The sequence below is a fragment of the Runella sp. SP2 genome (assembly GCF_003711225.1).
In the GTDB taxonomy this organism is placed as follows: domain Bacteria; phylum Bacteroidota; class Bacteroidia; order Cytophagales; family Spirosomataceae; genus Runella.
The window spans coordinates 6,278,872-6,336,542 of the sequence record NZ_CP031030.1; the positions used below are offsets into that span (position 1 = coordinate 6,278,872).

Genomic DNA, 57,671 nt, shown 5'->3' on the forward strand with positions numbered 1-57,671 from the left:
AAGGGGCGCTGTACCCCGCGTTGCACAAGTTAGAGGCCGACGGATTGCTGACGGTGGCGGTAGAACAAGTGGGCAACCGCCCGCGCAAATACTATTCGTTGACAGAAAAAGGCGAAGCCGAAACCATCAACCGCTTGGAAGAACTTGCCGATTTTGTCAAACACATGCAGTTATTGCTTAATCCTAAACTATCGCTTGGATGATGAATTCTCAACTTACAAAAGAACAAATCGATTTACTGTATAAGTACGTAGCCGATCGAGAGGTCGAGTATTTTGATGTACAGGTAGAACTGGTAGATCACATAGCATCTAAAATAGAGGAAGAACTTGACCAACACCCAGAGAAATCGGTCGAAGAAGTAATGAAGAAAACCTTGAAAATGTTTAAAAAACGAGATTTTAAACAGGTCGTCAAGGAGAAGGAAAAACAAGTAGGGCGCTTGTATCGTCGTTTTTGGAATGAGGGGTTCAAAGACTTTTTTATTGGGTCGAAAATTTTCTTCTCAATAGTTTTGATGGGGGTTTTGTATATTTTTTTAAAAGAAGCATCTATTGAACAGGTAAAGATTGTAAATGAGAATATCTTATGGCCGTGTATTTCCTTAGGTATTGTGTACGGCATATTTATATTTTTTCGTAATGTAATGATGCCAAAAAAATTATCACTGACAAGTTATAGAGGTGTAGGGACTGGGCTTGTAATCATTAACTTTTATTCTGTTGTCAAGCTGGTGCTGAAATTCACAATGTTGGGAGAATCAACGTATCCTTTGGTGGCTACTTTGTTAATTTCTGTTCTTTTTCTGTTAGGGATTGCGGAAATTCAAGCATACGAAAAACTCCGTGCGTACAGCCGCCAACTTTACCCTGAGGTGTTCAAATCAGTTCCCAAATTTGTATGATGACTGAACTCACTCCCACCCAAATCGACGCTCTTTATGCGTTTGTTTCAAAGAAAGGGGTTAAATCTACGAACACCTCATGGCCGAAAGCAAACGCCTCTACCCTCAAGCTTTTGCTTAAAGATAGATTAGTACTTTTGTATGACGTTTGTTCACAACCGTCATGCAGGTTTTTTTGTACATCACGAGGTTTTGAGAAACCTCGCGTGGCAGATTTGAGAATCTGCCACCACAACACAATTCAATGGTTTTGTGGTGCTTTACTATTTGATGATGAGACAATTAGAGGTGATTATTTTGTGTCAAAAGCCCGTTCTTACCTAGGTGAACATGTAAATTTTGAAGAGTTTCAGTGGGAAATTATGGAGAATTGGCGTGACGAAATTCCAAATAAAACTATCTTTTTGCAGGATACGACATATTATGAAGTTTACATTGGATTTCCCACGTATCTAGGCCGCTGGGGCGGTCAAACTTTTATGCGAAGTATGCCAGTGGATTTGAAAGAAAATGATTCCAAAGATTTGTCATAAAAACAAACTTAAAGAATCTGGAAGTACGTTTTAAGAGTAATAAACAGCATTATTTCTACAATTTGATGCTTTTTAAGTAAGAAATCCACTCAATTTGGAGTGGATTTCTTGAAAAAGTAATTTGCAAGGGAAGTCTTTTTTCAGTTTGGGGTTTCGGGTTGTGGAACAGGAAACTCAAAACCTCAAACAGGAAACCATCAACTATTCTTCTCCAACAGCTTCACCAATACCCCAAAATCCTTAGGATAAGGCGCTTCGATGACAACTGTTTCGTCGTTCATAAGCCTGAATGTAAGCGAGAACGCGTGTAAAGCCACGCGCTGAATGATGGGTAGCTCTTCTGAGTCTTTCTTCAAATTGTAATTCCGTTTCAATTCCGACAAATAAACCGTTGCTCCGCCGTAGGTAGGATCGCAAACAATTGGCGCTTTGAGGCACTGTAAATGCACCCGAATTTGGTGCATTCGGCCCGTAATGGGGATACATTCTACCAACGTATGTTTCCGAAAAGCCTGTTTTGTAAAGAAAACGGTTTCGGCTGCTTTTCCATTTTGGCGGTCTATTTTCACGGCGGTGCCATCTTTAAGCGGCGCAATAGGTAAAAATACCGAGATACTGTCAAAATCATGGACGCCATTGGCAACGGCATGGTAACGTTTGGTCACTTCGCGGTACTCAAACTGCATGGCAATGTGCCGATATGCCGCAGGGTTTTTGGCAATAGCCAACACCCCCGATGTTTCTTTGTCGAGGCGGTGGGCAACTTGGGCATCATGGCTGTATTCTTTGGCCATGCGCAAAATACTTATCGACTTATCAGCGGTACGTTCGTTGATGGTAGCGACGTGTGGAGGTTTATTGATAACGATGTAGTCTTCGTTTTCAAACAATATGAGGTCTTTGAACTCGTAACGGAGCATATTGGGACGTTTTTTTCACTTAGAAGAACAAAACAACAACAATTCTGTCATAATTCCTTGAACGAGTTAGTTACGCTTCACTAAATTCACCTTTCAATAGCGTTTCGATGCGGGCGATGGGCGCTGCTTGTAAGCTGTTCTTTCTTTTCCCAAAATAAAGGGTGTTTGCGACTTCGGTATAGCCCCGCCAGAGCAGGGTAATGTCGCCTTGCTTGAGCGCTTCGTGGCAGATAAAGTCTGGCAAAACGGCCAAGCCTTTGCCCGCCGACAAACAACGAATAATGGAAAACTTATTGGGAACAATGTAATTGGGCACAAACTCGGGTTGCGTCTCAAAATTAGCTTCCCAAAACCGACTCAATAACTTCATATCGGAGGCGGTATTGTACCAAATTTGTTCTCCAAACCAATCCAACAACGCTTCTTTGTTATTTAAATGGAGGGTTTTCCAGTCAGTCAAATCTGTTTTTTTCCCTGCTACCACCACCAATTGTTCGGTCGTAAACGCCTCCCATTCGATGTTGAGAGTATTTTTCTTTTGGGAGGCTAATACCAAATCAATCACCCCGTTTTCTAACGCCTCAATCAGCTTTTCGCTTTCGCCAAATTGCATAATTAGGTTAAAATCCAGCTCAGGAATGTGCTTTTCTAGCGCTTGCTGAAACGTTTCTACGCACATTCCCATGCTCACCGTCGGGCGGTCTTTGCCTGATTTTCGTCGGAAACGGCTTTCAATATCTTCCAACACATTGAGCGAATGTTGCATTTGTTGGTATAAAAGATGTCCCCTTTCGGTAGGTATCATCTTTCTGGCCGTTCGCTCAAACAAGGCATATCCAGTGTACGATTCTAGGGCGTTGAGGTGAAGTCCAACCCCAGGCTGAGACACAAAAAGCTGCTTGGCTGCTCCACTCAGCGTTCCTGTTTCGTAAATCGCTTTAAACGTGCGAAACCACTCTAAGTTCGTTTGCATTTATAATATTTATGATATTAATACAAAGATACTATAAATAAAAATATATATAAACGTTTGAGAACCCAGTTTAGACAGCTATTGTTACCTAATTGAAAAGTGACTAAAACATTTATCTCATGCCAACAACAACCCACCACCCGTTCTCCCCCATTTTTAAAGGAGAAGATGCCATTCCCCAAGAATTTAGATTAGAAGAAGTACACCAACGAGAATACCTCTTAAACGGTGAACTTGTCCAGTGGGATGGACCCGTTACATCTATTTATTCGCCCGTTTGTATTCCGACTCCCAACGGTTTAACGCGAAAACTCTTAGGAAGTATTCCGCGTACTTCGCCCAAAGAAGCCCTAGAAGCGCTGGACGCCGCTGTCAATGCCTACAACAATGGGCTGGGTGAATGGCCTACGATGAGCGTGGGCGAGCGGATTAATTGTATGCAGAAGTTTGTTTATTTGATGATTCAGCAACGGGATTTGGTCATCAAATTGTTGATGTGGGAAATCGGGAAAACGCTGTCCGACGCCACCAAAGAGTTTGACCGTACTGTCGATTACATCAACGACACAATTGACGCCCTCAAAGACCTCGACCGTGAATCCTCACGTTTTCAGGAAGCCGAAGGTACCATTGCCCAAATCCGTCGAGCGCCGCTGGGCGTGGTGCTGAGCATGGGGCCTTTTAACTATCCTTTGAACGAAATTTTTACGACGCTCATCCCTGCCCTAATTATGGGCAACACCATACTTTTCAAACTTCCCAAACACGGGGTATTGGCGCACTATCCTTTGCTAAATGCCTTTAAGGAAGCTTTCCCCAAAGGAACCGTGAACACGCTATACGGAAGAGGGTCGGAAATTATTTCGCCCATTATGGAAAGCGGCAAAGTGAACGTGTTGGCTTTCATCGGTTCAAGTAAAGTAGCCAACGGCCTCAAAAAACTGCACCCTAAAGTCAACCGCCTCCGCGCTATTTTGAGCCTTGACGCCAAAAATGCAGCCATCGTTACCAAAAATGCCAACATTGACGTGGCCGTGAACGAGTGTATTCTTGGAGCACTTTCGTTCAACGGGCAGCGTTGTACGGCGTTGAAGCTCATCTTTGTACAAAAAGAAATTGCCACGGAGTTTGTTGAAAAACTCAACGCGGCCGTATCGGCCTTAAAACCTGGCTTGCCTTGGGAAAATGGTGTAAAAATTACGCCCCTACCAGAAGAAGACAAACCCGATTATTTGAAAGCGTGCATTGAAGACGCGATTGCGCACGGGGCTGCTGTGCAAAACGAAAACGGAGGCTACACTGAGGCGTCGTTTGTGTTTCCAGCGGTGGTGTATCCCGTCAACAATCAGATGAAATTCTACCACGAAGAGCAATTTGGCCCCGTTATTCCCGTTGTTCCGTTTGAGACCATCGACGAACCCATCGACTACCAAGTCAACGCGTCGCATGGAATGCAGGTGAGTATTTTTAGTGAAGACCCCAAAGAAGTGGCTCAGTTGATTGATCCTTTTGTAAACCTTGTCAGTCGGGTAAATATCAACTGTCAGGCGCAAAGAGGGCCCGACGTATTTCCTTTCACGGGGCGCAAAGACAGCGCCGAAGGAACGCTTTCGGTTTTTGACGCGCTTCGCTCCTTTTCGATTCGTTCGTTGGTAGCTACCAAATTGACCGAAAGCAACAAGGTATTACTCAATACCATCGTGCGCGACCACGATTCTAACTTTTTGAGTACTGATTACATTTTTTAAGGTGTTCTAGTTTTACCCGCAGATATTCATGCTTGCGCACAGTTGGCAAGTTTCTGCGGGTAAAACATTTTTATATAACATTTATTATATTTTTCTATAATTTGTATTATTTTAATTACATATACTCTTCAAATACCTTTGCATTGTCATTTATAACACCGAAAAACAATGCAAAAAATATTGGTTATCAACGGCGGAAAAACCTTTGCCCATTCGGGCGGCCGCCTCAACACTACCCTTACCGAATGGGATGGCGAGTTTTTTACCCCTGAAAATGGCTTTGAGCTGAAAATAACGCAGGTAGGAGAAGAAAACTACGACGCTAACGAAGAAGTGGAGAAATTTGTGTGGGCGGATGTCATCATTTATCACTTCCCCATTTGGTGGATGTACCTTCCTTTTTCATTGAAGGAATATTTCGATAAAGTACTTACGGCAGGCCATCGGAAGGGGCTGTATTACAGCGACGGACGGAAGGCCAATAACCCCGAACGAAACTACGGAACAGGCGGCTTGATGCAAGGAACGCGCTACCTCGTCACTACCACTTGGAATGCTCCTAAAACTGCTTTTACGTTGCCCGAGGAGTTTTTTCAGGGCCGCAGTGTCGATGATGGCGTGTTGTTTCCCTTCCACCGCATGAATGCTTTTTGTGGACTAGAACCGCTGCCTAGCAAGCATTTTCACGATGTTGAAAAAAATGGCTCGCCTGAGCTGACCGCTTCGTTTAAAGTAGAATATTTGGAGCATCTTCGTGGTGTGTTTAGGAAGTAAAAACAGCAAACCTTTCCAAGTTTCAAAAACTTGGAAAGGCTAAAAGGTAGCTAATTGTGAAGATTTCCTCTACTTCCCCTTCTCCAAACGCTCTGCCAGCATTTTGATAAAATACCCTCCTACTACGGAGCGAGCTTGGAAGCCTACCTGCTTGGCATTAATGGTTTCGTGCCAGTCCGAGAGTGGAACGCGGGTGGGGGTTTCGTTGGCATACTTCCATACGGGGTCAATCAACGCTTTGAAATCGGCGTCCGAATCGGCCATGGTTGCCGTCCACACAATCCAATCCGACTTGGTATAAGTCTTACGGCTGTCGAGCGGAAGACCGTAGGCTTGTTGTTTTTTGAGGTAAAACGCGATTTCCTTTTGCGCAACTTCTTTCGGGAATACGTTCAATCCGAGCAATTTATCCCAAACTATGTTGTATTTCTGGCTCCAACTTCCTGCCGTTTTGTCGAACGTAAGGGCATAGTGGTCGCCATCGGCACTCATTTCCATCCAACGACGGGCCAAGGTGCGCGCCAACGTAAAGTGCTCATCGGCTAGTTTTTGTTCACCCAATTGAGCCGCCATTTGGGCATAACACGCAATCCCGACAATGGCCTTGGCCGACAAGTTGACGTTACGCGCTAAGTGCCCCGCGAAGTCGTCGGTACAAAGTTGGTTGGCGGGGTCAAATCCATCGCGTTTTAGGAATTCTACCCATTTCGTTAGCATCGGCCAGTGTTCGCGCGCAAAGCTGGGATTGCCGTCCATTTTCACCGAAGCCGCCGTCAAAATAATCATGTTTCCAGCTTCTTCCACGGGCATATCTTCGCCGTAGGTTTGGCCGTTGGCAAGCGGATACGTCCCAATATCGTGGGCAGGGAAGTCTTTTTTCCAACGCCCCGATTCGCTATAGTCAAAGATAAAACGTAGCAATCCTTTCGCCAACTCGTTGTTATACAACAAAAACATGGGTGCCGACGGGTACGTTACGTCCACCGTTCCAATCGAACCGTTTGAGAAATTTTCTTTCGACAAAAAGAACACTTCCCCCTTCGGCCCTGCCACAATTTTGTGGGCGGAAATCGCTTGTCGGTAGGCCAATTGGCACAAATCAGCGTACGCTTTTCCGCCCGCTTTGGTCGCGTCATCGTACATTTTTTTATCGAATGCCGTGCTTTTGGTCAACAAACGTGGGTAGTCTGTTTCGGCGGTTTGTAATGTTTTTAACATCGTTGTAGCAGGGTCGCGGCGCCACCATCCACGGAGGTTTTGACCAAAATACTGCACCGAATACACATCGTCGTAGCCCAAAAGCAAATGCTTTGAAGAAGTTTTTCCCGAAACATTGCCAAAGTTTACGACCGTCGCCATTGCTAACTCGCCCGCCGTTCCTGAGACCGTCGAAGAAGTAGCCGTCAGTTGACCTTTTGATTTAAAGTCGTTTTTCAATTGGTCAGGATTTCCCGTTACTACGCTGCTTGCCGCATCAGGCACAGCCAAGTAGGCATAGCCCCAGTCGATGCGGATGTTATCGCCTTTTTTGCCCAACACAGGTTGCTCTTTGGTTCCAACTGACGTATAAACGAGCTTGCCGTCTTTCTTGGTTTCGGCCACTACTTCTTGCGAAGGCACGTTGGTAGCGACCAAGGCCGATTCGCCGAAATATACCTGTACCGAGTGTGGTTTGTTGTCCAACGAACGCGTCGAAAACGTCACATAACTTACGGGGCGAGCCGCTACTTCCAATTCATCCATCAACAGAGGCGACAGGAAGTTAACGTCCAATTCCACTGGCCCTGCGGTAAACACATAACTGGTTTGGGTAGCCGTGACGGTGGCTTTCTTTTGCGTAGCCGTAACCGCCTGCGCCGTAGGAACGACACTTACCAACCCTACGTCCACAAACGACTCACCGATGGGACTAATGCAATGCACGGCTAAGACGTTACGCCCCTTACGAAGTGCCTTCTGGCCTTCGGCCGAAAGAGGTGAGTGGATGTATTCGCCTGCACAGCAAGGCTTTGTGAAGATACGCGTACCGTTCAAATACACCGTCACATCGTCGTCGTTGATAAGGGTCAACAACAACTTGGACGCCTCCACTTGCCCGTCGTAGTTAAACTCGCGACGGATAAAAATTCCGTCCTTGTCAATTTTTCCATTGTGAAATGGCGTGCGCGAAGCGGGCGAATCACCAAATGGCCCTGAGCCCGTTTTCCAACCTTGGGGGATAAAGTCAGGCTGTTCCCATCCTGCCGAAGGTTTGGTGGTGGTATATAACGCGTCGTATGCTTTGTTTTCACCCGTTGGCAACAAGGCTTGATATAAAGTTGGCGGAGCTCCTAAAAATTGATACGACTTGCCGTCAACCCGCACAATGCCTTCCAACGAATGCGGGCGGCCTGTCCAGTGGCGAGTGGGGCCGTCGGTGAGTTGGTCGGTGTTACTCCAAATGCTAAAATAGGGATCGTGGGTAATAATAGGATAGGCGGGTGGGCGAAGCGTCTGCGCCATCGAAGACGTTAGCGCGAGGCACCCACTCAAGGCAAGCAACAAAAGAGTTGGTTTGTTGTAAAACATTGGAATGGTGGTTAATGAAATTTTGAGAGGTTAATTTAATATACACTAAAAGGAGAGGCGGCGCCTGCTCTACCAGAAACTGCTCATGTTCTGGACAGAAAACAAACGGCTCACCTCTCCCTTAGGAGGTTAGTCTGCGGTCTGACTATCGTCTGACTGTGTTAGGCTTGGGCAAAACTTGATGGGTTTGGGCCCACGTTTGCCACTGTTTTTTCAATTCGTTTACTTTTTCGGGATACTTAGCCGCGAGGTTATTGGTTTCGGTTTTATCGTTGGCTAAGTCAAACAAGTGCCACGTAGTATCGCGGCTTGCGGAGGCCAGCTTCCAATTCCCCGACCGTGCATAACGCGCGCCAAAGTGCTCGTTGAACAGATTCATATGCCCTCCGTTGATTTTTCCCTGAAATGCTGGTACAAGGCTTTGCCCCGTTGAGGCCGAAATAGTACGCCCCTGAAACGTCTGTGGGTACTTGGCTCCTGAAATCTCTACGCAGGTACGCATGAAGTCCATTACGTGTCCCATTTGGGCGCTGTAACTTCCTTTTTTCGCTTTGATTCCTTTGGGCCAAAATGCCACCATTGGCGTGCGAACACCTCCTTCGGATGATTCGGCTTTCCAGTATTGGTAAGGCGTATTTGCCACGTTTGACCAACGCTGCCCAATCGAAGCAAACGAAGTCTGAGGCCCTGGCATTACTTGCTTTTTCAAATCATACGAGATAGGCCGACCGTCGCGGGTCTCGTTGGGGCGGTCAAAACCTGGCCCATAAGCCGCACAGTTTTCGGGACTTGCCCCGTTATCCGAAAGAAAGACAATGAGCGTGTTTTCCAACTGCCCCGTTTCGCGCAGTGTTTGCAACATACGGCCAATGCCCTGATCCATGCGGTCAATCATCGCCGCGTGAACGGCCATAGCGCGCGCATCCCATTCTTTATCGGCGTTTGCTTCCCAGGTTTGTTGTTTATCCCAGCGCTCCGACAACGGCGTAGTTTTGGGGTCAATCAAACCCATTTTTACCATTCTATCGTAACGGCTTTTCCGAACCGCATCCCAGCCCGACTTATACGTGTCTTTGTACTTTTCGATGTCTTCGGGCAGGGCCATTAGCGGCCAGTGCGGGGCAGTGTGCGCCACGTACAAGAAAAATGGCGACGACGATTTGGCAAACGATTGAATATAGGCCACGGTGGAGTCACTAATGGCGTCCGTGTGGTAGTAATTCTTTGGAACTTGCGTTACAGGCTTTGTCCCGTTGACCAAACTAAAAGGGTCAAAGAAATCAACTACGCCCCAGATATTGCCAAAATACTTATCGAAACCACGCGCAGTGGGGTACTGGTTCAATGGCCCAAAATCGCCAAAATCTTTTTTGTGATTGAGCCAATCGAGCTGGTCTTTGGGGTTTTTCTGAACAATGGTGTTCGACACGTGCCATTTTCCCGTCATACCCGTTTGGTAGCCCGCTGCCTTCAATACCTCCGCAATCGTCACGGTATTTTCGGCCAAATGCCCACGGTAACCTGGTGTCGATTCTTCGTCGGTCATTTTACCAATGCCTGCTTGGTGGTTGTATAAGCCTGTGAGCAAACTGGCTCGCGTTGGACAACAACGGGATGTGTTGTAAAATTGAGTAAAACGCAACCCGTTGTTGGCGAGGTAGTCGATGTTAGGGGTTTTGATTTCACCGCCATAGCAGCCCAAGTCCGAATACCCCATGTCGTCGGCCATGATGATAATGATGTTCGGACGTGCATCCGCTTTTGAACGCGACGGTTTTGAATAAAACGCCGTTAGCCCTACCGACACCGCCACGGCCAATCCAACCGAAGCCACTACCCCTTTTTTCTTCATCGAATTATTATTTTTTTCCTGTCAAGGATTTAATTGTTTTGATTTCATCTTGGCTGAAAGCCGTTCCGTCGGTGCGATAAATGTCGTGGAACCACAATTCAGGCTCTTTCCCATCGGGCATAGGTGTTCCCCAAGCGTAAATGGTATTGGTTTTTCCCGCCACAAAGCCCCAGTTGATGGCTCCAATGTTTTCTTGCTTCAACATCGGCATGATGGTTTGGAATAAGCTACCGTTGCGGCGTGCCATGTATTCCGTACAAATCAACGGGCGGCCATACTGACGAAGTTTATCAACCAATTCTTTGTGCTTGTCCACGTAGCCGTAGTGGTGGTAGGTAATCACGTCTGAGTTTTCTTCTTGGAACTTGTTCAATTCTTTGAATTTCTCACCCCAGCTCCACACACCTGCGCTGATTGGCTGTGAAGGATTCACTTCTTTGGCCCAAGCAAAGACCGACTTCAACAAAGGCAGGCTTTTTGCAAAGTATTGGTTATTGCCAGGTTCGTTGTACAAATCCCACAACAAAATGCGGTTGTCGTTTTTGAAAGTAGTCATCACGTCTTTCACGTATTTTTCCAACATGCTCAAGCTATCGGGGTGATTGTGAATCATCGTGCCTGGGTCGCGTACCCAACCGCTGTTGTGAACGCCAGTTTTAGGGGCAGGCTGCTTGCCTGGGTGGTATTCGTCGTTCCAGCAGTCGTCAAAAAACACAAAAATGGTTTTGATTCCGTGCTTGCTCGAAATGGCGAGGTACTCATCGAGGCGTTTTTTAAAACCTGGCGCATCGGTCGTCCAAGCAATATGGTGCAAATACACCCGCATGGCATTGAAGCCAAGCCCTTCAGCCCAGCCCAATTCTTTGTCAAGCGTTTGACGGTCAAAAGATTCCGCCTGAAACATTTCCAATTGGTTGATGGCCGTACTTGGTTGAAAGTTACAACCTCTAATCCAACCCTGTTTTTTGTACCAGTCGTTTGCCTGTTGGGCCGTCCAGCGAGGTTGCGCTTTGAGGGTAGATACCGTGAGGAGCAACGCAATCGCAAAAAGTGTTACTTGTTTCATAAAATGATGATTTGTTAGATAGTTAGTTCAAAGTGAAAAAATTTACAATCAATAGTTTAAGGCAATTTGAGCCAAAAACTAATACTACGAAAGCCCTTCAACTATCGATTGCAGACCCATCCGTTGGCTAATTTGCTAATAACCAGGACTTTGAACACAAAGCTTGTTGGCATCAATTTCCGCTTGCGGAATCGGAAACAGTACGCGTTCGGGCTTGGCATTGGTGATGCCACGCGCTTGAGCTAATGAAATAAACGTCCCTTGGCGAACAAGGTCTTCGCGGCGTTTACCTTCTGAGACAAACTCCCAACCTCTTTCTCTAAAAATGGCCGTACGGAAAGCATCTTTTGTAGGAGTGTCCGTTTGGGTCAAATTGGGAATCCCTGCTCGTGTACGAACGAGATTAATTAATGTAAATGCCTCCGCAGTGGGGCCATTGAGCTCGTTCAGGGCCTCTGCTCTGGTAAGTAGAATATCGGCGTAACGCAGTATTGGAACGTCCGTTCCGCTATTGTTTCCGACGGTGTTGTTATCCCAATACTTAAAACTACGCGCATTATCTCCCGTTGACAAATCAATGGTTTGGTTGCTGGTATTGACATAACTCGTACAAATCAACTGTAAACGCTTGTCGTTGGCGGCAAACGAACTGGTAAATGCCGTCCGCAAGCGGTACTGCGTCGCAAAATTCGACATAGTGGTTTTGTAGGTAAAATTCGGAAACTGAGGGCTGCTCTTGTAGCCTGGCGGCAGTGCTCCTGCTTGGTACCAATTGCCAAAAGGATCTTCGGGGCGGCATTGAAGTGCCAAAATCATTTCACGGTTGGCCGCACCTTCATTTTCGACTCTAAACATCCCCACAAAATCTGGATTGAGGGCGTAGTAATTAAAATCCATTACGGCTTTGGCGGCATCGGCCGCTTTTTGCCATTGCTTGGTGTTGAGATAAAACTTCGCCAAAATACTATACGCAACGCCCTTACTAAACCGTCCATAAGTTTCTTCTTTGCCTGGATCTGGTAAATCGGGAATTGATTCAGTGATTTCTTTTTCAACAAACGCCTTTAGCTCTTCTTCCGTTGCCCGTGCCAAATCGGCGGGTTGTGTGGTGGAAGTCCGCAAGGGGACCGTTCCAAAAAAAGTCATCAAAAGCGCATACGCTTGTGCCCGCAAGACCCTTGCTTCGGCTTTAAAGAGTTTTTTTGTTGACTCCGCCGCTGTCACATTTCCTACGTTTTCGATGACACCGTTGGCATCGCGTACCACGCGGTAGTTAGGGTCCCACATATCGGCTGCCAACGTTCCGAGCGTTGGATCCCACGTAAAATTGATTAGTTGAATAAGTTGTCCATTTTCAGCGCCACCCGTGTTAAATCCCATATCAGTACAAACTTCCGAATCGTTGATCACGTAGCGCGAGTTGGATTGAGTTTGCTGGTGTGCGTACGCCGAAAAAAGCAACGCTTTGATGCCGCTTTCCGACGTGAGTACGTTGTCGGGCGAAAACTCAGACCTCGGCGATACTTCCAGCGCTTTTTCGCACGACGTCAACATCAGAAGCCCTCCGATGATTAAGCTATAGTTGAATGATTGTCTCATTTGATTTGTCATTTTGTTCATTGTTAACTGTTATTAGTTATCTGTTAACCGTTACTTGTTATCTGTTAACTGCGCCTCCTTGTGATTAACCATTCACAATCACCGAATTACAGCGATTTCACCATTCTACAATTTACTATTAACAAATAACAGTTAACCATTAACACCCCCTTACCTAAAATTGTAAATTAACCCCCACAGTGTAAGTACGTGTCAGCGGATAGGTGTTGTAGTCGATCCGTAAGATATTGTCTCCCAGAGCATTGGCTGCTGGGTCAGCACCTGAGTACTTGGTAAAATTGTACAGGTTTTGACCATTCACAAACACCGAAGCACTGCCCACATAGCGGTTTTTAGGTACTGGAATTTTGTACGACAACCGCACCGACTGAACACGCAGGTACGAAGCGTCTTCGACGGTTTTGTTGGTTACTTGGCGTTGGCCTTGCACGTCGTTGGGCAAAAACGAAGGGTAGTCGTTGGTAGGATTGGTTGGTGTCCAACGGTTGAGGTAAGGAACTGCCAATTTGTTTCGGCGATAGTCCACTGGATAATAAGCGTCCACCAAACTACTGTTCAGCATTTTAGCTCCCTGCGAACCTTCCAAGAAAACATCCAATGCCAAGGTTTTGTAGGAAGCACTGGTGTTGAAGCCATAGAAAAAGTCGGGCAGCGATTTACCAAGCACCACGCGGTCGTTGGCATTGATGACTTTGTTTCCGTCAAGGTCACGGTATTTCAAATCGCCTGGGCGTACGCCTGACTGCGCTTGGGTAAAGTCTTCGCCCGTTTGCCAAACGCCGTCCACCAAATACCCATAGAACGACCCAATCGACTCACCTGGCTTGAGAATACTCACTTGGCCAATGCTACCTGGGCCTGAACCGATGAACTGAGGCACTTTTCCAAGACTCAACACGCGGTTTTTGAGGGTGGTAATGTTAAAACCAGCATCGACACGAAAGCCATTTTTATCGGTCAAAATACCCTTCAAAGCAAGCTCAACTCCCGTATTACGCATACTTCCCACGTTTTCGATGCGGCTTCCAAAACCCGTGCTCGCAGGTTGTGGAATGTCGTAAAGTAAGTTAGAAGTTTTGCGGTTATAGTAGTCGATGCTACCCGTAAGGCGACCGTTGAAAAAGCCAAAATCAATTCCTAAGTCAGCCTGAACGGCGGCTTCCCACTGCAAATCAGGATTGGCGCTGCGCGAAGGCTGCAATGAACTGTAGCGGTTACCATTGAAAACGGCATTGCGTCCTGCCGAAAAAGTAGAGAAATACAAGTAATTGATGGTCGGCTGGTTGCCCGTTGCTCCATAACTGGCGCGTAGTTTAAGTTCGCTCAAGAAATTTACATTTTTCAAGAAAGCCTCGTCCTGAATCCGCCACGCCAAGGCCGCCGACGGGAAATAGCCAAAACGCTTGTTGGGGCCAAACCGCGCCGAACCATCGGCCCGCATCGACAACGTTAGTAAATACTTACTGTTAAAGGAATAGTTTACTCGTCCCAAAAACGACACCAATTTGTTTTCTTGACGGCCACTTCCGACGCCATTCAGGGTATTATCGCCCGTACCGAGCGCGTTGAAGGTAAGGTCGGGCAAAGCAAAAGAACGCGAATTGGCAATGATAGAGCTGGAAGTGTAGCGTTCGTAAGTAGCTCCTACCACGGCGCTAATACGGTGATTTTTAAGCTCTTTGTTAAAATTTAATGTTCCTTCGGTCAGGTAATAGCCTCGTTTCCCATCGCGAACATCGGCATAACCGTTGTACGAAAGCCCCGTCAACGTACTGGGGTCAATCCAGAAATAGCGCTGGTTATCATTGAAATCAGCCCCTATGCGTACTTTGGCCGATAGCGAAGGAACGAAGTAATATTCGGCATAAATGTTTCCAAACGTACGGTACGTATCGCCCATCCCATACTGTCCATTAATCACCGCCAATGGACTATCCATGGGCGCCATCAACGACGAGCGATAGTACGTTCCGTCGGGGTTATAAGCAGGCACCGTGGGATCGTAGTTTTGGGCCATGTATAGCGCACTAGCGTTGTCGTTTAGCCCTACCCCCGTTGCATTATAGTAATCTCTGGTGTAGGAAGTGTTCAGGCTTACCCCTACGTTGTATTTATTGGCCACGCCATTTTCGAGGTTCATTCGAGCGCTGTAACGGCTCGTCCCTGATTTGAGCATAATCCCATCTTGGTTAAAATAACCCGCCGAAATGTAGTAACGGGTATTTCCTCCCGCCCCGCTAAACGAGAGGTCGTGCGACTGAATGGGCGCATCACGAAGCAATAGACTTTGCCAATCGGTATTGGCGTTGGTTCCCGTCACTTTTGGGGTCGAAAGTTTTCCCAAATCAATGATGGAATTGATAACATCGGTGTATTCAGCTCCCGTCAAAAAGCGCTGTGTATTGGCCACTTTTTGGACGCCGTGCGTTCCGTTGTATTCTACTTTGAGTTTGCCATCTTTACCACGGCGGGTAGTAATGAGTACCACCCCGTTTGCTCCGCGCGAACCGTAAATGGCAGTAGCAGAGGCATCTTTTAGAATTTCTATGGACTCAATATCGGCAGGATTCAAACTATTGAGCGGCGTACGGTTGTTAGGATTGCTGGTAGTTCCGCCCGCACTCGCCGAGCCAATCGCTGTTCCATCGTTTACGGGTAAGCCATCTACTACATAAAGCGGGTCGTTGTTTCCTGTAATGGAAGTTATTCCCCTGATTTGCACGCTCATGGCCGAACCAGGCTCACCACTTTTTTGGTAAACCTGCACCCCAGGCGCGCGCCCTGCCAAGGTTTGTTGAAGGTTGATATTAGAGCCACGGGTCAAATCTTGGGCTTTCAACGACATCACTGAGCCCGTCAAATCGCTTTTGCGTACGGTACCGTATCCTACCACGACTACCTCATTGAGCGATTGGTCGCTTTCTTTCAATTGCACGTTGATTTCCGTTCGGTTGCCCACCGTCACTTCTTGTGCTTCGTAGCCAACGTACGAAAACACCAGCACCAATCCACTCATTTTGGCAGCCGGTTCAGAAATACGCAACTGATAACGCCCGTTGGCATCGGTCGTTGTCCCACGGACAGTTCCTTTTACTACTACATTTACGCCAGGAATTACTCCATTATTACCCACAGTGGTTACCGTCCCGCTAATGGTCACTTCTTCGGCACGGGTTTCGAGCGGGCTTGATGCCACAACCGTGGTCAATGAGCCGTTGGAGGCGGGGTCGGCTTGGGGTTGGTTTTCTTCGTTGATGGGCGTAACGGGAAATCGGGCATTCCCGACCGAAGCCGACGATTTTTTGGCCAAAACCACCCATGTACCTGCTTTTACTTGTTTATAACGCAAGTTAAAGGGCTTTAACAAACGAGAAAGAGCATTTTCGAGGGACGTAGTTCCCGCCAACACATCGGTCGAAACCGTCAGATTGGCAACCGTTCGGTCTTCAAACAAAATATCAGCTTTGTACTTGACTTTCAAGCCATTTAAGGCATCCGAAAGGCGGGTGGTCGTTGCCGATGCTGCGGAGTAAGTGGGGCGTTGTTGCGAGCTCACCATCGCCATTGCCTGACTATTGGCAAGTTGAGGCTCGACCAACAACGCGCCAGTAAGCAACCCTACCAGCGTGGTTGGAATAAAAATAGAGCGCATAAAGAGTGTAGTTAGAAAAGGGTAAACTTTGGTTATTATTCAAAAAAGGTAACCGTAGAATCTTTTTGTTTGTAGTTGATTTCGAGCAATTCGGCCACTACTTGTAAAAACTCGTCTGCATTATCGGCCTGAAATGAGCCTGTCACCGTTCGCTCACCAATCTCCTGATTTTTAAGGACAACGCGCAGGTTGTAGTTGTCGTGGAGTAATTCCACAATTTCCCGAACGGGCGTACTGTTAAAATTGAAGCGGTGTTCTTTCCAAGCCGAACTTACTTCGGGCTCCTTGATACGCGTCTGCGTCAGGTTTCCTTTGGCATCCACGTTGACGGCATCGCCTGGTTTCAACCGCAGGCCCCTCACCGCTTTTTTAGCTCCCGTATAATTGAGCTGAATCGCCCCTTTGCTCAATACGACTTTGGTTCCGCTGGGACGGTCAAACACATTAAACTCTGTTCCCAACACCTCCACTTGCACGCCACGGGCTGTTTTTACAAAAAAGCGTTGGTGCGTAGGAGTATGTTGTACGGAGAAAGCTGCTTCTCCCGTCAGCCACACTACCCGTGAGCGCGGGCCAAATCCAAACCTTGGGAAACGCAAAGACGAATGGGCATTGAGCGATACCTGCGAGCCGTCAGGCAAGGTAAGTTGTCGGGTTTCTCCAAAAGCCGTCTCTATCTTTTGGTAAAAAATATAGCTTCTTCCCGCATACATTCCCGCCACCAATACCAACACCACCGAAGCTGCCGCCAGCCACTGGGTAAAAGCAAACCTTCGGCGAATGGGCAGTTCTGAGCTTTCTTCGGTTGCTTCTATATTTTGTTGTTGATTCCAAGACTCAATGCGTGCGTTTAGCAGTGCCAAAGCATCCTCTTCTTCGGCCATGTACTGAAGGTGCTGACGCTCCCATTCGTCGAGCCAAGACACATACAGTAGCTGGTTTTCGGGTTGTTGCAGCCAATCGGCAATCGTCGTTCGCTGAAGTGCCGTTGAGCGTCCGCTAAAATGCGCAAACAGCAGTTCTTTCATTATGGCTTTGTTCATTGATGACAGTATGTTGGTGATGGTGTGGATATTTCGGAAGGCGAAGTGGCTGGGACAAAAAACACAAGTCCGCAAAAAAGCCCCATTCGTAGTACTTGCCGCAGTTGTGACAAAGCACGGCTCAAATGGGCTTCAATCGTTTTTGGGGAAATCTGCAACTCGTCGGCAATTTCGCGGTGTTTTTTTCCTTCAAAACGGCTCATCACAAACACCCGCTGGCACTGCGGTGGCAGCGTACGTACGGTTTCTTCGATGCGCTGGTATAATTCGGTGTATTGCAACAACTGCTCGGGATCAATCTCTACATTGTTATTGATGCCTTCTGCATTCTCGTCGGTAATGGACATCTCTTGGTGAAACTCGCGCTGGAGGTACGAATACGCCCGCTTCCGAACGGCCGAATATAAATAAGCTTGGTAGGTGGTTGTGATATGAAGCTGGGCTTGGTTTTTCCAAAAGCTAAAAAACACTTCACTCACCAAATCTTCGGCCACCGCCCGTGAATACACAAAACGCACCGCCTGACTACACAGCGGACGATAGTAGCGCCGAAACAACAGTTCATAGCCTCGCCGTGCATCTTCTTCAAACGCTTGTCGGATAAGATACTCAACGTCAAGGAGTATGGGCTCAACATCTGGCCTTTGAAACGGGTGGGTGGAAGGCTGGGGTTGGCTCGGTTGATTTTCGGCCATGGATTGTTTTTTTTCGGGTTCTATAAGGTAAGTCACAAAAAGCGGCTTCTCCCCTTAGTCAATTCACAGATTTTTTTTTCTTTTTCCAAGAATTTTACCAAAAACACGGCTAAATGACCTTTTGCTAGGGTTAATAGAGCGAAAAAACTATTTTTGCCATGAAAAACAATCTTTCAACCCACTTGAATCCTATGAAAACCGTAGATTCGTACAATTTTGCGGGCAAACGTGCCCTCATTCGCGTTGACTTCAACGTTCCTCTCAACGAAAAATTTGAAATTACTGACGACACTCGTATCCAAGCTACGCTACCTACCATTCGTAAGATTTTGGCAGACGGCGGTTCTTGCATTTTGATGTCGCACTTAGGTCGCCCGAAAGATGGCCCGACCGAAAAATATTCGCTCAAACACCTTATCAATCCACTTTCGGTGATTTTGGGTGTCTCTGTAAAATTTGCTGACGACTGCATCGGTGCTTCGGCATCCGAACAAGCCGCCGCGCTTCAACCAGGTGAAGTATTGTTGTTGGAAAACCTACGTTTTTACAAACAAGAAGAAAAAGGAGACGTTGAGTTTGCCGAAAAACTCTCAAAATTGGGAGATGTTTGGGTAAACGACGCTTTCGGAACGGCTCACCGCGCCCACGCTTCTACGGCCGTTATCGGGCAGTTTTTTGAAGACCGCGTGTGTGGCTACGTCATGCAGGCCGAAATCGACAACGCACAACGCGTGTTGGAACAAGCCGAACGTCCATTTACGGCAATCATGGGAGGCGCCAAAATTTCGGACAAAATTCTCATCATTGAGCGCTTGTTGGACAAAGTAGATAACCTTATCATCGGCGGTGGTATGACTTATACTTTTACCAAAGCCTTGGGCGGAAAGATTGGAAAATCGCTTTTAGAAGCTGATAAGCAAGACTTAGCCTTAGAAATTTTGGCAAAAGCGAAAGAAAAAGGCGTAAACATATTGATGCCTTTGGACAACGTTTGCGCGGATGCTTTCTCAAATGATGCCAACCGCCAAATCGTGAAAACGGGAGAAATCGAAGATGGATGGGAAGGTTTGGACATTGGCCCAGAAACCATCACCTTGTTTGAAGAAACCGTTCGTAATTCTAAAACGATTCTTTGGAATGGCCCAATGGGCGTATTTGAATTCCCGAACTTTGCGACAGGCACCAACGCCATCGCCGAGGCAGTCGTACAAGCTACTGAGCAGAACGATGCGTTTTCGCTTATTGGTGGTGGTGACTCTGCTTCTGCCATCAACAACGCTGGCTACGGCGACCGCGTAAGCTACGTTTCGACGGGTGGTGGTGCACTTCTTGAATACATGGAAGGGAAAGTTCTTCCAGGAGTAGCAGCATTGGCTTAAAAATGATTTCGCCCCGATGACATGTCGGGGCGAAATCATTTTTGTTTCTTCACCGTATTTACTGCTCGTACTTCTCAATCACGCGCAAGAAATCTTCTTCTTTCGATAATTTAATTTTTTGTTCTTTGATAAACGCCTCCAAATCGGCTTTTTTATCGCTGAGGGCTTCTAATAACGCCTTCTTGTCTTTCTTGAGGCGAATAATCGCGCTGTCCTTGAACAAATACAAAAACTCATCTTTGACAAAACGCTTAGTCGCTGTGGCCGAGCTGTACAGCTTTTCCGTTTGAATTTTAGTGACTGTTCGCTTCAGCAATTTTACTTTGCCGTCAGAAAGTACTTGGTAAAAATTACGGCCAGAAAGTGACTCGTAGGCAGGGAAATTGTTACGAAAAACCCCATCTGTGGTGGCAAACTCGGTAATTTCACTGCTAAACCGATACGATTTTTGGTTCTCTTCGTACTCCAGTTCGTCTTTGTACGTGTCGTACCGCATTTTGGCCAATTCGTAGGTTTTGCCGTTGTGTTTGGCCTTCACCGTTCCTCTCGCCCACTCATCTTTCAGGTAAGGAGAGCCTTCGATTTCGGTGTAGCCGTTTTCAAAAATAGGACGCCCGTTGATGTCCTGAATGAACATTCCTTGGGCATGGGCAGCGATGGTCGCTAAAATCAATCCGAGACAGAGTAATGACTTTTTCATGTTGAATTGTACTTTTGCTGGCAAATTAATCGAACAACCTTGCAACTCAAAGAGCATTTACTCCATATCATCGAAAGCCTTCCACGGGTAGTGCCCGAAACATGGCTGGCTTTTGCCTTTCTGCTGTTGATTACGGCCGAGTTAGTATTGAAACTAACGCGTTGGTCGCAACAGACGTCCACTGTTTTGTGGTTTTCAGCGTTTGGACTAAGTTTGGCTGGGCTGCTATTGGTTATTCTCCAATGGAACGCCCCCGAAGGCTATTTATTTCACCACCTGCTTTATCTTGATACGAAGGCCGTTTTTTTCAAGGGGCTTATACTCATCACTACCCTTTTTGTTCTTTTGCATATACGCGTCACTCACGCCCAATTACCGCCTGAGTTTTACGCCATTCTACTCGCCATTGTGTTGGGGCTTTGTTTTATGACCATGGCCGTCAATGGCCTTAGCCTCTACTTATCGATTGAACTCGTTTCGATTGGTTCGTATTTGTTAGCAAGTATGGGCCGTGGCAAGCTCGCCGCAGAAGGCGGTATCAAGTACCTACTTTTTGGCGCACTGAGCTCGGGCATTATGCTGTACGGCCTTTCATTTCTATACGGAATGACGGGCTCACTCGACCTCACCAGCGAAGTTTTTGCCAATCATCTGGCTCAAAATCACCCCGTCATAATACTCGTTGTGGGTTTTCTGACACTTGGTGGCGTTCTTTTCAAACTCTCCTTGGTTCCCTTTCACGTGTGGGCACCCGACGTATATGAAGGAGCCCCTACACCCATTGTTGCCTTTTTATCAACCGCTCCCAAAGCCGCTGCGCTGCTCTTATTGATGCGTTTGTTGAGTGCACTTCCTGCCGATTTTCAGCAGCTGATGGCGCTCTTGGCACTCAGTAGTATTTTGCTAGGAAATTTGTCGGCACTTTGGCAAAATGACCTCAAGCGTCTTTTGGCTTATTCGGGCATTGCGCAAGCGGGTTTTGTACTCGTAGGTGTGGTGGCTTTCAGCCAAGCAGGTTTTGAAAGCGCTACGTTTTATATTGTTATTTATGTTTTGACCAACCTCGCCGCATTCTTATTGGTTGACTTGGTAAGTTCTGGCCGCCCGACCTTACTTTCATTGTCAGGTAAAGGGGCACAGCTACCCGTGCTTGCCGTTTGTTTTGTGATAGTCATGGTGGCTTTGGTAGGTTTACCTCCCACGGCGGGCTTTACCTCCAAACTCTTGGTCTTTTCTGCCCTTTGGGAGGCCAATACGACCGCTCCTTCTTCGTTGCTTACCACGCTCTTGGTGGTAGGGCTACTCAACGCTGTCATTTCCTTGGTCTATTACTTCAAAATACCCTTTTATTTATTTTTCAAGGAGGCGCCAGAAGCTAGCCACGAAACCCCAAAGCCTGCTGGAACGGCCTTGGTAGTAGCGCTGACGGTGCTTATCGTTGTACTTTTTCTAAAAACTGACTGGTTGATGCTCTGGATAAAGCAGCTTTAGTGGGTGATTTTATGGCTTTTAGCATGAATTTTGAGCCACTTTTAGTCGGTATGACGAATAATTTTGGCCTTCCGAGCACAACGGATGTTACAGACCTTTATATTTGTCCGATTTTTTAAAAACCCACTGATAAACTACGTTTTAGGACATCTCCATGTATTTGGTCTTCATTCATTGATATCACTCTTGCAGATAGTGTTTCCAATCATTCATTCACAATATTTTTTTCATGGAAAGTAATAACGGGCATCACCACCACCTAGATAAAGCTTCAGCCGCTGGGTTATTGATTGCTTTTGGAATTATCTACGGCGACATTGGTACTTCTCCCTTGTACGTGATGGACAGTATTTTTAAGGAAGATCCCATCATTTCGCCTCAAACGGTTTTGGGAGCCCTTTCTTGCGTTTTTTGGACACTGACTCTCCAAACTACTGTCAAATACGTGGTACTGATTCTTCGAGCCGACAACCGTGGTGAAGGGGGGATTTTTGCCTTGTATGCCTTAGTACGTCGCCATGCGAAATGGCTCACCGTTCCTGCCATCATTGGGGGAGCGGCGCTCTTAGCCGATGGAATCATTACACCCCCCATTTCGGTATCATCAGCCATCGAAGGGTTACGCATCATTTATCCTGACATTCAGACCATTCCCATCGTCATCGGGATTATCACTGCTCTATTTTTAGTGCAAGTCTTCGGAACCAACAAGGTGGGAGGTGCTTTTGGCCCCATTATGTTTATTTGGTTTTCGATGTTAGGGACGTTTGGTATCATCTGGATTGCGAAAGATTGGACCATTTTGCGGGCGCTTAACCCGTACTACGCCTACCAGCTTTTGTTTGAAAAACCCGAAGGTTTTTGGTTGTTAGGAGCTGTTTTCTTGTGTACCACGGGAGCCGAAGCCCTTTACTCTGACTTGGGACACTGTGGCCGCGCCAACATCCGTGTCAGCTGGGTATTTGTTAAAATTTGTTTGATTCTCCAATACTTCGGTCAAGGTTCTTGGTTGCTTTCTCACGCGGGTGAGTCTTTGGATGGACGCCGTCCCATTTACGAACTCATGCCCGATTGGTTTCTTCTTCCAGGGATTGCGATTGCGACTTCGGCGGCTATCATTGCCAGCCAAGCCTTGATTTCTGGCTCGTTTACCCTCGTGAGCGAAGCCATTCGTCTCAATTTTTGGCCTAAAGTTCGTTTGCGCTACCCAAGCCTTCAAAAAGGACAATTGTACGTCCCAAGCGTCAACCTGTTATTGTGGTTGGGTTGTGTTGGCGTGGTGTTGTATTTCAAAGAATCATCGGCCATGGAAGCGGCCTATGGTCTTGCCATTACCCTCACCATGTTGATGACCACGATTTTGATGTCCTATTACCTTTACGCCAAAAAATATCAGATGTGGGGCGTAGTCATTTTTATGGCTATCTACATTGCGATTGAAGGGTCATTTCTGATTGCAAACTTAGTGAAGTTTACGCACGGAGGTTGGGTTTCGCTCGTTATCGGGGCCATGATTGCAGGGTTGATGTTTGTTTGGTACCGCGCGTTTTATATCAAACTTCGCTTGACTGAATACGTCAAACTCAACGATTATGTAGATTCGCTCAAAGAACTTAGTCGCGATATTTCGATTCCTAAATACGCTACCCACCTTATTTTTATGAGCAACGCTTCGCGGATGTCGGAAATCGAATCAAAAGTGATTTATTCTATCTTCCAAAAGCGCCCCAAACGCGCCGATATTTATTGGTTTGTTCACGTCGATACCACTGATGATCCATACACAATGGAATACAAAGTGAACGTCATCGAACCCGACGACGTCATTCGGGTCAACTTCCGCCTAGGCTTTCGTATCGAACAACGGGTCAACCTTTATTTCAAGAAAGTAATTGAAGAAATGGTAAAAAATAAGGAAGTTGACATCACAAGCCGCTACGAATCGCTCAACCGACACAATGTTATCGGCGATTTTCGGTTTGTAGTATTAGAGAAGTTCTTATCGTTTGAAAACGAGCTTCCGCTATTTGAACAAGCCATTATGAAAGCGTATTTCTTTATCAAAGGCTTTACCACCAGCGAAGACAAGTGGTTTGGATTGGATAGTAGCGCGGTAAAAATCGAAAAAGTACCGCTTATTATTCGTCCAGCCGAAAACATCAAATTAAAACGTATTTATAGTTAAAAATGAAAATATTAATCACAGGTGGAGCTGGTTTTGTAGGCTCATCGTTGGCCATTGCGCTCAAAACCAATTACCCATCGTACGAAATCTTTTGCTTAGATAACTTAAAAAGAAAAGGTTCCGAACTCAACGTTTCACGCTTGTCGCAAGCGGGCATTACGTATGTCCACGGAGACATCCGTAGCAAAGAAGATTTTGACTCGCTGCCCGCCGTCGATGCGGTCATCGAAGCGTCGGCCGAGCCTTCGGTATTGGCAGGGCTTGACGGAACGCCTGACTACCTCATCAATACCAATTTGTTCGGGACAGTCAACTGCCTCAACTACGCCCTCAAGCACAAAGCTGATTTTATATTCCTTTCAACCAGCCGCGTCTATCCCATCAAGACGATTGAAACGTTGAATTTTGTGGAAGAAGAAACGCGCTTTTCTCTCACCGACGACCAACCCGTCAAAGGCGTATCGTCCAAGGGAATTGCCGAAGATTTTCCGCTCGACGGCGCTCGTTCGTTGTACGGCACCACCAAACTCGCCTCTGAGTTGTTGATTCAAGAATACAACGAGTTTTATGGCCTTCGCACGGTGATTAATCGCTGCGGGGTCATCACGGGACCTTGGCAAATGGGAAAAGTTGACCAAGGTGTGATGGTGCTTTGGATTGCCAAACACTATTGGGAACAGCAACTTGGGTATTTTGGCTACGGTGGTACGGGAAAACAAACCCGCGATATGCTCCACGTGGCAGATTTGTACCGTTTGATTGACTGGCAATTGCATAACATCGACCAAGTAAATGGCGAAATTTTGAACGCAGGTGGAGGCGTAGAAAGCAGCACGTCGTTGCAAGAATTGACCAAGATTTGCCAAGAAGTAACGGGCAAAACCATTCCGATTAAGCAAGTACCCGAAACGCGCACGGCGGATATTCGGATGTACATTACGGACAACAGCAAAGTGACTCGCCTGACGGGTTGGAAACCAGAAATTGGAGTTCGCCAAATTGTCGAAGAAATCACCGAATGGCTCGACCAAAACAACAAAGCCTTAGAACCAATTTTAAAATAACCTTTACTCATGCACATTCAGGTACGCCATACGACCAATCCCGTCGATTTTAAAAATTACACGACTCAACGTATTCGGGAAGAGTTCTTGATGGAAAAAATGTTCGTCCCCGACCAATTCCATTTTGTATATTCTCACTACGACCGCATGATTGTGGGGGGAATCAAACCCGTAGGCCAGTTACACAAACTGCCAACCTACGACGAGCTCCGCTCTGATTATTTTTTGGAACGTCGTGAATTGGGCATTCTTAACATCGGTGGCGATGGCTTTGTGATGGTAGAAGATGAGTTGTTTACGCTTCAAAAGCGGGACTGCTTGTACGTTGGGAAGGGTAATAAAACCGTCACGTTCAAAAGCCTTGATCCTGAATTTCCAGCTAAGTTTATCCTCGTTTCGACGCCCGCTCACCGCACCGTACCTACGGCTATGATGAAAGCCGCTGACGCAAGTCCAACCGATATGGGTTCACCCGAAACGGCCAATACGCGTACTATTTATAAATACATCCATGCCGATGGCCTCGAAAGTTGTCAGCTGGTGATGGGGATGACGTCCATGAAATACAGCAGTGTGTGGAACACGATGCCGCCGCACGTCCACGACCGTCGTACCGAAATCTACGTTTACTTTGATTTAGATGACGCCCACCGCGTTTTCCATTTTATGGGTGAACCCACCGAGACACGTCACCTGTTAGTGGCCAACGAACAAGCCATCATTTCACCTCCTTGGTCGATTCACGCGGGAGCTGGCACAACGAGTTATTCTTTCTTGTGGGCAATGGCTGGCGAGAACTATGTCTATACCGATATGGACACATTGGCCTTGAGCGAGTTGAAATAAAATTTCAAAAAAAGTAGCCGTAGTCCTTGATTTTCTCAAAATAAATACACAGTTTAGACTCACAATCGTAAGAGGTGGACCGAAGTCCTGAAAATAGCGGTCTGCTTATGACAGACCGCTATTTTTTACCCTTTTCAAATCCACAAATGCGGTTGCAAATGATTGTTAAACTTAAAGCGTAAAATTATGAGACTGCAAATGCACGCTATCCACTTCGACGCAGATCCAAAACTGCTCGAATTCATCCAGAAAAAACTTGAAAAACTCGAAACGTTTTATGACCGAATAACAGGAGGAGAAGTGTATCTCCGATTAGATAAAAGCGAAAGCAGTAAAATCAAAGATAAAATCCTAGAAGTAAAAATTAAGGTTCCCAACGGTGAGCTATTTGTCAAAGAGAAAGGCAAGTCATTTGAAGAAGCCACTGACCTTGCCTTGGAAGCTCTCAAAAGCCAAATCAAGAAGTTCAAATCGAAACGCCAAGAGGTAGAAAATAAAACCATCAAAGATGTCCAAAGCGGCACTGAGGTAGAAGAAGAGGTAGAAATCGACGAAGTATAAGTCAGATTTCCAAAAAAAGAGCGAGGACTGCATCCTCGCTCTTTTTTGTTGCCTAAAATTCAGTCGTTGTTTATTCGTTATTCGCTCTTCAATTCTGTACATTTGAGTTTTACTCATCAACCCTTTTGAACACTACATGAAAAGTAAACTTCTCCTAACCTCACTCCTTTGCTTTCATGCGTTTGGGCTCTTGGCTCAAGTCCAAAAAGCCCCCAACCGCGCCGAAGGCGATGGGCCTCACAAACGCCTTATCATTCGGGGCGTCACCATCATCAATAGCACAGGTTCGCCTCCAATTGGCCCCATGGATATTTTGGTTGAAAACAACCGAATTGCCCAAATTCGCCAAGCAGGTTACCCTGGTATGCCCGCCCAAGACGGTATCAAAGCAACCTCCACCGATAAAGAACTGAACTGCCGTGGGATGTACCTTATGCCAGGGTTTGTGGATATGCACGGACACATCGGTGGCGTGCAGCAAGGTGCCAACGCCGAATACGTATTTAAACTTTGGATGGCCCACGGTGTCACTACCGTCCGCGACCCATCGTGCGGGAATGGGCTCGACTGGGTCCTTGACCAAAAAGAAAAAAGCAACAAAAACTTGATTACTGCCCCGCGCATCAAGGCTTACACGGTGTTTGGGCAAGGGGCGAAAGATTTTATCACCACTCCCGAGCAAGCCCGCGAATGGGTACGCCAAAACGCCCAGAAGGGTGCCGATGGTATCAAGTTTTTCGGAGCCGAACCCGATGTATTCAAGGCGGCGTTGGAAGAAAACAAAAAACTCGGCCTTGGTTCGGCTTGCCACCACGCCCAAACCGAAGTAGCACGCATGAATGTACTGGCGACTGCCAAAGCGGGGCTGACCAGCATGGAGCACTGGTACGGGCTACCCGAAGCCCTTTTTGACGATAAAACCGTCCAAAATTATCCGTCCGACTACAATTACAACAACGAGCAAAATCGCTTTGAAGAAGCAGGAAAATTGTGGAAGCAAGCCGCTAAACCTGGTTCAGAACGCTGGAATTACGTGATGGAAGAATTGTTGAAGCTAGATTTTACCCTCGACCCTACCTTCAACATCTACGAAGCCAACCGCGAACTAATGCTCGCCCGCCGTGCCGAGTGGCACGACGAATATACCCTGCCGTCGCTTTGGCGGTTTTATGGCCCAAGCCGAATTTCTCACGGGTCGTATTGGCACAATTGGGGAACAGAACAAGAAGTGGCGTGGAAAGAAAACTATCGGTTGTGGATGGCGTTTATCAACGAATACAAAAACCGAGGTGGTCGCGTCACGACGGGCTCTGATTCGGGCTTTATTTACCAATTGTACGGTTTTGCGTACATACGCGAGCTGGAATTGCTGCGCGAAGCAGGTTTCCACCCAATGGAAGTCGTGCGGGCGGCCACCATCAAAGGGGCAGAAGCATTGGGAATGGCCAAAGAAATTGGCTCGGTTGAAATTGGGAAATTGGCCGACTTTGTCATTACCGAAGAAAATCCGCTTGCCAACTTGAAAGTCCTTTATGGCACAGGAGCGATTCGTCTGAACGACAAAAACGAGGTGGTCCGCGCGGGTGGCGTCAAATATACCGTCAAAGATGGCATTGTTTATGATGCAAAAAAGCTTTTAGCCGACGTTCGTAAGATTGTGGCTGATGCTAAAAAAGAGGAGAATTTTGAAATCACCCAGCCTGGTATTCCCCAAAAAGCAGGCAAAGTGTCGGGTAGCAATAAATAGGGAAGAATGTTTAACTTTGCACCTATTAAAGTCACCAATCACCCCCATGCTAACAGAACGCGTCAAAGAGATATATCAAGAAATTGAGCAGTTTGAAGTTGCTACCAAAGAGCAGTTAGAACAATACCGCCAACGATTTGTAGGAAGAAAAGGAGCCGTGGAAGCCTTGTTTGAAGGACTCAAAGACATCCCAAAAGAAGCCCGTCGTGCGGTAGGACAAGAACTGAATGCCCTCAAAAACTTTGCTACTGACCGTTTTACGGCCATTCAAGCAGAATTCGAGTCTAACGACGGTGGCAATGCTGGCCCAGCCATTGATTTAACCCTGCCCGTTGCGGCAAACCAACTAGGCAGCATTCACCCGCTGACGTTGGCACGCGCCAAAATCATCGAGATTTTTGAACGCATGGGCTTTAGCGTAGCCGACGGCCCCGAAATCGAATCAGACTGGTACAACTTCACCGCGTTGAATTTTCCCGAAAATCACCCTGCCCGAGAAATGCAGGATACGTTTTTTGTGGCCAAAAACGCCGAAGACCCTACCCAAGATATGCTGTTGCGTACGCACACCTCCAACGTCCAAATTCGGATGATGGAGCGCCAAAAGCCGCCTATTCGCGCCATTATGCCTGGGCGGGTATATCGCAACGAAGCCATTTCGGCCCGCGCTCACTGCTTCTTCCACCAAGTAGAAGGGCTTTACATTGACAAAAACGTAAGTTTCAAAGACTTAAAAGATACCCTCTACCACTTCTCAAAAGAGATGTTTGACAAAGACGTGAAGATTCGTCTGCGTCCTTCGTTTTTTCCTTTTACCGAACCTAGCGCCGAAATCGACATTTGGTTAGGAACTGACACCGAAGAAACGTATCGACTCTCGAAAGGAACGGGTTGGGTAGAAATTGCGGGAAGTGGCATGGTTGACCCGAACGTGTTGGCCAACTGCGGCATCGACCCCGAAGAATATACAGGTTTTGCGTTTGGGATGGGCGTTGAGCGCATTGCCCAGCTCCGTTACGGCGTTCGCGACCTTCGTCTTTATTCCGAAAATGACGTTCGTTTTTTGCGTCAATTTGAAGGAGTTTAGGAGAAAAAATAGTGTTAGTTCGGTCGGGTTGTGAGCAACCCTCAGCACAAAGCGTGGGTCGGGTTGCTCACAACCCGACCGATAGCACTATCTTCCCAATGTGCTCGCTGCTTTCCATCAGACGATGCGCCTCAGCGGCTTCTTCCAAGGGAAACGTTTTATACAAAATAGGTTCAAAAGTACCTGCTTCTATCAACGGCCATACTTGTTTTTCCACCTCGGCGGCCAACTGCGCCTTAAACGCATCGTCGCGCGGGGCAAGCATACTTCCTGTAATCGTGATTCGCTTGCTCATTACTTCCAAAATATTGAATTGAGATTGCGCTCCTCCTAAACTCGCGATAAAACCCAAACGGCCATCAGGACGCAGCAGACGGATGTTTTTTGCGGTATAATCTCCCCCAACGTAGTCCAAAATCACGTCCATTCCGTAGGGCTTTAATTCTTCCAAAAAATCTTGTGTTTTATAATTGACACAACGAACGGCGCCAAGTTCTTCGCAGAAACGGCACTTTTGGTCGCTGCCCGCTGTCGCAAACGCTTGCACGCCAAACGCCTTTGCCAACTGAATCGCCGTGACACCAATGCCACTCGTTCCGCCGTGTACCAAAAAATTTTCGCCAGTTTTCAACTGCATTCGTTGAAACACGTTGCTCCAAACCGTCATTATCGTTTCGGGCAAGCACGCAGCTTTTTCAAACGACATACCCGTTGGAACAGGCAAACAATGGTCTGCTTCGGCCAAGGCGTACTCGGCATATCCGCCATTTTTAATGAGCGCACACACCTTATCGCCGACTTTCCAACGCGACACATTTTCGCCAATTTCGGCGATGATTCCCGCAACTTCAAGCCCCAATGGCTCGGTAGGCGGCTGCGACGAAATCCCGTAACGACCTTGACGCATCAAAATATCGGCACGATTTATGCCCGCCGCATAAACGCGGATAAGCACCTTTGTACCAGTAGAAATAGGGACAGAACGGTCTTCTAAAGACAAAACCTCAGGTCCTCCAGTTTGGGTAACTATCATTGCTTTCATGGTCGTAAAAATAAAAGATAAGAAAATATAAAAATAGTCCATGAAGGTACATGACACTATCCCAAGAAACGTCACCTAAATTTGTACTATCAATCTCAGAACAGGTACTATACTATTCATAATCGCACAAAACACCATGTCAGCGACTACCACGCAATTCAAACATGTGAGCTATCTTTGGGACGAAGCCAAAGCCGCCGAACTCGCGGGCGACGAAGTAGCTCTTTTTATTTATCGTTCCAACATTCTGGGCGCCGATCTTCGTTTGACCAACTACGGAGGCGGTAACACGTCCGTTAAAATTACGGATAAAGACCCACTTACTGGCAAAGATGTCGAAGTAATGTGGATAAAAGGCTCAGGCGGAGACATTGGTACGCTCAAAAAATCAGGATGTGCGGCATTGTACATGGAGCGCCTACGAAACCTCGAAAACGTCTATCGTGGTGTGGAGTTTGAAGATGAAATGGTAGAATTGTTCAACCACTGTATCTTTGATCTCGCCTCAAAAGCACCATCTATTGATACTCCTCTCCACGGATTTTTACCCTTTGCGCACATCGACCACCTTCACCCAGATGCCGCCATTGCCATTGCCGCAGCCAAAGACGGGAAGAAAATCACCGAAGAATTGTTTGGTGGTGAAGTAGGTTGGGTAGGTTGGCAACGCCCAGGGTTTGAGCTTGGTCTTCAGCTCCGCGCTTGTTTGGAAGAGGCCGCTTCTCGCGGTGTCAAATTGCGTGGTATCATGCTTGGTTCACACGGGTTGTTTACGTGGGGTGACACTGCCTACGAAAGCTACCTCAATACCCTCGAAGTCATCGAAAAATGTGCCGAATACTTAGAAGCAAATTACGGTAAGACTCGTCCCGTATTTGGAGGGCCCAAAATCGAGAGCCTTCCTGTAGAAACACGCACAAAACAAGCGTCAAAATTAGCACCTATTTTGCGTGGTTTCTGCTCGTCGTACCGCACGATGGTCGGCCATTTTACCGACGATGCGCGCGTACTGGAGTTTATAAACTCAAATGATTTGGACAAACTAGCTCCCCTCGGAACTTCTTGCCCCGACCACTTCCTCCGCACAAAAATCTCTCCGTTGGTACTTGAGCTTGCTCCCGACGAAGACCTATCGGACGTAGCAGCTATCAAAGCGAAATTAACACCTGCGTTTGAAGCCTACCGTGCGATGTACTCCGAATATTACGAAGCTTGTAAGCACCCTAATAGCCCTGCCATGCGCGACCCTAATCCTGTCGTTATTTTGTATCCAGGGGTCGGAATGTTTACCTTCTCAAAAGATAAAACGACGGCCCGTTTGGCGTCGGAGTATTACATCAATGCCGTCAACGTAATGAAGGGCGCGGAAGCGGTATCTGAATATACGGCATTGCCCCGTCAAGAAGCGTTTAATATCGAGTATTGGTTGCTCGAAGAGGCCAAACTTCAACGAATGCCCAAACCCAAAGCCTTGTCAGGGCGAGTAGCACTCGTAACGGGAAGCGCAGGGGGAATTGGTAAAGCTATTGCGAAAAAGTTTGCCGAAGAAGGCGCAGTGGTTGTTCTTAATGACATCAACGAAGAACGTCTTGCGGGAGCAAAAGACGAATTTGTGAAGAAATTTGGCAGAGATTCAGTAGCTACCACGCTTCTCAACGTAACCGATGCTGCTAGCATTGTGGATGCGATGGATGCCGCAGCGCTTGCGTTTGGTGGCGTCGATATTATCGTCAACAACGCAGGTATCAGTATTTCAAAACCCATCCAAGACCATACTCTTCAAGATTGGGATCGCTTGTACGACATCCTCGTCAAAGGGCAGTTCCTTGTGACTCAAGCAGGGGTAGAAGTAATGCGCAAGCAAGGTTTTGGGGGTGATGTCATCAATATTGTGAGTAAAAATGCCCTTGTTTCTGGGCCAAACAACGCAGGTTATGGTTCGGCTAAAGCAGCTCAGTTGCACTTGAGCCGCTTGAATGCAGCCGAATTGGGCGGCGATAAAATTCGCGTTAATACTGTCAATCCAGACGCCGTTATCGCTGACTCAAACATTTGGGCAGGTGGCTGGGCCGAAGGACGCGCCAAAGCCTACGGCATTACGATTGAAGAGCTTCCTGCTTATTATGCCAAACGTACGCTTCTCAACGAAGCCATTCTACCCGACGATATCGCCAATGCGTGCTTCGCATTCGTAGGAGGCTTACTCAGCAAGTCAACGGGCAACGTTTTGAACGTTGATGGCGGAGTAGCCATGGCGTTTGTTCGCTAAAAAAGATTGTTTTTTCATCATAGGTTAGTTTAATACTCGAATCTAACGCCTGAATTCAGGCGTTAGATTTTACCTACGAAGCTCATTTTTTAGTAAGAGGTAGTTGTACTTTTTTTAAAATGTTAGCCATTTTATCTATTTGCTCTTTAATCTCAGGACTTTTCAAATTGATATATGGCATCGTTTTTTCAGAGTACGTTGATACTGCTTTTTTGGTTTTCATGATTTTTGAGTTATTAAATATCCGACATAGTTGCCCTTACTGTTAAAACTTTCAAGTATCCCGTTTTCAGTAATTCCGACTACGTCATAATAGAGATTGGTTTCTTTTAAAAATTGCGTAATTGCGGCACGATATAACCTCGTTCTGCTAGAAGTGCTTCCTGTAAATGCTACAGTAGCCATAGGATAATGCTCGAAAAAAGTAGATAACGTATCAACTACAGTAGTTAAAACTTGTTTCATGTCATTATTATTACTAGCTGATAGAATATCAATGTCGCCATTTTCTTTTAAGTCGCCAAAAATCAATTGATATAAATCTGGATTATCATCCGACAAAATATACGCGACTGCCTTGCGAATAATTCTTTCCTGACTGATACTTTCAAAAACAAATTGCAAATTATCAGAAGAGGATTGAAGCTGGTAAATAGGTTTGTCCATTAACAAAGATAACTAAAGTTCAATTATGCAACTCGAAAAGTATAAAATACAACAGCATAACGATGACCTACTTACGGGACATCAACGCCGTTTGAGCTTCGCTGTTTCAGAAATTGAAAATGCCGAAGCCATCATTCAAAAATTGGTTGATTTTCAAATTGCCATTCCTTCGTGGGCACTTGGAACGGGTGGAACGCGCTTTGGCCGTTTTGCGGGCGGTGGCGAACCTCGTAGCCTTGAAGAAAAAATTGAAGACGTAGGTCTATTACACGCCTTGAATCAAGCATCGGGCGCAATCTCCCTTCACATTCCATGGGATATTCCAAAAGATGCCAAAGCGATTAAAGCATTGGCAGCTCAACACGGTTTGAAATTTGACGCCGTTAACTCCAATACCTTCCAAGACCAAGCCGACCAAGCGTTAAGTTATAAGTTTGGTTCGTTACAAAACGTTGACAAAGGCGTTCGTAAACAAGCCATTGAACATAATATTGAAGTGATTAAGCACGGTATCGAGCTTGGTTCGGAATCGTTGACGGTTTGGCTTTCAGACGGTTCGTGTTTCCCAGGCCAACTCAATTTCCGTAGAGCTTACCAAAATACCCTCGAAAGTCTTCACGAAATTTATGCGGCCATGCCCGAAAATTGGAAGATGTTCTTGGAATACAAAGCCTACGAACCTAACTTCTATTCGACTACGGTAGCCGACTGGGGACAGTCCTACTCTTACGTGAAGAAACTTGGAGAGCGCGCTTATACGCTTGTCGATTTGGGACACCATCTACCTAATGCCAACATTGAGCAAATCGTAGCCTTGTTGTTGATGGAAGAAAAACTTGGTGGTTTCCACTTCAACGACTCAAAATACGGCGATGATGACCTCACTGCAGGTGCCATGAAGCCTTACCAATTGTTCCTTATCTTCAATGAACTAGTCGATGGAATGGACGCTCGTGGCATGAATCACGCTACTGATTTGGGCTGGATGATTGATGCCTCTCACAATGTCAAAGACCCACTAGAAGACTTACTACAATCTGTAGAAGGAATTATGATGGCTTATGCCCAGGCACTTTCGGTCGATAGAAAAGCCCTCGAAGAAGCACAAGCTGTCAGCGATGTGGTTCGTTGCCAAGAAATTCTTCAAAATGCGTTCCGTACCGACGTGCGTTCGCTCGTTGCCGAGGCTCGTCTTCGGGCAGGAGGAGCGTTAAATCCATTGGGTCTTTTCCGCCACTCAAAAGTACGCGAAAATCTCATTGCCGAACGAGGTCTTAAAACTGTAGCGACTGGCTTGTAAGATGAAAACTCCTGTTTGTGCCGTATTGGATATTGGTAAAACCAACAAAAAAGTATTCCTCTTTGACGAAAACTACCGTATCGTTTTGGAAAAATCGGGGCAATTTCCCGAAACAACCGACGAAGACGGCGACCCTTGCGAAAACGTAGCCCTGTTGACCGATTGGGTCATCCAATCGCTCCAAGAAGTGTTATCGCTCGAAGAATACGACGTCAAAGCCATTAACTTTTCAACCTACGGAGCAAGTTTTGTTCACGTAGGCGAAGACGGCAAGCCCGTTGCTCCTTTGTACAATTACCTAAAACCGTACCCTGAGGCACTCAAGAAACAATTTTATGATACCTACGGCGGGGAGCAAGAGTTTTCGCGCAAAACGGCCTCTCCTATTTTAGGGAGCCTCAATTCGGGCATGATTATTTATCGCCTGAAGCATGAAAACCCTGCGTTATTTGAAAAAATAAAGTATTCACTGCACTTACCCCAATACGTCAGTTCGCTGATTTCTGGGCAATTTGCTTCCGATATTACGAGCATTGGTTGCCATACCAACCTTTGGGATTTTGATACAAATGATTACCACGCTTGGGTGTCCAATGAGCAAATCGGAGATAAACTTGCTCCTATTCAGTCCGCAGACGTGGTTTCTACTCACGTGCTCAATGAGCAAGAGCGCATTGTGGGCGTCGGTTTGCACGATAGTTCATCGGCTTTGATTCCGTATTTGGTTAGCTTTTTAGAGCCCTTTGTATTGATTTCAACGGGAACGTGGTGCATTAGCCTCAATCCTTACAATCATACGCCGCTCACAGCCGAAGAGCTTCAATACGACTGTTTGTGCTACATGCAGTACAACGGCAAACCTGTGAAGGCATCGCGCTTATTTGCGGGCTATGAACACGAACAGCAAACCAAGCGATTGGCGACTCATTTCGACAAAGACCTGGATTTTTACAAAAAAGTAGCGTTTGATGCGGCTCTCATTCAGCAACTCAAAACCGATAAAAAAACCGAAGGCATCGACTTTGAAAGTCTCTCAAAACCTCCGATGACGGAAGGATTGTTTGGGAAACGTGATTTGGCAGCTTTCGACTCGTATGAGCAAGCGTATCACCAGTTGATTTTGGACATTGTCGGTCAGCAAATCATTTCGACGGAGTTGGTTTTAAGAGGCTCAACTGTCAAGCGGATTTTTGTGGACGGTGGTTTTTCCAAAAACCCAATTTATATGAATCTGTTGGCAGGGGCTTTTCCTGACCTAGAGGTATTTGCGGCATCGGTTGCCCAGGCGACTTCGTTGGGGGCGGCGTTGAGCATTCACCGCCACTGGAACACCAAAACACTCCCTCCCGATTTGATTGATTTACGTTTTTACAATAGCCATCTTTCCCTCGACGGATTAGCATCGTAACCTTTCTCTATAAACCCCTAGCCGCCAATTGGGATCAAACCCGCTGGCGGCTTTTTTATTAAACGGATATTTCTACCCCTACCCCCATCTCAACTGCCCGCTTCTTCGTACATTTGCAGTATGGAATTACTACAAAATGACTTGTTTCTGCGTGCTGCACGCGGAGAAAAGACCGAACGTGTACCTGTTTGGATGATGCGTCAAGCGGGTCGAATTTTAGCCGAGTACCGTGCTGTGCGCGAGAAAGCAGGAAGTTTTATCCAATTGGCCACCACGCCCGAGCTAGCCGCCGAAGTGACCATCCAGCCCGTTGATTTGTTGGGCGTAGATGCTGCCATCATTTTTTCTGACATTCTCGTAGTGCCCGAGGCCATGGGATTGCCCTATGAAATGGAAGAAAAACGCGGCCCCGTATTTCCGAACGTTGTTAAAACCACGGCCGATATCGACGCCTTGCGCATTGCCGACCCCGAAGCGGACTTAGGCTATGTGCTGGAAGCCATCAAAATCGTGAAGCGTGACCTCAACGGCCGCGTACCACTCATTGGCTTTGCGGGCGCTCCATTCACTATTTTTTGCTACATGGTAGAAGGCCGTGGGTCAAAGACATTTTCGGTAGCTAAAAAAGCCCTGTATGCTGACCCCGAGTTTTCGCATAAACTACTCCAAAAAATTACGGATAGTACCATCGCTTATTTAAAAGCCCAAATTGCCGTAGGTGCTAACTTGGTTCAGATTTTTGATTCATGGGCAGGAATTCTTTCTCCAGAGCAATACCGCGAGTATTCGTTGCCTTATATCAAACAAATCTGCGATGCCATTAACGAAGCCCCCGTTACGGTTTTTGCCAAAGGAGCGTTTTTCGCCCGACACGAAATCGGTCAGTTAAGCTGTTCGGTAGTAGGATTGGACTGGAACATGGACGCTGCTGAGTCGCGCGTGCTGATTCCTAACAAAACCCTCCAAGGCAACCTCGACCCCTGCGTATTGTACGCGCCTTATGACCAAATTCGTAAGGAGGTGCGCAAGATGATAGATACTTTTGGAACACAACACTACATCGCTAACTTAGGACACGGCGTTTATCCTGACACCGACCCCGACAAAGTGCGTTGTTTTATCGACACTGTGAAGGAATATTCTAGCAACCTATAAAAATTAACTCTTTTTAACGATTTTGTCACATACTTATCATAGTTTGGAATCGTTTTTGTATTAGAGCAGTTATTATCCCCAAACCCGCTAAAGCTATGAAAGAGTGTGTGGTAGTGATTCCGACGTACAACGAGATTGAGAACATTGAAGCGATTATTCGCCGTGTGATGGGTCTTTCGCAGCCTTTTGACATCCTGATTGTGGATGATGGCTCGCCCGATGGCACTGCACTCAAAGTAAAAGAGCTTCAAAACGAATTTACTGGTCGCTTACATATTTTGGAACGAAAAGGTAAACAGGGATTAGGTACGGCCTATATCCACGGTTTCAAGTGGGCAATTCGGGAAGGATACCGCTATCTGTTTGAAATGGATGCCGATTTCTCGCACAATCCAGCTGATTTAGAACGCCTTTACCAAGCCTGTTCCGAAGGCGGTAGCGACATGGCGATTGGTTCGCGTTACATCAAGGGTGTTAACGTGGTCAACTGGCCAATGGGGCGCGTACTAATGTCCTACTTTGCGGGGGTATATGTGCGTTTCGTAACGGGTATGCAAATCATGGATCCTACGGCGGGTTTCATTTGCTACAAACGCGAAGTGCTTCAAGGCATTGGTCTCGACGACATTAAGTTTGTGGGCTACGCTTTCCAGATTGAAATGAAGTTTAATACTTGGAAATACGGGTACCAAATTACGGAAGTGCCCATCATTTTCACCGACCGTACCAAAGGCGTTTCTAAAATGTCCACCAAAATTTTCAAAGAAGCCGTACTAGGCGTACTTTATCTTAAAATTCGCAGCTTCTTTAAAACCTACATTCGCCATAATGAGCCGAAAGAGGTGCCTATCATGGGCATTACTGAAATGGCGTAATCCAATTTTATTTTTCCCAAAAACCGCTTTAGACACTCCTAAAGCGGTTTTTTTATGTTGTAAAAAATATTTTTCGTAAAATGTATTGACATTATATGTATATACATATATATTTGCATCATCAATTTTGATATAACTCAATTAAGACAATACAGCAATGGCAACTTCAACATGGGTAATCGACCCAACACACTCAGAAGTACAGTTTAAAGTAAAGCACCTTGTGATCTCAACCGTAACAGGTAGCTTCAAATCATTTGAAGGTTCAGTTCAAACCGAAGGCGATAGCTTCGACGGGGCGAGCATCCAATTTACAGCCGACGTAAACAGCATTGACACCAACATGGAACAGCGCGATGGTCACTTGAAAAGCGCTGATTTCTTTGATGCAGAAAACTTCCCCACACTTTCGTTTGCTTCTACGTCATTTGTACAAAAAGGTGATGATGAATTTACACTTACGGGAGATTTGACCCTTAGAGGTGTAACAAAATCTATCAGCCTTGCCGTTAACTACGGTGGTCAAATGGTAGATTTCTACGGAAATACCAAAGCAGGTTTTGAACTTACAGGAAAAATCAACCGTAAAGATTTTGGTTTGAACTGGGGAGCAGTAACCGAAGCAGGTGGTGTGGTAGTAAGCGACGAAGTAAAACTTCACTTCAATATCCAAGTAGCGAAACAAGCGTAATGAGACTTGAGTAGCAAAGCAAAAGTTAAATTTGCTTTGCTACTTACAACAAAAGCGGCGATTTTCAGATGGAAATCGCCGCTTTTGTTTGTACTACTAGAAGAACTACTAAGCCGCTAAAGGCGAAGCAGTGCTTAAATCTAGGCTACGCGACTCAGCCAACAACGCTTTGAGGTCGTTGCGGCGGCGGTAGTTTAATCGGATGGCACGCCACCAAATGTAGCGCTGGTGCTTTTCCGAATTTTGTGCCAATTCGAGATCTGCTTTTTCCTCATTATAAGGAAAATGAAATACCCCTGTTCGTTTGAACGAAAGCGGTATTAGCTCTTCAAAGCCTGTTACCATCGCTTCATTGAGCGAAGTTACAACTTCCGCAAGCTGCAATTCGTTGGTAGCATTTGGTTTTACCTTAATTTTAGGTGGTGCTACCAAGCCCAAAGCCAGTCCAAACTGCTTCATAAATTTAACGAGAGAAATCTCTTCCAGGATCACTGGTGCATATACCTCTGGGCGCGTAAAGAGCTCTTTTGCCGCCAATACGCGGTAGAGATACTTACGGTTCTCGGCACTGATACGAAGTTTGTAATACCCCGTTTTACCGTGCCTACCCAAGTATTTTCTTACTTTGGTAGGCCCTGCGTTATAAGCAGCGGCTACCATCGACCACGACCCAAGTTCGTGGTACAGATTGACAAAATACTGACAAGCAGCGTGTGTAGATTTCACTAAATCTTCCCGCTCATCGACGTTTTCGTTGATGACTAAGCCCATCGCACGGGCTGTTTGTGGCATAAATTGCCAGTACCCATAAGCACCTCGGTGTGAAACTGCCTTTGCTTCAAGTGCACTTTCGACTACGCACAGGTATTTAAAATCTGAAGGGACTTGGTACTGCTTTAGAATCGGTTCAATCACACGAAAGAATTTCTGCGCGCGAGGTTTTATCTCTTGAAGGGGCATACTAGCTGTATGCATCAACGCAGATTGAAAATAAGTAAGTACCTGCTTTTCGTAAACTGGCAATGGTTCGTCACAAAAACGGATACAAGTAGATTCGTTAAAGCCCTCGGCTTGCGCTCCTACTGTGTACAACAGAAGTGTTGAAAGAATAAGACATTGTTTCCTTTTCAAAACAAATTTTGGTTAGTTAAACATTGCGACGTATAGTCTTAAAAAAGTCACAGGACGCCGCTTTTCCATAGCTGATTTTGCTTTGTTAACGTAAAGTTAGTAAAAAATTGTACAATTACCCAATTATTTATCGGTAGATTATCAGGTAGTTGCAAAAAACCACTCTACGTTTTATCACAAAGGAATCAAAAACCGTGCCTAATTCTTAGCTGTTTTTACGGGCAAAAGTCAATAAAAAAAGGCTGCCTTTTTACAGCAACCTTTCTTCTGGCCTTTGGGGCTTTTATTGGTTATTTGGCCAAAGCATCGGCTATTTTTCGGTCATTTGCCAAACGAGGGACTTTGTTTTGCCCACCTAATTTCCCTTGCGAACGCATGTAATCAATGAACGCATTTTTGGGCAGGGCATTGATTTTAAGCGGCCGTAAAATACTTCCCGAAATTAAGTCATCGTAATAGACGTTTAATTTTGCCAAACGTTCGTCAATGTCTTTGGCAAATTGCTCCATGTTCTTAGGGAGTGTTGCAAATTCAATGAGCCACTCGTGATAAGGCAAACCCTCAGAAGGAGTCACCATCGGAGCCACCGTAAACTCTACGACTTCAGTTTCGGGGTGGCGCTGCATCGCGTATTGAAGTGCCTTTTCCACTTCTTCGCCAATGACGTGCTCACCAAAGGCCGAAATAAAGTGCTTGATGCGCCCAGTTACCAGCAAACGGTAAGGGTCTTTAGACACAAATTTCACGGTATCACCGATTGAGTACCCCCACAGTCCTGCATTGTTGTTGATAATCAGGGCGTAGTTTTTACCGACTTCCACTTGTTCGAGGGTCAAGCGAGTGGGGTTTTCGTTGAAAAACTCGTCAGCAGGAATAAACTCGTAGAAAATACCTGTATCGGCCAACAACAACAAGCCTTCAGAATCTTGAGAATCTTGGTAAGCAATAAAACCTTCCGAAGCGGGGTACATTTCAATTGAATCAATTTTTTTGCCAATCGAGTCAAATAATTTGGCACGATACGGTTCAAAATTTACCCCACCATAAACAAATAACTGAAAGTCAGGGAAAACATCTTTGATGGGTTTGCCCGTACGCGCAATGATACGGTCAAAATACATCTGCACCCAAGGCGGAATGCCCGAAATCAGGGACATCCGTTGATTGATGGTTTCGTCGATGATACGCTCTAGCTTCTCTTCCCACTCTTCGATGCAGTTGGTTTCGTAAGAGGGCATTTGGTTGGTGCGCAGGTACGCGGGCACGTGGTGGTTAGAGATACCTGACAAACGACCCGTAGGTACACTTCCTTTCGTATCTAAAACGGGACTGCCCGACAAGAAGATAAGTTTTTGGTCTAAAAATTCTGCTTTGCCTGTTTCGTGAATGTAATTCAAAAGGGCATTGCGAGCAGAATCAATGTGATTGGAGATAGAGTCTTTGCTAATAGGGATGTATTTGGTGCCAGAAGTAGTACCCGAAGTTTTGGCAAAATAAATAGGCTTGGCAGGCCACAGCACATCGTCTTTACCGTCGATGACTTGTTGGATATACCCTTTCAAGTCTTCATAATCCCGCACAGGGACGGCTTGTTTAAAATCTTCGTACGAATGTATGTCCTTAAAAAAGTGCTCTCGTCCGAACACCGTATGTTTGGCTTGACCAATTAGGCGCTGACGCCAATTGTCTTGAGCGGCGGGTGCATTGTACATCCACCCTTGTTGCTGGTTAGCAATGTACCGAGCCAGCGGCTTACTAAGCGAAGAGCGAAAGCCCATTTTTTCGTAGTTATAATGGTTATACGGAAAGGCGATACACCTACCGACGCACCAAAAATAGACGATTTATGGCGTTTGCTCAAAAAAAGCGTTGTTTATCTAATCTCTACGACTTTAAATTCGGTTCTGCGGTTGCGTCTGTATTCGGCTTCCGTACAAATCACCCCGTCAACGCACCCGTTTACTGGCATACTTTCGCCCATTCCTGTTGCTTTTAATCGCTTACGAGCTACGCCTTTTGCTACCATGTAGTTAACAATTTCTTGTGCTCTGTTTTGGGATACTGTTTTGTTGCGACTGGCTTCACCACGGCTATCGGTATGCGAAAGAATTTCTGCTTGCAACGACGGATAACGCTTCATCGTAGCCACTAGCTTGTCTAGTTCACGGGCGGCGTCGGGGCTAATGGTACGTTTGCCTTGGTCATGATAGATATTGTCTAACTGCACGATATCCCCCTTTTTTAGTAACCCCACGTCGTTTGATAGTACTTTTGGTGCGGTTTTCTTCGGTACTCTGGCGATTTTGAGGGTGTTTGTACCGTAAGTATCTTTGGAGTAAATCAAGGTATAGTCACAACCTTCCAGGATCTCAAAATCATACTTACCATCAGGCCCTGTAATCGTTTCGTATATTTTTTTATCGCATTCGTTTCGTAGCCTTACCAATACTCCTTCAATCGGTTGGCGGTCGGTTTCGGTCCGTACGATTCCCCTAACGCGCGAATGTTTGAGGTGTTGGAGCGAATCAGTCAGGGATGTTTTTTTTTTTTGAGGGTCTTCGTTTTGGCTCACCATGGTTTGAAGCACCACAGGATGCGCCAAACTAAGTTCAAGTCGCGTGGGTTTGTCGTCGGTCAGGTGGTGGGTAGAAAAACCAACGGTATTATCAACAAAACCCTCTTTTGACACCGTAAAAATAAAATCGTTATCAGACGCCAAACAAAGGTGTGCCCAGCCATCGGCATCAGTCTGCAGTGTTTTCTCGGTTGACTCTCCTCCGATTTTGGAACGAATGGCAATCGTTGCACTGTCGAGGCGTTGCATGGTTTCGGCGTCAAACACCCGCAATAACAATTCCCGACATTCGTACAACGAGCTTTCACGCGTGAAGCGGTAAATATCATCGTCGCCCTCGCGTCGGTTGCTACTAAAATACCCCGTAGTACGTGCGCCGTCGGTTACAATGCCAAAATCATCGGCTTTAGAGTTGATAGGAGCGTCGAGGTGAATGACCTCAATCACCTTAGTTCCGTCTTTGCTCAACACGGCATAGTACAAATCAAGGCCGCCCAATCCCCCTTTTCTTCCCGAGGTAGAAAAATAGAGATTCCCTACTTCATCCACAAACGGAAACACTTCATCTTGGCGGGTATTGAGCTCTTTGCCCATATTAATTGGCTTCGACCACTGTTCATTTTCCCAACGCGATACGTAAATATCTTTTCCTCCCATTCCTTTTGGCATATCTGATACAAAATACAACAAATTGCCGTCTTTGCTCAACGCTGGGTGGGCTGTAGAATATTCGTCGCTGTTAAACCCAAGTTCTTGCACGTTGGTCCAGTCGCCATTTCCCCACTGCGCCGTGTATAACTTTAATTTGATGTTTTTGTCTTCACTCATCCCTTTTTGACCTTCATTGAAGTTATTACGGGTAAAAATGATGCGTGAGCCATCAGCACTAAAAGTTGCGGGGCCTTCGTGAAAGCGGGTATTCAATTCTTTGCTAAACGAAATTGGCTTGCCAGGTTTGGCCACTTCTCCCGTGGATGTAGCCGCTTCGCTGTTAAGTCCGTAGGAATTATAGCTGCCTAAAGTGCGCGAATCGTTAGAGGTTGGGCGCGTGTAGGCATCACTGCCCAAACGGCCATTTTTGGAAGCAGAGGCAGTAGGTTTATTGGTCTCTTTGCCACTTGTTTCTGTTCCATCCGAATGAAGCGTGGTCGTTGCTTTGATTTCGTCGCGATTCGGAATATAAAACAAATCGAGGTAACCTTTTTGAGTTGATTCCGAAGACACCGAGGTTTTTCCCGACAGATATACCAAGCCGTTTTTATAGTACATAGGGCTAAATTCGGCGTCGGAGGTATTAATTCCCAGGTAATCTAAACGGTACGTAATTCGTTTTTTAGTATAAGTTTGGGCACTTTGCATTTGTCGGCCTTCTTGCTGTTTTTCAGCTTGGTAGCGCTCAAAATACCGTTGCGATTCTTGCATTTGCCCGAGGTTGGCTAACACTTTTGCGTAGTGTAAATAGTGCGTAGTAAGTCCTCCCGATAGCCCTTGTTCTGCCAATGCTTGCTGGTAAAAACTAGCGGCTCTTTCGCTATCGCCCAATTGGAGATACGCATACCCCATGTTGAGAAAGGTTATCTGACGTTGATTTGCAGGTAGCAATCCATCGTCGATCACGTCTTGATACAATGCAATTGCCTTGGCGTAAGCTTGTGTATCAAACTGACGATTGGCTTGTTGGAGCAATGTCTCACGAACGGGCGTTTGTGCCATTGCTGAAACTGAAACCAATGCAGCTAAACAAAGATGCTTGAGTTTATTCATGGGTGATTGCATTTTTACCCAGTAGGGTTCTCCTAATAATTTTTTAACGAATGATGCTTAACGACTTATTGTCAAAAATCTTGAAAACTCGCGTCCATCACTCAGTTTAATAACATAGAAATAAGTTCCTGTCGTGAGTGCCCCTTGCAGGCCTCCGTTCCAGTCGTTTTTATAATCATCGGCCTGATACACAACTCCTCCCCAGCGGTTGTAAATCTCCACCGAAGCCTTGAGTGCGGTTGGCTTTTTAATCACAAAAAAATCGTTGATACCGTCTGAATTAGGCGAAAAACCTTCGGGAATAAACACGTCTTTGTCGTCACCACGGAGGGTGTTCAAAGCAATGGGCGTTGGTTCTGCATCGTCGGTAGGGTCTTCGTTTTGGTTAATGTCGGGCCAATTGCCATTGGCAGATTTATCAGCACAAAGATGGCCGTTCATGTCCAATGCCGTTACAAAAGCTGTATTGTAAAAAACCGAGTCTTGGGCGTTGGTAAAATCTATGGTTGTTTTGAAATTGACCGCCCGTGCCTGCCCTGCCATTAGATTGCATTCTTCGGGCACCAGCAGTTCATAGTTGCCATTTCGACCCGTAAAGGTAGTATCAAGCCCCCATTTTACTTCGGTGTTTGTGACAGGATCCATCACTACCACCGACGGTTTTCCGACAATCACAGCACCGTTGTTAAACACTTTGTCGAGGCTATCGACCATTCGTACTTCCACGAGGTCGTTGGCGCCCATGTTTACTACCTGAATGCTGTATTCGATTTCGAACAGATTGGTACTGAGTCGTTTCCAACTTTTTACCATTTTGTTGACCCCAATCATTTCTTTCGGTTTGTCGGTATTTGCATCTATTTTTAGTTCTACCAACGACGAACCTGCCTGACAAGGACCTGCTCCATCGGGGTCGTCGCTGCTAAACCGAATCGTCACTTTTCCCGCCTGACGATCTTCGGGCGAGGGGGCATAAATCACTGACAATCCATTGGTTGTGTTAAACGTTCCTGTGCCATTGCTACTCCACGTCCCTGAGCTGGCGGAGCCTCCGATTTTACCTTCAAGGTAGTGGTTGCCAATGGTTGTCCGCTCCGTTATGGTGATGAGCGCTGTCGCAGGGTTATTGATACATACCGCCAATGGCTTTTCGCAAGGAGTAATGTTTACCGCCACTGCCGCTGGCGCACTGTAGCAACCATTGGCATTACGGGCGAATAAGTAGTAAGTACGATTTTCGGAGATGGCACCCACATCCGCTACCAACGCTGAAGTAGGGGAGTTACCCATTCGAGCTTCGTAATAAACCCCTTCAGCAGCTTTTTGTTGAAGCGCACTGGACAAATCAACCGTTACAAATGGACAATTATTTTTGAGTTGGGCGACCACAACAGGCGTAGCAGGGGCTTGGCTTTGCACTGAAATAACCAATGGCTGCGACACGCCACTCTGGCATTCGCCACGCACACAAATGGCCGTATATTGGGTTTGTTGCGTTGGTTTTACGGTAAGGGTTCGACCTTGGTCATTCGTATTCCAAAGCACTGCACCGTTGCAGCTTTCTGCGGTTAACACCACTTCCTCTCCTTGACAGATGACGGTTTTTGATGTTTTTAGAACGGGCGTTACAGGTGGTGCTACTTCGAGCCGTAGGGTACTTTCTACTGCTTTACAAACTGACGATGCACAAAACACCGTATAATTGGTGGATGTTTCGGGTTTGACCGTTATGCTTTTCCCCACTTCTCCCGTTGACCATTTTATTTGCCCGCTGCAATTTCCTCGGGCTGTCAGTGTGCTGCTTTCGCCTTTGCATACTGCCGCTTTTGTGGCAGAAATCAGTAATGGTTCGCCTCCTAGGACGGACACGATGACGTCGTCGGCAAAGCAACTTACGCAACCTTCGGTTCGGCAGGTGGCCGTATATTTTGTGGTGTTGATGGGTTGCACTTGGATGCTCGCCCCCAACATGCCATTCGACCAAATGAAGTTCCCTGCGCAGCTCGTGGCCGTCAGGGTAACAGTATCGCCCAAGCAGACGCTCGTTTTATTGGCTTTTACAACAGGCGTTGCGGGAATCGTAACGGTAATTGGGAGGGTATTTGATGAAGCGCTTTTGCAGCTATCTTTTTGACAATAGGCGGTGTAGGTGGTTGTTTGTGATGGATATACCGTCAGTGGGCTACCTGTTTTGCCATTCGACCAAACCACGGTTCCACTACACCCTGCTGCTTTCAAAATAATCGGCTGCCCAGCACAGGTCACTTGCTTTTCACTACTTATCGTGGGGGCCGACAATCCATCGCAATCTTGCACACTGCTTGCCCAACTGAGCTGAGCTAGGAGTGTTGTCAAGAAAAACAAGCCGATTGGTAATGATATTTTCATAAATAACTGTAAACCCTAAAAATTTTCAGTTAATAAAAATATCATAAATCGTGCCAAAGGCATCTGGACAAAAAAATAGGGAACGCTTTAAGGCGTTCCCCATCCCGTTTTGCCAACGTAAAGATTATATTTTCCTTACCTTCGCTGCATTCACGCCTTTTTTGCCTTCCACAGCCTCAAACTCAACGCGGTCTTTCTCACGAATGACAAGGCCACCTAAAGCAGTCACGTGTACAAAAATTTCTTGTTGTTTGTCGCCCGGTTCGTCAAGTATAATGAAACCATACCCTTTTGCTTCATTAAAAAACTTTACTGTTCCTGTTTGCATTGTACTACTAAAATTAAGAAAAATGAGAAAATAATTTAAGGGATTGATTGCCAATCACCTCATTTATAAGAACATTACAAAGGCCCGACAAGCGTTAGTCAGTGAGTTAAAAAGTAACAAGCTCACTATGAGAAAAATGCCTTGACTATCTTTGCATTGCATTCACAATGAAGTTTTGATGCAACCTTGAAACAAAATTATAAAATAAATGTTACATGTCAAGTTATCTAACTTGTTATTAAAAGGCTTGACATTCACATTTTCGTTCTGTAATTTCGCTTCTAAACTCTTCTAAAACGCTATGTACCGTTTCCGATATTTTATTGAAAACCAAATCTTTGGCGTTTGTTCGAGGTTGGGCGAAGTTCTCAACATTTCGGTCAGCAGCATTCGCCTCTACTTCATTTATGCCTCGTTCCTGACGTTTGGCTCTCCCATCATCATTTATTTAGCCATGGCTTTTTGGATGGAAATTGGCAAACATTTGCGCCGTCACAAAAATCCTACCATTTGGGAATGGTAAGTTACTAATTAGGATATTTTTGTTTTTAAGAACGATTTTACGACTTCCAAGCCACGGTGAAAATGACGATTATTAGGAATAATCAAGTCGGCATCTGCTTTGGAAGGCTTGATGAACTGTTCGTAAGTAGGAAAAACGTGGTTTTCCCAGCGGTAAAGCACGTCGGTCAAATCGTATCCACGTTCCACTTGATCACGAATGATACGTCGCTTGAGTTTGATGTGCTCTTTGGCGTCAATGTATATTTTTAGGTCGAGCAACTCAGAAATTTCTTTGAAATAAAACACAAATATACCTTCGACCACGATAATGGGAGTAGGCCGAAAAGTTAGCATTTGTGGAATAATATTGGGATTATTAAAGGTATATTCTAGTTTTTCAACTGGTTTACCTTCTCGAAGTTGGATGATATGTTCGGCGTACGAACGGTGGTTAATCGCAATAGGTAAATCAAAATTATGAACCCCATTTTCATCCACTGGGACCTCGTGCCGAGGACGGTAATAGTGGTCTTGTGAAATAAGGCAAATTTCATCATCTGAAAATGCGCCCATCAAACTATTCAAAAAATACGTTTTTCCCGATGCACTCCCGCCCGTGATACCAACGATAAAAGGTTTTTTCATCCGGTAAAGTTACAGTTCCATCCGCAAATACTGAACTTCCAGCACGGATTTTGTACACGATGCCACAACAAATTGTTAGTTTTGCATTCATTTATTCTATTTTTAACTATGCCCATCACAAAATTTACTATCGCCTACTTCCGATGTTGCTGCTAACCTGTTTTGAATTTTAGTCTAAAACCTGAATAGTAGCAACTTATATATCTCATGAACCAACCACTCAAAATTTATAACTCCCTCACTCGACAGAAAGAACTTTTTGAACCCATCAACGCTCCGTACGTAGGAATGTACGTATGTGGGCCGACGGTTTATAACTACGTACACCTTGGGAATGTACGTACTTTTTTGACGTTCGACACGCTCTTCCGCTACCTTTCGCACATCGGTTATAAAGTGCGTTATGTTCGGAACATTACCGATGTAGGTCACCTTGTGGGCGACGGCGACGAGGGCGAAGACAAAATCGGCCGCATGGCAAAATTGGAGCAGTTGGAGCCCATGGAAATTGTTCAGCGCTATACCAACGATTTTCACCAAGTGTTGGACCAACTTAATTTCCGTCCGCCGAGCATTGAGCCTACTGCCACGGGTCACTTGATTGAGCAAATCGAGGCCGTTAAAGATCTTATTTCAAAAGATTTGGCTTATGAATCAAACGGTTCGGTTTATTTTGACATCAATAAATACAACGGCCAAGGGCACAGCTACGGAAAGCTTTCGGGTAGGGTATTGGACGAGCTTTTGACCGAAACCCGCGAACTCGAAGGAACCAGCGAAAAGCGCAACCCGCTCGACTTTGCCATTTGGAAAAAAGCCGCCCCTGAGCACATCATGCAGTGGGAATCGCCTTGGGGTAAAGGCTTTCCAGGCTGGCACCTCGAATGTACTTGCATGAGTACCAAATACTTAGGGAAACAGTTTGACATTCACGGCGGTGGTATGGACCTTAAATTTCCTCACCACGAATGCGAAATTGCCCAAGGAACGGGCATCAACGGCACCGACCCTGTGCGCTATTGGATGCACTCCAACATGCTCACCGTCAACGGGCAAAAAATGTCAAAATCACTTGGAAACTCGTTTTTACCACGTGAGCTGTTTGCTGGCGACCACCCGCTGCTCGACCAAGCGTACAGCCCGATGACGAGCCGTTTCTTTATGCTACAGTCACAATACAGAAGTACGCTTGACTTCTCCAACGACGCATTAAAAGGCTCACACAAAGCCTATAAGCGTCTAATGAATGGGTTAAAAGCCATCAAGGAAATGGTGTATATCCCTGCCGAAGTAACTACTAGCAGCGATGAAGTAGGCTTGAAAGTATCGACGCCATGCGTTCAGGTGGATGAGAAAAAAGTCGCTGACATCAAGAAATCAGTACAAGCCTTCTACGATGCGATGAACGACGACTTAAACACGGCCGTGGCTATCGCGCAGCTATTTAACATGTTGAAATATATCAACATGCTTTATTTGAACCAGCTTGTTCCTGCGGCTTTGGGAGAAGACGGATTTGCGGCACTTAAAAACAACTTTATCACTTTTACGGAAGAAATTCTGGGTTTGGTAGAAGAGCGCAGCGAAAACGATGCTGTCTTAAACGGTATGCTTAACTTATATCGGGAATACAAAGCCGCTCAACAATACGAGAAAGTGGATCAAATTCGTTCCTACTTCAAAGCTCAAAACCTGGTCATTCGCGATATGAAACACCGCATCGACTGGGCATACGAAGAATAACTGGCCACCAACCTAACACATTGATGCAAAAGAGAAGCGCTTATTTTAGTTATATACTATTAGCCATCTTTGTACTGGCAGGGGTTTTGTACATTGCAAGACCTCTGCTAGTTGCAGATCGTGAAGAGGCTGCACCAGTAGCCGAAGCCCCTGCGCCATCGGCAACCCCCGAAAGTTCGACCCCAGCTACGGCTCCCGCCGCTACGAGCAGCGGCATTACCAAAGAGGGTGAAGTCGCTTTTCTGCGTGGAGGTCAGCAACTCCGCAAAATCGACGTTGAAATTGCCGAAAACGACGCAGAACGGGCCAAAGGATTGATGTTCCGACCTTATCTTTCGGATTCGGTAGGAATGTTGTTTGTATTTGAACAAGCTACCCCTCAATCATTTTGGATGAAAAACACGATGATTTCGCTGGACATTATTTACGTTGACTCTGCAAAAAAAATCGTTTCTATTCAGAAAAACGCGAAACCTTATTCGGAAGAAAGTTTGCCTTCCTACGGCGAAGCACAATACGTAGTGGAAGTAAACGGCGGTTACTGTGACAAATATGGTATCAAAGTGGGTGATGCGGTTGCTTTCTAATACTAAAAATCACTTTAAAAGGCCCAATTGTCGGCATTGATAAACGAGGCATAAGGCGATGAATCTGGAAATAATCAAAACAGAATTATTGGAGGATTACCTAACGCTAGTTCCCAAAGATTTAGCACAACGTTTTGATGCCCTGAAGGATGCAGACATTTCAACCGATACGTTTAGCTTTCATACGTCAGTAGCTTCGGTTTTTTCAAGCAAAATAGAAGGCGAAGAGATTGAATTAGATAGTTATATCAAACACAAAAAATTTGGCATTAAGTTTTTACCCGACTATACTAAGAAAATTGACGACCTGTATGATGCTTATACTTTTGCCAAAACCAATGTGTTGAATAAAACAAACATAAGCAAAGCACATAAATTATTAAGCAAACATATAGTTGCAAAACAGCAACAAGGCAAATTACGTACACAAAATATGTATGTAAGTACGCCCGATGGAAGGATTGAATATGTAGCAGTTTCCCCGTATGAAGTAGAATCCGAAATGGAAAAGTTCTATCATGATATAGCAGTGCTTTTGAAGCAAAAGCTAACCACAGAAAAAGCTTTCTTTTTTGCAGCTATGATTCATTTGGCATTCGTAAAAATTCATCCTTGGAACGATGGCAACGGCAGAAGTGGAAGATTGATAGAAAAATGGTTTTTAGCTCAAAAATTAGGCGAAAAAGCATGGTTTGTACCCAGCGAAAGAAACTATTATGAACACCACCAAACCTATTACCGTAATTTACGTCTGTTGGGGTTAGAATATCCTGAGCTTGACTATTCAAAAGCACTGCCTTTCCTATTAATGTTACCCAATAGTTTATAATTTACGCGAACTTTTCAAGAAATGTGCCTTTAGGCACTACCTATTTGTAGTTATAGGAGCCTATTTTCTTATTTCAGTGTGCCGTAGGTACACAACATCGCTTACAAGTGGTGTACCTATGGCACACCAAATCGGACAAGCCCTCATTGTTCTACAAATGTTAAGCCTCTATGAGGCCCAAAACCAAGCACTTATCTTGAAAAGTTCGCATTATAATTATCAAAATCCAGCCTCAACGGTACCTTGTAAAACTATAAAGAATGCGTAAAGCTAATGTTAGCGGTAATGCTAAAACAACAACGAAATTAAAGAGATGCCTCCATATTATGACATTTACGGGCTTTCAAGACAACGTGACAAAAGAACCATTGAGAAGTTTCTAAACTATTTTTCAATAAGGGAAAAAATTGAAAATAGAGAAGGGCAAGAAATTGCCGTTTACAAAAATGAAAAATATAATACAGAAGAAACTTGGACAGCAATAAGTACTTTGACAGAAGTAATCGACTTTGGACTTGAAAATAAAAATTTTGGTTTCGCATTTTATATTGGCGACAATTTGAAAGAAGGAATCAACCATATTATTTTAAAGTTTACGTTTGATGGAAAAATCATATTTGGAATATCTGTTAAAGAAAATAAAATTGACGACAATGGAAATTTGATTGATAATTATGGTAAAGCACTTGAGATCGAGAAGAAAATTGCAGAATTGACAAATTCTACAAAGACCTCTATTCAATTTGAGTATGCGCCATCAGACGATGAAGAAGAGTTTGACAATGATATTGAAATGTGGCGAAATATGAACGAAGAGAAACTTAAGAAATAAGCACATACCGCTAACACGGGTTTTGCGTTAGTGGGCGGACAGTGCGAATATAAACATTTGAGCAATTAATAAACATTAGTGCTAGCAGACAGTTTTCGGTTTCAAAAGCCCACCAGCGCAAAGCCCGAAAACGTTTTAAGCAGGCGAAAAATTGCGCTTCCGACGCACTGTCTAGCAAAATAAATTCCTACAGTGATGAAAAGTTGGTTAACAGCGGTGGTTTTGGTGGTGTGTAGTGTGAGCAGTTGGGCCAATCACATCATTGGTGGTGACATTTCTGTTGCCCGACGTAGCCCTTCTTCCAACGATTTTACCATTACCCTCACGCTCATTTACGACGCAAACCTCCGCAGCACCGAAGACAACGCCTTTGTGTCGGTTTTTCGTAAAAGCGATAACAGCCGTATCGAAGATTTAACGCTCTCGCGCGTTGCAAAACAAGAACTACCGTACACCAATACTCGTTGTGTTGGTAGTCCGTCAGACACTAAAAACACCTTGATTCGCTACACGGCAAATGCCAGTTTTTCGGCAGCGGCTTACAATGCTGCGGGAGGTTTTTATCTGGCGTGGGAAGAATGTTGCCGCAACGGTAGTCTGCTCAACATCCAGACACCCAGCCGCGTTGGGCTTGTTTTTTACGCCGAACTACCTCCACTTGCCACCGTTAACAGCTCCCCTGTTTTTAAAACACCCGAAATAAAATACATCTGCGTGGGAAAAGACGTAGAAGCAGATTTTAGTGCCAGCGATACCGATAAAGATGAGCTTTCGTACAGCATCGTCACGCCACTTATTGGTTCTACCGACGGCGGTGGGACTTTTCCTACCAAAGCGCAGTCAGGCCCATACAAACGCGCTACCTGGGCTAATGGTTTTGACAGTACAAAAGCGATTTCGGGCAAAACACCCTTAAAAATTGACCCTAAAACGGGCAAAATCACCGTTAACGCTTCGCAACTAGGTTCGTTTGCCTTTGCCGTTCGTTGTGAAGAATACCGCAACGGAACAAAAATCGGCGAAGTACGACGAGAGTTTGTTTTCCAAGTCGTTGACTGCATTTCCACGCCTCCTTCGGCTGTTTCTATCAACGTAAAATCAGCAACTTCGGGCGTTGTTCCTTCGATTCAATCTAACGGACACGTATCGGCATTAACCATGTGTGGAATCGACAGCGCAGTGCTAAAGCCCGACGATGAAGACCCACAATGGGCTTACGAATGGCAGCGCGACGGAAAAACAATAGAAGGGAATACATCGGCATCTCTGGCTGTGAAACAAGCAGGCGTTTATACACTTCTCAAACGTTTTGCCCAAAGTTGCAGTGCCGAAGAAGCCTCTATGAATACTAGCACGGTAAGTCTCAAAAGCACCCCTTCGGTCAAGATTAGCTCAAGCCGCCCTCTTCCTATTTGTGATAGCGATAGCACTAATTTGAGCATCGAAACAGCGGCAGGCTCTACCGTGGCTTGGAAATACAACGGACAGGCCGTTGGAAGCAACGCCTCCACCTTATATTATGTCAAACAAGCAGGTACGTACCACGTAACCGCCACCGACGCAGTTTCTCAATGCCAAGCCAAAGACAGCGTTATTGTCAGATTAATAGCTGGCCCACCTGCTCCTATCTCGATTTCGGGGCCACCCATTTTTTGTGCCAATGATTCGGTCAAACTCACCACGCCCAACGTCAAAACCTACGAATATGTTTGGTACGAAGGAAAAGTTCCAATTTTTTCGGTCATTACCAATGAATTATACCCGCAAAAATCAGGGGAGTATAGCGTAGCAGTGGTTGATACAGTAACACGCTGTGCCACGCGTTCGCTGGTGTTAGAGATTGTCGTCAAACCTTCCCCCAAAGTTGCATTAGACTCTATTGCTCCGCTTTGTACTACTGCTCTCCAAGCAATCACCCTCAGAGGAACCCCTGCAGGTGGCGTGTTTAGCGGCAATGGAGTAACAGGCAATCGCTTTGTCTCCCAAAATTTAGCAGCGGGTACTTATCCCATTACTTACACCTATACCAACCCCGAAGGATGTTCGGGCAAAGCCACTCGTTTGGTAAGGTTAGCTCCTCCACCTCGCATCGATGGTACTGACCGATGGATTGTTGTGAAAGGTGACAGCATCGAACTACGAATGCTTCCCCCGCTCAATTCAACCATTTCGTGGTTTCCAAGCATCGGTTTGAGCAATCCCTCCACGGCACGTCCCTACGCCAGCCCCGACCGAACCACCACCTACACCTTCACCGTAAGTACCCCCGAAGGCTGTGTTTCAGAGAAAAAAATCACCGTTCTCGTCATTGACTTGAATATTCCGAACGGTTTTACGCCCAACGATGACGGCAGTAACGATACGTGGGAAATTGGGGGAATTACCGATTATCCCAACTGTACCATCGAAGTACTCAACCGTTGGGGCAATGTAGTTTTTAGCAGCAAAGGTTACACCACCGCCTGGGATGGCCGCTGGAACGGCGAATTAGTGCCCGTTGGAATGTACTACTACCAGATTTATCTTCGCGAGGTAGAACACAAATTCATGGGGAGTTTGAGCGTGATTCGGTAATTTTATCGTAAAATCGCATCAAATTTACTCGTTATTCATGCAAACATTTTTCCGTACCACCCTCCTTCTCCTATTGGGAGCTACATTTTCGTACGCTCAAATCGACTATACCCAATGGGTTAACCCACTTATGGGTACCGACTCCCGCCACGAGCTTTCTACTGGAAATACCTATCCTGCTGTTGCATTGCCGTGGGGAATGAATTTTTGGTGCCCCCAAACGGGCAAAAACGGCGACGGCTGGATGTACATGTACACTGCCAATAAAATTCGAGGTTTTAAGCAAACACACCAACCCAGTCCGTGGATCAACGACTACGGAATGTTTTCTATCATGCCCGTAACGGGAAAACTCAAATTTACCGAAGATGCCCGCCAAAGCTGGTTTTCTCACAAAGCGGAAGTCGTTAAACCACATTATTACAGTGTTTATTTGGCCGACCACGACACCCAGGTAGAAATCACGCCTACAGAACGTGCTTCGCAGTTCCGTTTGACGTTCCCCAAAACCGACAGCGCTTTTGTCGTTATTGATGCCTTTGCCAAGGGTTCATACATCAAGATTATTCCTGAACAACAAAAAATTATTGGGTACAGTACTCAAAACAGCGGCGGTGTTCCTCCCAATTTTAAGAATTACTTTGAATTGCGTTTCGACAAACCGTTTACTTACTCAGCCACTTGGTCCGACAAAACGTTGTCAAAAAACACCCTCGAAATGAAAGCCGACCACGCAGGTGGGGTCATTGGGTTTAAAACCAAAAAAGGCGAAGTAGTGACAATCAAAGTTTCGTCCTCGTTTATCAGTGCCGAACAAGCCGCGCTCAACCTCACCCGCGAATTGGGCAACGATACCTTTGATGCTACCCTGCAAAAAGGCCAGAAAATCTGGAACCAAGAGCTCGGTCGCTTGGCCGTAGAAGGTGGCACCGACGCTCAGATTCGCACCTTTTACTCGTGCCTCTACCGCGCTTTGCTCTTCCCGCGTAAATTTTATGAGCTAAACGCCCAAAATCAGGTCGTCCACTACAGCCCTTACAATGGCCAAGTGTTGCCTGGCTATATGTTTACCGACAATGGCTTTTGGGATACTTTCCGTTCGGCCATTCCGTTTTTCACGCTGATGTACCCCACGCTCAACGCCCAAATCATGGAAGGTTTGGTCAATGCCTACAAAGAAAGTGGCTTCTTACCCGAATGGGCCAGCCCAGGCCACCGCGACTGCATGATTGGCTCCAACTCTGCCTCGTTGATTGCCGATTCGTACATCAAAGGGATTCGCGGATACGACATCAATACCCTCTACGAAGCCGTTCTTAAAAACACCGACCACGCAGGCGCAGTAAGTTCCGTCGGGCGCTTTGGACACGAGTACTACAACGAACTTGGATACGTGCCTTACGACGTTAAAATCAACGAAAATGCCGCCCGTACGCTCGAATACGCCTACGCCGATTTTTGTATTTTACAATTGGCCAAATCGCTCAAGCGTCCCGAAAGCGAAATCGCCCTTTTTACCAAACGCAATCAGAACTTCCGCAACTTGTTTGACCCCGAAACCAAATTGATGCGCGGCAAAAACAAGGCAGGTGATTTCCAAAAACCGTTCAACCCGTTCAAATGGGGCGATGCTTTTACCGAAGGAAATAGCTGGCATTATACCTGGTCGGTTTTCCACGATGTGGACGGCTTGGCCTCGTTGATGGGAGGGCGCGAAGCTTTTGCCCAAAAACTAGACAGCGTATTTATATTACCACCCGTTTTCGACGAGTCTTACTATGGATTTGTGATTCACGAAATCCGCGAAATGCAGATCATGAACATGGGTCAGTACGCCCACGGCAACCAACCGATTCAACACATGCCGTATTTGTACAACTACGCGGGACAACCGTGGAAATCGCAGTATTGGATTCGCCAAATCATGGATAAGCTTTACCAACCTACCCCCGACGGCTACTGTGGCGACGAAGACAACGGCCAAACTTCGGCTTGGTACGTGTTCAGTGCGTTAGGTTTTTATCCTGTATGCCCAGGCACCACGCAATACGTAGTGGGAAGCCCACTTTTCAAACGCACCACGATGACGTTTGAAAACGGCAAAAAACTCACCATTAACGCCCCCGAAAACAGCGACAAAAACGTTTATGTGAAGCAGTTGGTCTTTAATGGAAAACCCCATACGCAGAACTTTGTGGAGCATCATGCCTTACAACAAGGCGGAAGCTTGAACTTCACGATGTCGCCCACGCCTAACCAAAGCCGTGGCACAGAAGTGAGCAGTTTTCCGTATTCGTTTTCTAGGAAGTAGTGACAGAAAGACATCTTCTTCAACTCAAATAATAAATATTCTAAGAGGCGGCCTTTCATAGGCCGCCTCTTGTTTTTATTTCGCATTTGCTTAGAGTAGGATGGCTCTAAATACTACTTACAACGATTAGAAGTATAAAAAACAACTAAATCTCAGTACTTCGTAATGGTATTTATAGTCTTTGCCTCTTTTTTCTACTATTAAAAAGGTATAAATAATTATAAAAATACTGTCTAGGCAGTATTTCTTAATAACATCTATACTTCCATATTTGCCAAACCAAATACCTCTATTCAACTTTACAGAACTGATATGCCTGTCAAAATACTGATTGCAGACGACCACCACGTAGTAGCCGAAAGCCTAAGTATGTTATTAGGTGCTTTCGAGCCTTTCGAGGTAGTGGGTATTGTAAATAATGGCTGGCAAGTACTTAATTTTATAGAGAAAAATACCATTGACATCATATTAGCCGACTTGCACATGCCCCTGCTCAATGGCAACGACATGACCGTCCGCATACGAGAACAGCATCCACTCATCAAAGTTATCATACTGACTATGAGCGAGGAAGCTGCCCATATTCGTGAAGCATTACAAGCAGGCGTATGTGGATATGTCATGAAAAGTGCCGAACGGGCCGAGC

45 protein-coding genes (2 of these 45 only partly in view) are annotated in these 57,671 nt (G+C 45.9%); 27 read left to right on the forward strand and 18 right to left on the reverse strand.

The features are described from left to right. The 3 genes in view from DTQ70_RS25255 to DTQ70_RS25265 are tightly spaced (each overlapping or abutting the next) and all read left to right on the forward strand, a layout consistent with a single transcriptional unit that may run on beyond the window. On the forward strand, nt 1–203 hold the 3' portion of the coding sequence (locus DTQ70_RS25255) for a PadR family transcriptional regulator (protein WP_122933370.1). The gene continues 136 nt to the left of window position 1, outside the view; only the last 203 of its 339 coding nucleotides appear in the window; its start codon lies off the left edge, out of view; its stop codon occupies nt 201–203. Continuing rightward, a complete protein-coding gene (locus DTQ70_RS25260) occupies nt 200–904 on the forward strand; it encodes a hypothetical protein (protein WP_122933371.1) in 705 nt (234 codons plus the stop codon). Before DTQ70_RS25255 ends, DTQ70_RS25260 begins: the two co-directional genes overlap by 4 nt. After that, nucleotides 901–1,437: a hypothetical protein gene (locus tag DTQ70_RS25265; protein WP_164490202.1), complete on the forward strand. Its 537-nt coding sequence runs from the start codon at nt 901–903 to the stop codon at nt 1,435–1,437. The genes DTQ70_RS25260 and DTQ70_RS25265 overlap by 4 nt, the downstream gene beginning before the upstream one ends. A 197-nt stretch (nt 1,438–1,634) precedes the next feature. Here DTQ70_RS25265 and DTQ70_RS25270 read toward each other — a convergent pair whose 3' ends face one another. Both DTQ70_RS25270 and DTQ70_RS25275 read right to left on the reverse strand, forming a co-directional pair. After that, a complete protein-coding gene (locus tag DTQ70_RS25270) occupies nt 1,635–2,357 on the reverse strand; it encodes an RluA family pseudouridine synthase (RefSeq protein WP_028524845.1) in 723 nt (240 codons plus the stop codon). 70 nt (nt 2,358–2,427) lie between these two features. After that, nucleotides 2,428–3,330: a LysR family transcriptional regulator gene (locus DTQ70_RS25275; protein WP_122933373.1), complete on the reverse strand. Its 903-nt coding sequence runs from the start codon at nt 3,328–3,330 to the stop codon at nt 2,428–2,430. A gap of 119 nt (nt 3,331–3,449) precedes the next feature. On the opposite strand from DTQ70_RS25275, the gene DTQ70_RS25280 reads away from it, so the two are divergent. Together DTQ70_RS25280 and DTQ70_RS25285 are read left to right on the forward strand one after the other, a co-directional pair. Continuing rightward, on the forward strand, nt 3,450–5,078 hold the full coding sequence (locus DTQ70_RS25280; protein WP_122933374.1) for an NADP-dependent glyceraldehyde-3-phosphate dehydrogenase: 1,629 nt from the start codon (nt 3,450–3,452) through the stop codon (nt 5,076–5,078). Nucleotides 5,079–5,246: 168 nt separating this feature from the next. After that, nucleotides 5,247–5,852: an NAD(P)H-dependent oxidoreductase gene (locus tag DTQ70_RS25285; RefSeq protein ID WP_122933375.1), complete on the forward strand. Its 606-nt coding sequence runs from the start codon at nt 5,247–5,249 to the stop codon at nt 5,850–5,852. 69 nt (nt 5,853–5,921) lie between these two features. Here the strand turns inward: DTQ70_RS25285 and DTQ70_RS25290 are convergent, their stop codons facing one another. From DTQ70_RS25290 to DTQ70_RS25320, 7 genes are all read right to left on the reverse strand, one after another. Then, nucleotides 5,922–8,420, reverse strand: coding sequence for a glutaminase family protein (locus DTQ70_RS25290; protein ID WP_122933376.1), 2,499 nt, complete (start codon nt 8,418–8,420; stop codon nt 5,922–5,924). Between the two features lie 145 nt (nt 8,421–8,565). Continuing rightward, nucleotides 8,566–10,272 carry an arylsulfatase gene (locus DTQ70_RS25295; protein ID WP_122933377.1) on the reverse strand — a complete coding sequence of 569 codons (1,707 nt, stop codon included), beginning with the start codon at nt 10,270–10,272 and terminating at the stop codon, nt 8,566–8,568. Between the two features lie 7 nt (nt 10,273–10,279). Then, entirely contained in the window at nt 10,280–11,338 is a 1,059-nt protein-coding gene (locus DTQ70_RS25300) for a cellulase family glycosylhydrolase (protein WP_122933378.1), read from the reverse strand. 135 nt (nt 11,339–11,473) lie between these two features. Further along, complete coding sequence (locus DTQ70_RS25305) at nt 11,474–12,937, reverse strand: RagB/SusD family nutrient uptake outer membrane protein (RefSeq protein ID WP_122934555.1); 1,464 nt, start codon at nt 12,935–12,937, stop codon at nt 11,474–11,476. A gap of 175 nt (nt 12,938–13,112) precedes the next feature. Beyond that, nucleotides 13,113–16,610: a SusC/RagA family TonB-linked outer membrane protein gene (locus DTQ70_RS25310; RefSeq protein WP_206019581.1), complete on the reverse strand. Its 3,498-nt coding sequence runs from the start codon at nt 16,608–16,610 to the stop codon at nt 13,113–13,115. A gap of 35 nt (nt 16,611–16,645) precedes the next feature. Continuing rightward, nucleotides 16,646–17,653: a FecR family protein gene (locus tag DTQ70_RS25315; RefSeq protein ID WP_122933379.1), complete on the reverse strand. Its 1,008-nt coding sequence runs from the start codon at nt 17,651–17,653 to the stop codon at nt 16,646–16,648. After that, nucleotides 17,650–18,348, reverse strand: coding sequence for an RNA polymerase sigma-70 factor (locus DTQ70_RS25320; protein WP_122933380.1), 699 nt, complete (start codon nt 18,346–18,348; stop codon nt 17,650–17,652). Before DTQ70_RS25320 ends, DTQ70_RS25315 begins: the two co-directional genes overlap by 4 nt. Before the next feature lie 191 nt (nt 18,349–18,539). Here DTQ70_RS25320 and DTQ70_RS25325 point away from each other — a divergent pair, with 191 nt between their 5' ends. Further along, nucleotides 18,540–19,727, forward strand: a complete 1,188-nt coding sequence (locus DTQ70_RS25325) for a phosphoglycerate kinase (RefSeq protein ID WP_122934557.1) — start codon at nt 18,540–18,542, stop codon at nt 19,725–19,727. A gap of 58 nt (nt 19,728–19,785) precedes the next feature. On the opposite strand, the gene DTQ70_RS25330 is transcribed toward DTQ70_RS25325, so the two are convergent. Further along, the gene (locus tag DTQ70_RS25330; RefSeq protein ID WP_164490203.1) at nt 19,786–20,427 is read right to left on the reverse strand and encodes a hypothetical protein; all 642 of its coding nucleotides are present in this window, start codon (nt 20,425–20,427) and stop codon (nt 19,786–19,788) included. Between the two features lie 39 nt (nt 20,428–20,466). Between DTQ70_RS25330 and DTQ70_RS25335 the strand changes: the two genes are divergently transcribed. From DTQ70_RS25335 to pheS, 7 genes are all read left to right on the forward strand, one after another. After that, nucleotides 20,467–21,918, forward strand: a complete 1,452-nt coding sequence (locus tag DTQ70_RS25335; RefSeq protein WP_122933382.1) for an NADH-quinone oxidoreductase subunit N — start codon at nt 20,467–20,469, stop codon at nt 21,916–21,918. Between the two features lie 229 nt (nt 21,919–22,147). Then, nucleotides 22,148–24,103: a KUP/HAK/KT family potassium transporter gene (locus DTQ70_RS25340; protein ID WP_122933383.1), complete on the forward strand. Its 1,956-nt coding sequence runs from the start codon at nt 22,148–22,150 to the stop codon at nt 24,101–24,103. A gap of 2 nt (nt 24,104–24,105) precedes the next feature. Further along, nucleotides 24,106–25,167, forward strand: coding sequence for an NAD-dependent epimerase/dehydratase family protein (locus DTQ70_RS25345; RefSeq protein WP_122933384.1), 1,062 nt, complete (start codon nt 24,106–24,108; stop codon nt 25,165–25,167). 9 nt (nt 25,168–25,176) lie between these two features. Next, complete coding sequence (kduI, locus tag DTQ70_RS25350) at nt 25,177–26,013, forward strand: 5-dehydro-4-deoxy-D-glucuronate isomerase (protein WP_206019583.1); 837 nt, start codon at nt 25,177–25,179, stop codon at nt 26,011–26,013. Between the two features lie 186 nt (nt 26,014–26,199). Then, nucleotides 26,200–26,574, forward strand: coding sequence for a ribosome hibernation-promoting factor, HPF/YfiA family (gene hpf / locus DTQ70_RS25355; protein ID WP_122933385.1), 375 nt, complete (start codon nt 26,200–26,202; stop codon nt 26,572–26,574). 136 nt (nt 26,575–26,710) lie between these two features. After that, nucleotides 26,711–28,321: an amidohydrolase family protein gene (locus tag DTQ70_RS25360; protein ID WP_122933386.1), complete on the forward strand. Its 1,611-nt coding sequence runs from the start codon at nt 26,711–26,713 to the stop codon at nt 28,319–28,321. 46 nt (nt 28,322–28,367) lie between these two features. After that, on the forward strand, nt 28,368–29,408 hold the full coding sequence (gene pheS / locus DTQ70_RS25365) for a phenylalanine--tRNA ligase subunit alpha (protein WP_122933387.1): 1,041 nt from the start codon (nt 28,368–28,370) through the stop codon (nt 29,406–29,408). A 67-nt stretch (nt 29,409–29,475) separates the two neighbouring features. Here the strand turns inward: pheS and DTQ70_RS25370 are convergent, their stop codons facing one another. Next, nucleotides 29,476–30,450 (reverse strand): NAD(P)H-quinone oxidoreductase, encoded by a 975-nt coding sequence (locus tag DTQ70_RS25370; RefSeq protein WP_122934559.1) that lies wholly within the window; start codon nt 30,448–30,450, stop codon nt 29,476–29,478. Nucleotides 30,451–30,586: 136 nt separating this feature from the next. On the opposite strand from DTQ70_RS25370, the gene DTQ70_RS25375 reads away from it, so the two are divergent. Continuing rightward, nucleotides 30,587–32,719 (forward strand): bifunctional aldolase/short-chain dehydrogenase, encoded by a 2,133-nt coding sequence (locus DTQ70_RS25375; protein WP_122933388.1) that lies wholly within the window; start codon nt 30,587–30,589, stop codon nt 32,717–32,719. Between the two features lie 219 nt (nt 32,720–32,938). Here DTQ70_RS25375 and DTQ70_RS25380 read toward each other — a convergent pair whose 3' ends face one another. Continuing rightward, the gene (locus DTQ70_RS25380; protein WP_122933389.1) at nt 32,939–33,385 is read right to left on the reverse strand and encodes a DUF6934 family protein; all 447 of its coding nucleotides are present in this window, start codon (nt 33,383–33,385) and stop codon (nt 32,939–32,941) included. A 25-nt stretch (nt 33,386–33,410) separates the two neighbouring features. Between DTQ70_RS25380 and DTQ70_RS25385 the strand changes: the two genes are divergently transcribed. The 5 genes from DTQ70_RS25385 to DTQ70_RS25405 all read left to right on the forward strand — a co-directional run bounded on the left by DTQ70_RS25385 (nt 33,411) and on the right by DTQ70_RS25405 (nt 38,814). Then, nucleotides 33,411–34,685: a TIM barrel protein gene (locus DTQ70_RS25385; RefSeq protein WP_122933390.1), complete on the forward strand. Its 1,275-nt coding sequence runs from the start codon at nt 33,411–33,413 to the stop codon at nt 34,683–34,685. Nucleotide 34,686: 1 nt separating this feature from the next. Next, nucleotides 34,687–36,093, forward strand: coding sequence for an FGGY-family carbohydrate kinase (locus DTQ70_RS25390; protein WP_122933391.1), 1,407 nt, complete (start codon nt 34,687–34,689; stop codon nt 36,091–36,093). Between the two features lie 120 nt (nt 36,094–36,213). Beyond that, nucleotides 36,214–37,248 (forward strand): uroporphyrinogen decarboxylase, encoded by a 1,035-nt coding sequence (gene hemE, locus DTQ70_RS25395; protein WP_122933392.1) that lies wholly within the window; start codon nt 36,214–36,216, stop codon nt 37,246–37,248. Between the two features lie 95 nt (nt 37,249–37,343). Then, nucleotides 37,344–38,123 (forward strand): polyprenol monophosphomannose synthase, encoded by a 780-nt coding sequence (locus tag DTQ70_RS25400; protein WP_122933393.1) that lies wholly within the window; start codon nt 37,344–37,346, stop codon nt 38,121–38,123. A gap of 157 nt (nt 38,124–38,280) precedes the next feature. Next, nucleotides 38,281–38,814: a YceI family protein gene (locus tag DTQ70_RS25405; RefSeq protein WP_122933394.1), complete on the forward strand. Its 534-nt coding sequence runs from the start codon at nt 38,281–38,283 to the stop codon at nt 38,812–38,814. Between the two features lie 108 nt (nt 38,815–38,922). Here DTQ70_RS25405 and DTQ70_RS25410 read toward each other — a convergent pair whose 3' ends face one another. From DTQ70_RS25410 to DTQ70_RS25430, 5 genes are all read right to left on the reverse strand, one after another. Next, a complete protein-coding gene (locus DTQ70_RS25410) occupies nt 38,923–39,945 on the reverse strand; it encodes a lytic transglycosylase domain-containing protein (RefSeq protein ID WP_164490204.1) in 1,023 nt (340 codons plus the stop codon). 290 nt (nt 39,946–40,235) lie between these two features. Then, nucleotides 40,236–41,723 carry a GH3 auxin-responsive promoter family protein gene (locus tag DTQ70_RS25415; RefSeq protein ID WP_122933396.1) on the reverse strand — a complete coding sequence of 496 codons (1,488 nt, stop codon included), beginning with the start codon at nt 41,721–41,723 and terminating at the stop codon, nt 40,236–40,238. Nucleotides 41,724–41,818: 95 nt separating this feature from the next. After that, nucleotides 41,819–44,284: an OmpA family protein gene (locus DTQ70_RS25420; protein ID WP_122933397.1), complete on the reverse strand. Its 2,466-nt coding sequence runs from the start codon at nt 44,282–44,284 to the stop codon at nt 41,819–41,821. Nucleotides 44,285–44,341: 57 nt separating this feature from the next. Continuing rightward, on the reverse strand, nt 44,342–46,672 hold the full coding sequence (locus tag DTQ70_RS25425) for a gliding motility-associated C-terminal domain-containing protein (protein ID WP_122933398.1): 2,331 nt from the start codon (nt 46,670–46,672) through the stop codon (nt 44,342–44,344). Between the two features lie 124 nt (nt 46,673–46,796). Beyond that, nucleotides 46,797–47,000: a cold-shock protein gene (locus DTQ70_RS25430; RefSeq protein ID WP_122933399.1), complete on the reverse strand. Its 204-nt coding sequence runs from the start codon at nt 46,998–47,000 to the stop codon at nt 46,797–46,799. A gap of 301 nt (nt 47,001–47,301) precedes the next feature. On the opposite strand from DTQ70_RS25430, the gene DTQ70_RS25435 reads away from it, so the two are divergent. After that, the gene (locus DTQ70_RS25435) at nt 47,302–47,523 is read left to right on the forward strand and encodes a PspC domain-containing protein (protein ID WP_028525989.1); all 222 of its coding nucleotides are present in this window, start codon (nt 47,302–47,304) and stop codon (nt 47,521–47,523) included. An 8-nt stretch (nt 47,524–47,531) separates the two neighbouring features. Here DTQ70_RS25435 and udk read toward each other — a convergent pair whose 3' ends face one another. Beyond that, nucleotides 47,532–48,149 (reverse strand): uridine kinase, encoded by a 618-nt coding sequence (gene udk / locus DTQ70_RS25440; protein ID WP_122933400.1) that lies wholly within the window; start codon nt 48,147–48,149, stop codon nt 47,532–47,534. 207 nt (nt 48,150–48,356) lie between these two features. Between udk and cysS the strand changes: the two genes are divergently transcribed. From cysS to DTQ70_RS25475, 7 genes are all read left to right on the forward strand, one after another. Beyond that, the gene (gene cysS / locus DTQ70_RS25445) at nt 48,357–49,892 is read left to right on the forward strand and encodes a cysteine--tRNA ligase (RefSeq protein ID WP_122933401.1); all 1,536 of its coding nucleotides are present in this window, start codon (nt 48,357–48,359) and stop codon (nt 49,890–49,892) included. Nucleotides 49,893–49,915: 23 nt separating this feature from the next. Beyond that, nucleotides 49,916–50,479: a DUF192 domain-containing protein gene (locus DTQ70_RS25450; RefSeq protein ID WP_122933402.1), complete on the forward strand. Its 564-nt coding sequence runs from the start codon at nt 49,916–49,918 to the stop codon at nt 50,477–50,479. A 58-nt stretch (nt 50,480–50,537) separates the two neighbouring features. Continuing rightward, complete coding sequence (locus tag DTQ70_RS25455) at nt 50,538–51,308, forward strand: Fic family protein (RefSeq protein WP_122933403.1); 771 nt, start codon at nt 50,538–50,540, stop codon at nt 51,306–51,308. 313 nt (nt 51,309–51,621) lie between these two features. After that, on the forward strand, nt 51,622–52,140 hold the full coding sequence (locus DTQ70_RS25460) for a hypothetical protein (protein ID WP_122933404.1): 519 nt from the start codon (nt 51,622–51,624) through the stop codon (nt 52,138–52,140). Between the two features lie 195 nt (nt 52,141–52,335). Beyond that, nucleotides 52,336–54,714, forward strand: a complete 2,379-nt coding sequence (locus DTQ70_RS25465; protein WP_122933405.1) for a gliding motility-associated C-terminal domain-containing protein — start codon at nt 52,336–52,338, stop codon at nt 54,712–54,714. 37 nt (nt 54,715–54,751) lie between these two features. Continuing rightward, nucleotides 54,752–57,025: a GH92 family glycosyl hydrolase gene (locus tag DTQ70_RS25470; RefSeq protein ID WP_122933406.1), complete on the forward strand. Its 2,274-nt coding sequence runs from the start codon at nt 54,752–54,754 to the stop codon at nt 57,023–57,025. A gap of 312 nt (nt 57,026–57,337) precedes the next feature. Then, nucleotides 57,338–57,671, forward strand: partial view of a response regulator transcription factor gene (locus tag DTQ70_RS25475; protein WP_122933407.1) — the 5' portion only. The gene runs 323 nt beyond the window's last position; 334 of the gene's 657 nt are visible here — the first part of the coding sequence; it begins with the start codon at nt 57,338–57,340; its stop codon lies off the right edge, out of view.

What these genes read in the sequence shown, in the direction of transcription:
- DTQ70_RS25260 (WP_122933371.1), top strand. Translation starts at nt 200, where the DNA reads ATGATGAATTCTCAACTTACAAAAGAACAAATCGATTTACTGTATAAG.
- DTQ70_RS25265 (WP_164490202.1), top strand. Translation starts at nt 901, where the DNA reads ATGATGACTGAACTCACTCCCACCCAAATCGACGCTCTTTATGCGTTT.
- DTQ70_RS25270 (WP_028524845.1), bottom strand. Translation starts at nt 2,357, where the DNA reads ATGCTCCGTTACGAGTTCAAAGACCTCATATTGTTTGAAAACGAAGAC.
- DTQ70_RS25275 (WP_122933373.1), bottom strand. Translation starts at nt 3,330, where the DNA reads ATGCAAACGAACTTAGAGTGGTTTCGCACGTTTAAAGCGATTTACGAA.
- DTQ70_RS25280 (WP_122933374.1), top strand. Translation starts at nt 3,450, where the DNA reads ATGCCAACAACAACCCACCACCCGTTCTCCCCCATTTTTAAAGGAGAA.
- DTQ70_RS25285 (WP_122933375.1), top strand. Translation starts at nt 5,247, where the DNA reads ATGCAAAAAATATTGGTTATCAACGGCGGAAAAACCTTTGCCCATTCG.
- DTQ70_RS25290 (WP_122933376.1), bottom strand. Translation starts at nt 8,420, where the DNA reads ATGTTTTACAACAAACCAACTCTTTTGTTGCTTGCCTTGAGTGGGTGC.
- DTQ70_RS25295 (WP_122933377.1), bottom strand. Translation starts at nt 10,272, where the DNA reads ATGAAGAAAAAAGGGGTAGTGGCTTCGGTTGGATTGGCCGTGGCGGTG.
- DTQ70_RS25300 (WP_122933378.1), bottom strand. Translation starts at nt 11,338, where the DNA reads ATGAAACAAGTAACACTTTTTGCGATTGCGTTGCTCCTCACGGTATCT.
- DTQ70_RS25305 (WP_122934555.1), bottom strand. Translation starts at nt 12,937, where the DNA reads ATGAGACAATCATTCAACTATAGCTTAATCATCGGAGGGCTTCTGATG.
- DTQ70_RS25310 (WP_206019581.1), bottom strand. Translation starts at nt 16,610, where the DNA reads ATGCGCTCTATTTTTATTCCAACCACGCTGGTAGGGTTGCTTACTGGC.
- DTQ70_RS25315 (WP_122933379.1), bottom strand. Translation starts at nt 17,653, where the DNA reads ATGAACAAAGCCATAATGAAAGAACTGCTGTTTGCGCATTTTAGCGGA.
- DTQ70_RS25320 (WP_122933380.1), bottom strand. Translation starts at nt 18,348, where the DNA reads ATGGCCGAAAATCAACCGAGCCAACCCCAGCCTTCCACCCACCCGTTT.
- DTQ70_RS25325 (WP_122934557.1), top strand. Translation starts at nt 18,540, where the DNA reads ATGAAAACCGTAGATTCGTACAATTTTGCGGGCAAACGTGCCCTCATT.
- DTQ70_RS25330 (WP_164490203.1), bottom strand. Translation starts at nt 20,427, where the DNA reads ATGAAAAAGTCATTACTCTGTCTCGGATTGATTTTAGCGACCATCGCT.
- DTQ70_RS25340 (WP_122933383.1), top strand. Translation starts at nt 22,148, where the DNA reads ATGGAAAGTAATAACGGGCATCACCACCACCTAGATAAAGCTTCAGCC.
- DTQ70_RS25345 (WP_122933384.1), top strand. Translation starts at nt 24,106, where the DNA reads ATGAAAATATTAATCACAGGTGGAGCTGGTTTTGTAGGCTCATCGTTG.
- kduI (WP_206019583.1), top strand. Translation starts at nt 25,177, where the DNA reads ATGCACATTCAGGTACGCCATACGACCAATCCCGTCGATTTTAAAAAT.
- hpf (WP_122933385.1), top strand. Translation starts at nt 26,200, where the DNA reads ATGAGACTGCAAATGCACGCTATCCACTTCGACGCAGATCCAAAACTG.
- DTQ70_RS25360 (WP_122933386.1), top strand. Translation starts at nt 26,711, where the DNA reads ATGAAAAGTAAACTTCTCCTAACCTCACTCCTTTGCTTTCATGCGTTT.
- pheS (WP_122933387.1), top strand. Translation starts at nt 28,368, where the DNA reads ATGCTAACAGAACGCGTCAAAGAGATATATCAAGAAATTGAGCAGTTT.
- DTQ70_RS25370 (WP_122934559.1), bottom strand. Translation starts at nt 30,450, where the DNA reads ATGAAAGCAATGATAGTTACCCAAACTGGAGGACCTGAGGTTTTGTCT.
- DTQ70_RS25375 (WP_122933388.1), top strand. Translation starts at nt 30,587, where the DNA reads ATGTCAGCGACTACCACGCAATTCAAACATGTGAGCTATCTTTGGGAC.
- DTQ70_RS25380 (WP_122933389.1), bottom strand. Translation starts at nt 33,385, where the DNA reads ATGGACAAACCTATTTACCAGCTTCAATCCTCTTCTGATAATTTGCAA.
- DTQ70_RS25385 (WP_122933390.1), top strand. Translation starts at nt 33,411, where the DNA reads ATGCAACTCGAAAAGTATAAAATACAACAGCATAACGATGACCTACTT.
- DTQ70_RS25390 (WP_122933391.1), top strand. Translation starts at nt 34,687, where the DNA reads ATGAAAACTCCTGTTTGTGCCGTATTGGATATTGGTAAAACCAACAAA.
- hemE (WP_122933392.1), top strand. Translation starts at nt 36,214, where the DNA reads ATGGAATTACTACAAAATGACTTGTTTCTGCGTGCTGCACGCGGAGAA.
- DTQ70_RS25400 (WP_122933393.1), top strand. Translation starts at nt 37,344, where the DNA reads ATGAAAGAGTGTGTGGTAGTGATTCCGACGTACAACGAGATTGAGAAC.
- DTQ70_RS25405 (WP_122933394.1), top strand. Translation starts at nt 38,281, where the DNA reads ATGGCAACTTCAACATGGGTAATCGACCCAACACACTCAGAAGTACAG.
- DTQ70_RS25415 (WP_122933396.1), bottom strand. Translation starts at nt 41,723, where the DNA reads ATGGGCTTTCGCTCTTCGCTTAGTAAGCCGCTGGCTCGGTACATTGCT.
- DTQ70_RS25420 (WP_122933397.1), bottom strand. Translation starts at nt 44,284, where the DNA reads ATGAATAAACTCAAGCATCTTTGTTTAGCTGCATTGGTTTCAGTTTCA.
- DTQ70_RS25425 (WP_122933398.1), bottom strand. Translation starts at nt 46,672, where the DNA reads ATGAAAATATCATTACCAATCGGCTTGTTTTTCTTGACAACACTCCTA.
- DTQ70_RS25430 (WP_122933399.1), bottom strand. Translation starts at nt 47,000, where the DNA reads ATGCAAACAGGAACAGTAAAGTTTTTTAATGAAGCAAAAGGGTATGGT.
- DTQ70_RS25435 (WP_028525989.1), top strand. Translation starts at nt 47,302, where the DNA reads ATGTACCGTTTCCGATATTTTATTGAAAACCAAATCTTTGGCGTTTGT.
- udk (WP_122933400.1), bottom strand. Translation starts at nt 48,149, where the DNA reads ATGAAAAAACCTTTTATCGTTGGTATCACGGGCGGGAGTGCATCGGGA.
- cysS (WP_122933401.1), top strand. Translation starts at nt 48,357, where the DNA reads ATGAACCAACCACTCAAAATTTATAACTCCCTCACTCGACAGAAAGAA.
- DTQ70_RS25450 (WP_122933402.1), top strand. Translation starts at nt 49,916, where the DNA reads ATGCAAAAGAGAAGCGCTTATTTTAGTTATATACTATTAGCCATCTTT.
- DTQ70_RS25455 (WP_122933403.1), top strand. Translation starts at nt 50,538, where the DNA reads ATGAATCTGGAAATAATCAAAACAGAATTATTGGAGGATTACCTAACG.
- DTQ70_RS25460 (WP_122933404.1), top strand. Translation starts at nt 51,622, where the DNA reads ATGCCTCCATATTATGACATTTACGGGCTTTCAAGACAACGTGACAAA.
- DTQ70_RS25465 (WP_122933405.1), top strand. Translation starts at nt 52,336, where the DNA reads ATGAAAAGTTGGTTAACAGCGGTGGTTTTGGTGGTGTGTAGTGTGAGC.
- DTQ70_RS25470 (WP_122933406.1), top strand. Translation starts at nt 54,752, where the DNA reads ATGCAAACATTTTTCCGTACCACCCTCCTTCTCCTATTGGGAGCTACA.